Annotated in this window: 36 protein-coding genes, 1 tRNA gene and 2 pseudogenes; 28 read left to right on the top strand and 11 right to left on the bottom strand. The window is 38.7% G+C overall.

Annotation, left to right across the window (positions count from 1 at the left end; all coding sequences use genetic code 11):
- Positions 1–52: 52 nt before the first annotated feature.
- Positions 53–889, bottom strand: a complete 837-nt coding sequence (locus A1D25_RS05285) for a CYTH domain-containing protein (RefSeq protein ID WP_157394652.1) — start codon at positions 887–889, stop codon at positions 53–55.
- 126 nt (positions 890–1015) lie between these two features.
- On the opposite strand from A1D25_RS05285, the gene A1D25_RS05280 reads away from it, so the two are divergent.
- The 4 genes from A1D25_RS05280 to serS all read left to right on the top strand — a co-directional run bounded on the left by A1D25_RS05280 (position 1016) and on the right by serS (position 10635).
- Positions 1016–2419 (top strand): YcjX family GTP-binding protein, encoded by a 1404-nt coding sequence (locus A1D25_RS05280; protein ID WP_157394651.1) that lies wholly within the window; start codon positions 1016–1018, stop codon positions 2417–2419.
- 179 nt (positions 2420–2598) lie between these two features.
- On the top strand, positions 2599–8613 hold the full coding sequence (locus A1D25_RS05275; RefSeq protein ID WP_157394650.1) for an ESPR-type extended signal peptide-containing protein: 6015 nt from the start codon (positions 2599–2601) through the stop codon (positions 8611–8613).
- 190 nt (positions 8614–8803) lie between these two features.
- The gene (smpB, locus tag A1D25_RS05270) at positions 8804–9283 is read left to right on the top strand and encodes an SsrA-binding protein SmpB (RefSeq protein ID WP_157394649.1); all 480 of its coding nucleotides are present in this window, start codon (positions 8804–8806) and stop codon (positions 9281–9283) included.
- Positions 9284–9330: 47 nt separating this feature from the next.
- A complete protein-coding gene (gene serS, locus A1D25_RS05265; RefSeq protein WP_157394648.1) occupies positions 9331–10635 on the top strand; it encodes a serine--tRNA ligase in 1305 nt (434 codons plus the stop codon).
- A 93-nt stretch (positions 10636–10728) separates the two neighbouring features.
- On the opposite strand, the gene htpX is transcribed toward serS, so the two are convergent.
- Positions 10729–11580, bottom strand: coding sequence for a protease HtpX (gene htpX, locus A1D25_RS05260; RefSeq protein ID WP_157394647.1), 852 nt, complete (start codon positions 11578–11580; stop codon positions 10729–10731).
- Positions 11581–11671: 91 nt separating this feature from the next.
- Complete coding sequence (dinB, locus tag A1D25_RS05255) at positions 11672–12742, bottom strand: DNA polymerase IV (RefSeq protein WP_157394646.1); 1071 nt, start codon at positions 12740–12742, stop codon at positions 11672–11674.
- Positions 12743–12874: 132 nt separating this feature from the next.
- Here dinB and A1D25_RS05250 point away from each other — a divergent pair, with 132 nt between their 5' ends.
- Positions 12875–13786, top strand: a complete 912-nt coding sequence (locus A1D25_RS05250) for a LysO family transporter (protein WP_157394645.1) — start codon at positions 12875–12877, stop codon at positions 13784–13786.
- A 70-nt stretch (positions 13787–13856) separates the two neighbouring features.
- Here A1D25_RS05250 and glnS read toward each other — a convergent pair whose 3' ends face one another.
- Positions 13857–15533: a glutamine--tRNA ligase gene (gene glnS / locus A1D25_RS05245; RefSeq protein ID WP_157394644.1), complete on the bottom strand. Its 1677-nt coding sequence runs from the start codon at positions 15531–15533 to the stop codon at positions 13857–13859.
- Positions 15534–15743: 210 nt separating this feature from the next.
- Between glnS and glpX the strand changes: the two genes are divergently transcribed.
- The 8 genes from glpX to A1D25_RS05205 all read left to right on the top strand — a co-directional run bounded on the left by glpX (position 15744) and on the right by A1D25_RS05205 (position 24384).
- Positions 15744–16763, top strand: coding sequence for a class II fructose-bisphosphatase (gene glpX, locus A1D25_RS05240; protein WP_157394643.1), 1020 nt, complete (start codon positions 15744–15746; stop codon positions 16761–16763).
- 123 nt (positions 16764–16886) lie between these two features.
- Positions 16887–16963, top strand: a tRNA-Met gene (locus A1D25_RS05235).
- Positions 16964–17223: 260 nt separating this feature from the next.
- Positions 17224–17703, top strand: a complete 480-nt coding sequence (gene rimP / locus A1D25_RS05230; protein WP_157394642.1) for a ribosome maturation factor RimP — start codon at positions 17224–17226, stop codon at positions 17701–17703.
- A 14-nt stretch (positions 17704–17717) separates the two neighbouring features.
- On the top strand, positions 17718–19232 hold the full coding sequence (nusA, locus tag A1D25_RS05225; protein WP_157394641.1) for a transcription termination factor NusA: 1515 nt from the start codon (positions 17718–17720) through the stop codon (positions 19230–19232).
- Between the two features lie 19 nt (positions 19233–19251).
- Positions 19252–21840 carry a translation initiation factor IF-2 gene (gene infB, locus A1D25_RS05220; protein WP_157394640.1) on the top strand — a complete coding sequence of 863 codons (2589 nt, stop codon included), beginning with the start codon at positions 19252–19254 and terminating at the stop codon, positions 21838–21840.
- Between the two features lie 100 nt (positions 21841–21940).
- Entirely contained in the window at positions 21941–22324 is a 384-nt protein-coding gene (gene rbfA / locus A1D25_RS05215) for a 30S ribosome-binding factor RbfA (RefSeq protein ID WP_157394639.1), read from the top strand.
- Between the two features lie 2 nt (positions 22325–22326).
- Complete coding sequence (gene truB, locus A1D25_RS05210) at positions 22327–23268, top strand: tRNA pseudouridine(55) synthase TruB (RefSeq protein ID WP_157394638.1); 942 nt, start codon at positions 22327–22329, stop codon at positions 23266–23268.
- A gap of 24 nt (positions 23269–23292) precedes the next feature.
- Positions 23293–24384 carry a lytic murein transglycosylase gene (locus A1D25_RS05205; protein ID WP_420825104.1) on the top strand — a complete coding sequence of 364 codons (1092 nt, stop codon included), beginning with the start codon at positions 23293–23295 and terminating at the stop codon, positions 24382–24384.
- 74 nt (positions 24385–24458) lie between these two features.
- Here A1D25_RS05205 and prfB read toward each other — a convergent pair.
- A protein-coding gene (gene prfB / locus A1D25_RS05200) for a peptide chain release factor 2 (RefSeq protein ID WP_157394636.1) occupies positions 24459–25557 on the bottom strand; the annotation gives its coding sequence in 2 pieces (ribosomal slippage) (positions 24459–25481 and positions 25483–25557; 1098 coding nt in all).
- A 324-nt stretch (positions 25558–25881) separates the two neighbouring features.
- The gene (cobB, locus tag A1D25_RS05195) at positions 25882–26601 is read right to left on the bottom strand and encodes a Sir2 family NAD+-dependent deacetylase (RefSeq protein WP_157394635.1); all 720 of its coding nucleotides are present in this window, start codon (positions 26599–26601) and stop codon (positions 25882–25884) included.
- 373 nt (positions 26602–26974) lie between these two features.
- Between cobB and A1D25_RS05190 the strand changes: the two genes are divergently transcribed.
- Positions 26975–27946 carry a helix-turn-helix transcriptional regulator gene (locus A1D25_RS05190; RefSeq protein WP_157394634.1) on the top strand — a complete coding sequence of 324 codons (972 nt, stop codon included), beginning with the start codon at positions 26975–26977 and terminating at the stop codon, positions 27944–27946.
- A gap of 9 nt (positions 27947–27955) precedes the next feature.
- Positions 27956–28621: pseudogene (locus A1D25_RS05185) on the top strand (ATP-binding protein); the annotation flags it as partial.
- Between the two features lie 49 nt (positions 28622–28670).
- Here the strand turns inward: A1D25_RS05185 and pntB are convergent.
- A complete protein-coding gene (gene pntB, locus A1D25_RS05180) occupies positions 28671–30098 on the bottom strand; it encodes a Re/Si-specific NAD(P)(+) transhydrogenase subunit beta (protein ID WP_157394633.1) in 1428 nt (475 codons plus the stop codon).
- 10 nt (positions 30099–30108) lie between these two features.
- Positions 30109–31638, bottom strand: a complete 1530-nt coding sequence (pntA, locus tag A1D25_RS05175) for a Re/Si-specific NAD(P)(+) transhydrogenase subunit alpha (protein ID WP_157394632.1) — start codon at positions 31636–31638, stop codon at positions 30109–30111.
- A 297-nt stretch (positions 31639–31935) separates the two neighbouring features.
- Here pntA and A1D25_RS05170 point away from each other — a divergent pair, with 297 nt between their 5' ends.
- The 12 genes and pseudogenes from A1D25_RS05170 to msbA all read left to right on the top strand — a co-directional run bounded on the left by A1D25_RS05170 (position 31936) and on the right by msbA (position 43356).
- Positions 31936–32988: a rod shape-determining protein gene (locus A1D25_RS05170; protein ID WP_157394631.1), complete on the top strand. Its 1053-nt coding sequence runs from the start codon at positions 31936–31938 to the stop codon at positions 32986–32988.
- A gap of 341 nt (positions 32989–33329) precedes the next feature.
- Positions 33330–34364 carry a rod shape-determining protein MreC gene (mreC, locus tag A1D25_RS05165; RefSeq protein ID WP_157394630.1) on the top strand — a complete coding sequence of 345 codons (1035 nt, stop codon included), beginning with the start codon at positions 33330–33332 and terminating at the stop codon, positions 34362–34364.
- Complete coding sequence (gene mreD / locus A1D25_RS05160; protein ID WP_157394629.1) at positions 34361–34849, top strand: rod shape-determining protein MreD; 489 nt, start codon at positions 34361–34363, stop codon at positions 34847–34849. Before mreC ends, mreD begins: the two co-directional genes overlap by 4 nt.
- Complete coding sequence (locus A1D25_RS05155; RefSeq protein ID WP_157394628.1) at positions 34849–36189, top strand: replication-associated recombination protein A; 1341 nt, start codon at positions 34849–34851, stop codon at positions 36187–36189. Before mreD ends, A1D25_RS05155 begins: the two co-directional genes overlap by 1 nt.
- Before the next feature lie 88 nt (positions 36190–36277).
- The gene (locus tag A1D25_RS05150; RefSeq protein WP_157394627.1) at positions 36278–36529 is read left to right on the top strand and encodes a helix-turn-helix domain-containing protein; all 252 of its coding nucleotides are present in this window, start codon (positions 36278–36280) and stop codon (positions 36527–36529) included.
- Positions 36529–37809 (top strand): type II toxin-antitoxin system HipA family toxin, encoded by a 1281-nt coding sequence (locus tag A1D25_RS05145; RefSeq protein WP_157394626.1) that lies wholly within the window; start codon positions 36529–36531, stop codon positions 37807–37809. Before A1D25_RS05150 ends, A1D25_RS05145 begins: the two co-directional genes overlap by 1 nt.
- Positions 37806–39734: a DNA repair helicase YoaA gene (locus A1D25_RS05140; RefSeq protein ID WP_157394625.1), complete on the top strand. Its 1929-nt coding sequence runs from the start codon at positions 37806–37808 to the stop codon at positions 39732–39734. Before A1D25_RS05145 ends, A1D25_RS05140 begins: the two co-directional genes overlap by 4 nt.
- An 88-nt stretch (positions 39735–39822) precedes the next feature.
- A complete protein-coding gene (locus A1D25_RS05135) occupies positions 39823–40107 on the top strand; it encodes a type II toxin-antitoxin system RelB/DinJ family antitoxin (protein WP_157394624.1) in 285 nt (94 codons plus the stop codon).
- Positions 40097–40369, top strand: a pseudogene (locus A1D25_RS05130) (type II toxin-antitoxin system YafQ family toxin). The gene A1D25_RS05135 and the pseudogene A1D25_RS05130 overlap by 11 nt, the downstream one beginning before the upstream one ends.
- A gap of 33 nt (positions 40370–40402) precedes the next feature.
- Positions 40403–40777: a CidA/LrgA family protein gene (locus A1D25_RS05125; protein ID WP_157394623.1), complete on the top strand. Its 375-nt coding sequence runs from the start codon at positions 40403–40405 to the stop codon at positions 40775–40777.
- Complete coding sequence (locus tag A1D25_RS05120; protein ID WP_157394622.1) at positions 40770–41468, top strand: LrgB family protein; 699 nt, start codon at positions 40770–40772, stop codon at positions 41466–41468. Before A1D25_RS05125 ends, A1D25_RS05120 begins: the two co-directional genes overlap by 8 nt.
- A 106-nt stretch (positions 41469–41574) precedes the next feature.
- The gene (msbA, locus tag A1D25_RS05115; RefSeq protein WP_205420580.1) at positions 41575–43356 is read left to right on the top strand and encodes a lipid A ABC transporter ATP-binding protein/permease MsbA; all 1782 of its coding nucleotides are present in this window, start codon (positions 41575–41577) and stop codon (positions 43354–43356) included.
- 1 nt (position 43357) lies between these two features.
- Here msbA and A1D25_RS05110 read toward each other — a convergent pair whose 3' ends face one another.
- The 3 genes from A1D25_RS05110 to A1D25_RS05100 are packed head-to-tail and all read right to left on the bottom strand — an operon-like array spanning position 43358 to position 44631.
- Positions 43358–43531: a YoaH family protein gene (locus A1D25_RS05110; RefSeq protein ID WP_157394621.1), complete on the bottom strand. Its 174-nt coding sequence runs from the start codon at positions 43529–43531 to the stop codon at positions 43358–43360.
- A gap of 53 nt (positions 43532–43584) precedes the next feature.
- Positions 43585–44316, bottom strand: a complete 732-nt coding sequence (gene truC, locus A1D25_RS05105; protein ID WP_157394620.1) for a tRNA pseudouridine(65) synthase TruC — start codon at positions 44314–44316, stop codon at positions 43585–43587.
- 3 nt (positions 44317–44319) lie between these two features.
- A complete protein-coding gene (locus A1D25_RS05100) occupies positions 44320–44631 on the bottom strand; it encodes a YqcC family protein (RefSeq protein WP_157394619.1) in 312 nt (103 codons plus the stop codon).
- A gap of 103 nt (positions 44632–44734) precedes the next feature.
- Here A1D25_RS05100 and trpCF point away from each other — a divergent pair, with 103 nt between their 5' ends.
- A complete protein-coding gene (trpCF, locus tag A1D25_RS05095) occupies positions 44735–46147 on the top strand; it encodes a bifunctional indole-3-glycerol-phosphate synthase TrpC/phosphoribosylanthranilate isomerase TrpF (protein ID WP_157394618.1) in 1413 nt (470 codons plus the stop codon).
- Positions 46148–46188: the final 41 nt, after the last annotated feature.

Genomic DNA, 46188 nt, shown 5'->3' with positions numbered 1-46188 from the left:
ACTTTGTCAATAATCTAAGGTGGGCTTTAGCCCACCGTTCTATCCATTACAGCTAACCCAAAACAGCCAAAGCCTGAATACTCTTTTCTAAATAATCTTGGCTAATAAAATAATCCACAGATAAAATCTCTTCGCCCGTTACTTGCTGATAATTAGAAAGCAACTTATCTTCACCTGTTAAACGAATAAAATCCGCTAATTGTTGAGAAAGTTGGTATTTTTCGATTTCGGTATGATTTTCGGCAGAACAAGCGGTCAGTTTATCTATTTCTTTAGCAATTTTCTCTGGATTGCCGACTAAATAACCACGCTGAGCTTTACTTAAACTACTGAACCACATTCCATTTTTTCTCGGCATTTGTTGTAGCAATGCCAAAATATCAGCTAAATTTCCTTGTTTAAGCTCAAATTCTAACTCACAGATTTGCTCTTCTCCCTGACTATTTTTAATTAAGCCTCGATCAAGTGCGATCTCAATTTCTGATTGATTAAAAGCAACAACCCATTTTTCTCGCTGAAAATCGGTACTAAAAGTCGCTTTTAAGCCTTGTTGCAACAGATCAATATCACTAAATTGCAAATTATAATGAGAAACCAACCGCTTTAAGTCAGGAAAGTTATTTTCTAACGCTAAATTATATTCAGGGCGAATATGTAATCCCCCCATAATTTCCCCTTTGGTTTTTAAGGTAATTTCGTGTTGATTATTTTTACTTCGTACCCTAAGCCCCATTTTTGCTTTAGCAAAGTAGAGTTCGGGCGTATCGTAATAGCAATTTGCCAGTTCTTCTGTTTCGTGGCAAAGGATATTTTGCTGATTTAGCCATTGATAAACCATCGGAATATTTTCAGGGAGTAACATTATTTTTATTTCAATTTCGTTTTCCATATTCAACCTTAATTGCGGTAAATTTTCTTTTAAGAGCGTATTTTGTTATATTTTAACGCCAGTTCTACTCGTAAGAGTAAAGATAATCGAAGATAAACCCATTTTTAGTGTCATTGAGTATATAAAATGTTTAACCAAATTCAACAGCAACTTCATAAATTTGTCCAACGTGGTTTAGATAACCATTTACGCCTTGCCGTTACAGGATTAAGCCGTAGCGGAAAAACAGCGTTTATCACTAGCTTTGTCGATCAACTATTGCATATCAATATGCACGATAATACTCATCTTAATTTATTTGCTCCCGCAAAAAACGGACAGATTTTATCGGTTAAACGTGTAGAACAGCATGATTTGACTATTCCCCGTTTTGAATATGACCGCAATCGTCAAGGCTTTGAAAATGAACCGCCTATGTGGTCTGCCTCCACAACAGGAATTAGTGAAATTCGTTTGGCACTTCGTTATCAACGCCGAGATAGTTTATTACGCCATATCAAAGAAACTGGTACGTTGTATCTTGATATTTTTGATTACCCTGGGGAATGGCTGTTAGATTTACCTCTATTATCACAAACATTCAAAGAGTGGTCGCAAGCTCAACAATTAGTCCATAAAGGTGAACGGGCAGAATTAGCACAAACGTGGCTATCGCAAGTTAAACAGCTAGATTTAAGTGCAAAAGCAGATGAAAACCAACTTGCAGATTTGAGCGAAGATTACACTGCTTACCTACTAAAATGTAAAGAAGTTGGTATGCAATATATTCAACCGGGGCGATTTGTACTACCACATAGTGAGCGGGGAGCGCCTGTATTTCAGTTTTTTCCTTTACTGGATTTAAGTGAACAAGCGTGGCAACAATTAGCACAAAGCCCGAAAAATAGCATTTACCATACGCTTGAAAAGCGATATCAACACTATCAGCAAAAAATAGTGAAACCGTTTTATGAAGATTATTTTTCTCAATTTGATCGCCAAGTTATCTTAGCCGATTGTTTAACGCCGCTTAATCATAGCCAACAAGCCTTTTTAGAAATGAAAATCGGCTTACAGCAGTTATTTAAGCATTTCCATTATGGCAACCGCTCGCTCTTTAGTCGTTTATTTTCATCAAATATCGACAAACTGTTATTTGTCGCAACCAAAGCTGATCACATCACGACCGATCAAATTCCGAATTTAGAAAGCCTAATGCGTCAATTAGTGCAAGAAGGTGGACATTTTGCAAATTTTGAAGGGATAGAAACCGCTTATCAAGCAATCGCGTCCATTCGAGCCACTGATGCCGTTATTGCTACTCAAGAGGGCAAGCAGTTTAAAGCTATTCGTGGAGTACGCTCTTCGGATAAAAAGTTAGTCACACTTTACCCAGGTAGTGTCCCGAGCCGTCTGCCTGATGCAAATTATTGGCAATATAACCGCTTTGAGTTCGATCAGTTTGAGCCGAAACAAGTCGCTTTTGATCAGCCATTACCTCATTTAAGAATGGATGCCGTATTGCAGTTTTTATTAGGTGATAAATTTTAAAAATAATATGTAGGAAATATTAAATAAAATTGTAAAATAATGTAAATTAAATTAAATTAAATTAAATTAAATTAAATTAAATTAAATTAATTTTGAAAATTGAATGTGTTTCTAGCCATATTTTTAGCTATTATGCCTACGATTTTTTCTGTTTAATATGAACTAATGATAGGTATGTTATGAATAAAGTTTTTAAAGTAATTTGGAATTATTCAACCCAATCTTGGGTTGCTGTTTCTGAATTAGCAAAAGGGCACGCTAAGTCATCTTCTACTAATACTATTTCTGAACTGAACTTAGATTATCCTAACACTGGCAAAGCTGCTTCTGCCACCGTTATTGGTGCAGCTCTGGCTGTCACCGTATTAACTTCTGTTTGGTCTCCAACGGCTTATGCCGCAGATCCTATAATGCAGGGAGAAGGCGCTAAGGCTACTGGTCAAGACTCTATTGTATTTGGTACTAATGCAAATTCAAGTGGTACAAGTGATATAGCCATCGGTAAAAGTTCATTTACTAATGCAACCAATGCAACTGCTGTTGGTGTTAGTTCCAAAGCCTCAGCAGAAAACGCATCTGCCTTTGGTGCTGGAGCGGTTGCGAGTCAATTGAATTCAATTGCTGTAGGTGTTAATGCTAAAGCTACAGCTAATAACGCTACTGCTATCGGTCAAGGGGCACAGGCGAAACATGAAAAATCGATCGCTATTGGTCCTGAGGCGGTGGCAGATAACACAAATACCATTACCATAGGGTATGGCGCTAAGGCTACAAACCCTGGAGCCTTTGCATTTGGTACGAATGTTTCATCTAGATCCCCTGGTTCTCTAGGCTTAGGTACCGACTCTGTAGCGTGGGGTAATGATTCTATCGCTATCGGTACAAGTGCTAAGACAGATGGAGGTGGTAACGCTATTTCTATCGGTAAAGATGCGTATGCCAAGGGTAAAGATAGTGTTGCATTTGGTGCAGGCTCAAATGTGACTCCTGAAAGAGGTTCGGCTTTTGGTGCTAATACAACAGCAGGTAGATGGGCTTCTGCTTTTGGTAGTAATGCCACTGCAAGTGCCAATCGTGCAGTGGCTGTGGGTGAGGGAGCTACGGCATCTAAAGATAATGCAGTTGCTATAGGTAACGCGACTAATTCAAGTGGTGCGAATGCAATTACTCTTGGTAACCAAGCTGAAGCCTCAGGCTCTAACTCTGTTGCTTTGGGTAATGGCTCTACTGCTTCCGCTACAAATGCTTTAGCTTTTGGTAATGGAGCTAACGCCTCTACAGCCAACTCAGTTGCTTTGGGTAATGGTGCTACGACTGATACTGCAGGAACTGTAAGTAAGTTAAACTTTAATAAAGCTGATGCGAGCAATAATGCTCTCTCTGTAGCAGGAATGACGGGTGTAACAGGAACGGTTTCTGTAGGTAAATCAGGGGCATTACGCCAAATTCAAAACGTCGCCGCAGGTCGTGTTACCTCCAGTTCTACTGATGCAGTAAATGGTAGCCAACTGTATACGGTAATGGAAAATGTTGGTTTTAATATTTATGAAAATACTGCAGCCAAATCTCGTATTGATAACAATAATAAAGTAACTTTCGCCGATGGCAACTTTACAAAAGCAAATGTAAGTGGTGCAAGTGATGCGACAGTGAAATTTAATGTAGTGACTCAAGACATTACTTCAACGGAAGCTACCCAAATCACGGCTCCAACAGGAACACAAGGATTGGCCAAAGCTGCAGATGTTGTCAACGCAATTAACAATGCAGGTTTTACGCTAAAAGCCAATTCTGAAACAAGCGGTGAGGCCATCACCAACGGTGATAGCGTGACTATCAAAGAAGGTACAAATATTAATGTTACTCGTGCTGGCTCAGAGATTACCATCAAAACTGCAGACGAAGTAGAGTTTACCAGTGTGAAAACTGGTAGCTTAACTGCAACAGGTCCAACTAACCTAAACGGTGGAGTAAGCGTGCAAGGTGGTTTGGCTATGAATGATGGCAAAATCACAGGTCTAAAAGCAGGTACAGACAAAACCGATGCGGTTAATGTTGAACAGCTAGATAAAGTTAAAGAAATTGCTGAAAAAGGCTGGAATGTTACCATTGCTAAAGTGGAAGGTGGAGAAGCTGAAAGTGCCAGCGATACCAAAGTTGCCCCTGGTGATAAAGTGACTCATATTGCAGGTAAAAACATCAAGCTGGTACAAAATGGTGCGAATATTACCGTTTCAACCACTGACAAAGTAAACTTCAGCGAAGTGACGGCAGGCAAAACCAACGCAGGTGAATTAACAGCTACTTCAGCAACAGTAAATGGTCCTACTACGCTAAATGGTACGGCTACAGTTAAAGATAAATTAACTGCTGAAAAAGGTGCAACCATCAGTGGTGGTAACCTTGAGATGAGTGATAATAAAATTACAGGTTTAGCTGAAGGTGTTGATGGTAAAGATGCGGTAAATGTTGAGCAGCTTGGTAAAGCCAAAACTGAACTAACAGAAAAAGGCTTGAAGTTTAAAGGTGAAACAGGTGATGAAATCCACAAAAACTTAGGCGAAACACTTGAGATTGTTGGCAAAGGTAACAACATCAACACTACAAATACGGATGGGAAAATTGAGATTTCTATCTCTGATACTCCAACTTTCACTAACCTCACGACCACCGAAGGTGCGAATATTGGTGGCAAGCTAGATGTGGCTGGTCCAGCGACATTCAAAGATAATGTGACTGCTGAAAAAGGTGCAACCATTAAAGGTGGCGACCTAGTGATGAGCGATAACAAAATCACAGGTCTAAAAGCAGGTACAGACAAAACTGATGCGGTTAATGTTGAACAGCTAGATAAAGTTAAAGAAATCGCTGAAAAAGGCTGGAATGTTACCATTGATAAAGTGGAAGGTGGAGAAGCTGAAAGTGCTAGCGATACCAAAGTTGCCCCTGGTGATAAAGTAACTCATATTGCAGGTAAAAACATTAAGTTGGTACAAAATGGTGCGAATATTACCGTTTCAACCACTGACAAAGTAAACTTTAGCGAAGTGACGGCAGACAAAACCAACGCAGGTGAATTAACAGCTACTTCAGCAACAGTAAATGGTCCTACTACGCTAAATGGTACGGCTACAGTTAAAGATAAATTAACTGCGGAAAAAGGTGCAACCATCAGTGGTGGTAACCTTGAGATGAGTGATAATAAAATCACAGGTCTAAAAGCAGGTACAGATGACGAAGACGCTGTAAATGTAGCACAGCTGAATGAAGCCGTTAATAATTTGGGTTGGAAACTAAAAATTAATGATGAAGAAGATGCAGCAGCTGAAAAAGTGAATAACGACGAAGTCGTGACTTTTGAGCAAGGCGACAATATTGTCATTAGTCGTGACGGCAAGAAAGTTACAGTTGCGACATCTCAAACCCCAACCTTCACTAATCTCACTACAAAAGAAGGTGCGAATATTGGTGGCAAGCTAGATGTGGCTGGTCCAGCGACATTCAAAGATAGCGTAACTGCTGAAAAAGGTGCAACCATTAAAGGTGGCGACCTAGTGATGAGCGATAATAAAATCACAGGTCTAAAAGCAGGTACAGACAAAACCGATGCGGTTAATGTTGAACAGCTAGATAAAGTTAAAGAAATCGCTGAAAAAGGCTGGAATGTTACCATTGCTAAAGTGGAAGGTGGAGAAGCTGAAAGTGCTAGCGATACCAAAGTTGCCCCTGGTGATAAAGTAACTCATATTGCAGGTAAAAACATCAAGCTGGTACAAAATGGTGCGAATATTACTGTTTCAACTACTGAAAATGTAACCTTTACAAACGTGGATGCGACAACAGTAAATGCGACAACAGTAAATGCTACAGACGTTAATACAACCAATGTAACATCAACAGGTAAAGCAAATCTTAATGATTTGACTGTTACAGGCAACACCACTATTGGCGGAGAGGGTAAGACTTTTGCTATTGCTGGCAAAACAAGCGTCGATATGGGGGGCAATGTCGTGAGTAATGTTGCAGCAGGAGTAGCAGATAACGATGCAGTAAATGTTAATCAGTTGAAAGAATCTGGCTGGAAACTGAAAATTAACGATGAAGAAGATACAGCCGCTGAAAAAGTGAATCCTGATGAAGTAGTGACATTTAAACAGGGTGACAATATAGTTATCACTCGTGAAGGACAAAACGTTACAGTTGCGACTTCTCAAACCCCAACCTTCACTAACCTCACAACAACAGAGGGTGCGAATATTGGCGGCAAGCTAGATGTGGCTGGTCCAGCGACATTCAAAGATAGCGTAACTGCTGAAAAAGGTGCAACCATTAAAGGTGGCGACCTGGTGATGAGTGATAACAAAATCACAGGTTTAGCTGAAGGTGTTGATGGTAAAGATGCGGTAAATGTTGATCAGCTTGATAAAGCCAAAACTGAACTAACAGAAAAAGGCTTGAAGTTTAAAGGTGAAAATGGAGAAGTGATCCATAAAAACCTAGGCGAACAGCTTGACATTATTGGTGATGGTAAAAACGTCAGTACCACAAATGAAGGTGGTAAGATCAAAATTACTATGTCGGATACACCAAGCTTCACCAGTCTAAGCACAACAGAAGGTGCGAATATTGGTGGTGACTTGAATGTAAGTGGCTCAACCACTCTGGGAGATACTAATGTCGGTGGTAAGGGTAACACCTTCGCTGTTAAAGAAGGTACAAAGGTGGATATGGGCGGTAATAAGATCTCTAATGTCGCAAATGGTGATATTTCACCAAATAGTACTGATGCAGTAAATGGTGCACAAATTTTCGCTTTAACAGGCGGACAAGGTGCTCCAAATGTTACGCCTAGCTATACAACGACAATTACCAACCCTGATGGCTCAAAAACAGAGCTTAAACACGAAAATGTGGTAGTTGATGAAAATGGTAAACCGCTATTAGTGACCTATAATGTTCAAGATCAGAAAGAACACGTCACCAACTCGGTTATTACGGCTATCAACCATATGAATACACAAGGGATTAAGTTCTTCCATACGAATGATGGTACAGCTAAAGCTGAGAGACCAGCAGATCAATCTGAAAATAATGAAGATTCTAGTGCCAGCGGTGCTTATGCGACGGCGGTAGGTTATAAAGCGACAGCATCAGGTGAAAGAGCGATTGCCTTTGGTTATGATTCAACAGTAACAGGAACGGATAGTATTAGTATTGGTACTGGAAATATCGTTAATGGTAATAATTCTGGTGCATTTGGTGACCCAAGCATTATTGATGCAGATAAATCTTACAGCGTAGGTAACGATAACCGAATTGTACAGGGGCAGAGTGACGTTTTCGTATTAGGAAATAATGTTACAAAAACAGAAAGTAACTCTGTATTCTTAGGTACGCAATCTGGCTATGTTGCAGAAGGTGAAACTACGAAAGGTAATTCAGCACACACTTCTCAAACGATTGGTGGTGAAACTTACCAATATGCTGGTGGGGAAGCAAGCCAAGTGAAAGGTGTAGTGAGTGTGGGGAATGTCGCTCAAGATGGCACAATGGAGACTCGCCGTATCCAAAATGTTGCACCAGGTTTAGTCAGTGAAACAAGTACTGATGCGATTAATGGTAGTCAATTATATTCACTACACAGTGTTGTTGATAAAGGATGGAACTTAACATCTGGTACTGTTGAAGGATCAAATGGAGTGTCTAATCAATCTGCACCTGCTAAGGTTGGAATGGGAGAGACTGTTAGAGTTAATGCTGGTCAGAACATTGTTGTAAACCAAAATGGTAGAACATTAGATATAGCAACCACAATGGCGCCGACCTTTAACAGTTTGAAAGTTAATCCTAATGGCAAAGTAGATATGGGTGGTAACCGTATCCAAAATGTTGGTCAAGCAATAAATGCAGGAGATGCTGTAAACTATGGTCAGCTTAAAGCCGAATTAGGTAAGGTTGATAACCGTTTACGCAGTGGTATAGCTGGTGCCGTTGCTTCAGCATCATTAGTTCAAGCCTTTAACCCAAGTGAAAGTATACTTGCCGTCGGGGGCGGAACTTACCGTGGAGCATCAGCTTTAGCTGTCGGATATTCTAAAGTTTCCGATAATGGTAAGATCATTATTAAGGTAACGGGAAGTGCTAATAATCGAGGTGATTACACAGGTGGTGCAAGTGTAGGCTTTAAATTCTAATTAAATGGAATTAAAGTCTCTAGTTAAATACTAGGTATTTTAGACTCTCTAATAGACCCACTATTTTAGGATTCCCTATAATGGTGGGTTTATTTTTGCAAATTATTCTGCAAAACAAACCGCTTGTCCGTTCAAACTTTCTTATATTTAGGGTACAATCCCACCAATTTTTTGTTAATAAAGATGGATTATGAGTAAAAAACCAAAAGTTGCATCCAATACTATTGCGTTAAATAAACGAGCTCGCCACGAATATTTTATTGAAGATGAAATTGAAGCGGGCTTAGAACTGCAAGGGTGGGAAGTTAAAGCATTGCGAGCAGGAAAAGCGAATATTGGCGACAGCTATGTGATTTTCCGCAACGGTGAAGCCTATCTGTTTGGGGCAATGATTACCCCATTAAATGTGGCTTCTACGCATATTGTTGCCGATCCTACCCGCACACGAAAATTATTATTAAATAAGCGAGAGTTAGACTCTCTATTCGGTAAAGTAAATCGAGATGGCTTTACGGTTGTTGCCCTTTCGATGTATTGGAAGAATGCGTGGGCGAAAGTCAAAATTGGTTTGGCAAAAGGTAAAAAACTTCACGATAAGCGTGATGATATTAAAGATAGAGAATGGCAAGTTGCTAAACAGCGTATTATGAAAAACGCTAATCGCTATTAAGCGGTTGGATTATTCTAAAAATTTGCAAATAAAAATAAGGATAAAAAATGATTGATCAAAATTTACTGCGTACAAATTTAGCGGAAGTGGCTCAAATACTCAAAACAAAACGTAAATTTGAGCTTGATACAGCAAAAGTAACCGCTTTGGAAGAACAGCGTAAAGCTCTGCAAGTTAAAACAGAAACATTACAGGCTGAACGTAATGCTCGCTCGAAAAACATTGGTGCAGCAAAAGCTCGTGGTGAAGATATTTCCGCTTTGTTAGCTGAAGTTGATTCTATGGGGAATGAGTTAGATTTAGCGAAAGTAGAATTAGATAAAGTACAAGGCGAAATTCGTGATTTACTCCTTTCTGTGCCGAATTTACCCGCAGAAGAAGTACCAGTTGGGAAAGATGATAGTGAAAATGTGGAAGTGTCTCGTTGGGGAACACCACGTCAATTTGATTTTGAAGTAAAAGATCACGTTACCTTAGGTGAAAATTTAGCAGGGTTAGACTTCCCAGCAGGTGTTAAATTAACCGGTACACGTTTTGTGGTGATGAAAGATAAGCTCGCACGTTTACATCGTGCATTAGCACAATTTATGCTTGATTTACATACAGAACAGCACGGTTATATTGAAACTTATGTGCCTTATTTAGTTAATCACGATACTCTCTATGGAACAGGTCAGCTTCCTAAATTTGGGGAAGATCTTTTCCATACAAAGCCATTGGAAGGGCAAGATCCAAATGCAGTGCAAAAAGCTTATGCGTTAATTCCAACCGCAGAAGTCCCAGTTACCAACTTAGTGCGTGATGAAATTTTAGAAGAAGAAATCCTACCTTTAAAATTTACTGCACATACTCCTTGTTTCCGTTCAGAAGCTGGATCTTACGGGCGTGATACGCGTGGTCTCATTCGTATGCACCAGTTTGATAAAGTTGAGATGGTACAAATTGTTGCACCAGAAAAATCAATGGAAGCACTCGAAGAATTAACAGGACACGCAGAAAAAGTATTACAACTTTTAGGTTTACCTTATCGTAAAGTATTACTTTGCTCAGGCGATATGGGATTCGGTGCAACTAAAACTTACGATTTAGAAGTTTGGTTACCTGCACAAAATACCTATCGTGAAATTTCTTCTTGCTCAAATATGTGGGATTTCCAAGCTCGTAGAATGTCTGCTCGTTGCAAAGCAAAAGGCGATAAGAAAACTCGTTTAGTGCATACATTAAATGGTTCGGGATTAGCGGTTGGTCGTACTTTGGTTGCCGTATTAGAAAACTATCAAAATGAAGATGGTTCAATTACTGTACCTGAAGTGTTACGTCCATATATGAATGGTTTAGAGCTTATTAAATAATATAGGGAAATTTAGACTCTCCATTTATAAGTAAGGACGCCATATTGATCAGATCACTATGGCGTCCTTTTTTATTGCTGTGTTAATAGAAATTTATAAATTTCTTAATGCTTCAATGCGTTTTTCAAGTGGTGGGTGGCTCATAAAGAGTTCTTTGCGTTTACCGTTGATCATAAATGCGTTTAATGAACCGGGTAACTCTTCAGGCTCGTGTAGTTTTTGTAAACGTTGTAAGGCAGCAATCATTTTTTCTTTCCCCACAAGGCTTGCTGAGCCTGCATCTGCTCGGAATTCACGATAACGAGAGAACCACATCGCAATAATGGTTGCTAATACACCAAAGAGAATTTCTAACACCATTGATACTAGGAAATAAATCCCAGTGCTTTGGCTTTCTTCACCATTGTCGTTACGAGTGCTTGATACAGCGGTTGCAATCATTCGAGATAAGAAAATAACAAAGGTATTCAGTACACCTTGTAATAAAGTCATCGTAACCATATCGCCATTTGCAATATGAGCAACTTCGTGTGCAACAACGGCTTCCGCTTCATCTTGGGTCATTGAATTTAATAAGCCTGTACTTACTGCAACAAGAGAGTTACTTTTTGTTGCACCTGTTGCAAAAGCATTCACATCAGCCGAGTGGTAAATGGCGACATCAGGCATTGGAATACCTGCTTGTTGTGATTGACGTTTAACGGTTTCAACTAACCAACGTTCTGCATTATTGCGTGGCTCAGTAATAATTTCTGCACCAACAGAACGTAAAGCCATTGTTTTTGATAAAAATAATGAGATCAATGAACCTGCAAAACCAAAAAGCACTGACATAATTAAGATGCCGCCAGTACTGTTACCCGCAATGCCCGTTACGCTTAAGATAATGCCTAATACAATCATTACGGCAAAGTTTGTTGCAAGAAAGAGTGCAATTCTCATCATAGTAGATAATTCTCCAAGTTGTAAAAAGTTAAGTAAAAAAGACCGCTTGTAAATGGCGATAATTTAGCAAAATTCAAGGTTTCGGCAACAATTATTCCCATAAGTTTAACTGTGTTGTTACTTTTTTGTTTGGAAAGTGAGCGTTTATGCCGATTAAGCGGATTTTTCGTCCATTTCTTCGTTGCCAGATCTGTTCAAGTAAATATAAGAAATTCTCTTGAGTAAAGTTATCCATTGTTCTTTCCAAAGTTGTTTGACTGAAATCATCAAATTTAAGTTTGATACCTAATTTTTTAAATTCGGATAAAGGTATGTCAGCCCAGTTTCTCTGAATGCGAAAGACAAGTTTATTAAATTGTTCGCAGACAATCATTTTTGCACTGTTTAAATCGGAAATATCTTGTAGTAGGGTATTTTCAACAGCAAGTGATTTGCGTGGGCGATTGACTTCAATTTCTCGTTCATCAATGCCGTGGCTAAAATCCCACAAACGCTGTCCAAATTTACCAAATTGTTGGAAAATAAAGTGTTTTTCTGATTTCTGAATATCTGCACAGGTGTGAAATCCTAGCTGTTTGAGTTTTTCATTTGTCACATTACCTACACCAGGGATCTTTTTTAATGGAAGTGTTGAAATAAAATCAGCAACTTGCTCTGGGGGAATTACAAATTGTCCGTTCGGTTTATTTTGGTCAGAGGCAATTTTGGCAAGAAATTTTAGTGGGGCAATGCCTGCCGAGGCGGTTAATTGTAATTCATTCCAAATTGCTTGGCGGATTGCTTGAGCAATCCAAGTGGCTGAACCAGAATGATGTTGGCAATGTGTTACGTCTAAATAGGCTTCATCTAGCGAAAGTGGCTCTATAATAGAGGTATATCGTTGAAAAATTTGGTGAATTTGGGCAGATACTTCTTTATATAAAGACATATTTACGGGCAACAGCACTAATTGCGGACATAGTTTTAATGCTTGAACAGTTGGCATTGCACTGTGTAGCCCGAATTTTCTCGCTTCATAATTGCAAGTGGTGAGTACTCCTCGTTGATTTGCACTTCCACCAACGGCGACGGCTTTGCCGATCAAGGTGGGATTTTCACGCATTTCTATTGAGGCATAAAAACAGTCCATATCAATGTGAATAATTTTTCGTGATATATTCATTTGCAAAAAATTGAGAGAAAGTAACCGCTTGTTAGCATATCAAATAACTGTATATAAAAACAGTTTTATTGCGTTAATTTATTGTTAAAATTTATCCTTAATAATAAAAAGGAAAATTGAAAGGGGGAACGAATGATTTATGGGCTATTGATTGCTTTTGTGCCACTTTTTTTAGGCTATCTTTTTCGTGTTCATAATCCTAAGGTAATGGCGGTAGTCAATAAAACGACAATGTATAGCCTTTACTTAATTTTGTTGATAATGGGCATTGCTTTAGGGCAATTAGATGATTTAGAAACTAAACTTCCCCAAATTGGGCTGACAGCTTTGGGGCTAAGTACCATTATTCATTGTTGTAATATCGGAAGTTTAATGCTTTTCGATAAATTATATCCAATGAAACGAACTGCTTTAACAGCAGAAGAATTACCATCACGTTGGAAACAACTTTTGGAATCATCGGCATTATGTTCAGCCGTATTAGCAGGGGGAATTTTCGGCTTTGTTACTAAAGGTATATTAGATTTCCCACTTCACTCTAGTACTTATGTACTCGTTGTGATGATTTTTTGTGTTGGTATTCAGCTACGCAATAGTGGTATTCCTTTGAAAGAGGTATTTTTAAATAAACGTGGAATATTTACAGCACTGATCTTTATGGGCAGTGGTTTGCTTGGAGGGGTGATTTCAGCCTATTTATTAGGTTTACCTTTATTCAAAGCATTAGCTTTTGCTTCTGGGTTTGGTTGGTATTCGTTATCAAGTGTGTTGGTTAATGATGCGTGGGGGCCTGTTTACGGCAGTATTGCTTTCTTTAATGATCTCTCTCGTGAAATTTTCTGCTTATTCAGCATTCCTTTCTTTATGAGAATGTTTCCTTCAACAGCAGTTGGATTGGGAGGAGCGACATCGCTTGATTGTACCTTGCCGATTATTCAAAAATCAGGGGGAATGCAAGTTGTACCGTTAGCGATTAGTTTTGGCTTTATTGTCAATTTAGCCATACCTTTCTTATTACCAATGTTTATTGGAATGGCTTCTTAATATGGAAATGCCTTTAGACTAGATTTAATCTAAAGGCATTTATTTTCTTTTACTATTTTAATCAGTCGATCTAGAACGCTACACTTTCTTTTAAGCTAACAGTTAAGTTAAAGACTAAATTATCTGCATTGCCATCTTTGCTATCTAAACAGAAATAGCCTTCACGTTCAAATTGATAACCTTGTTCCGCTTTAGCATTGGCTAGGCTTGGTTCAGCAAAACCTTGTTTTACCACAAGCGAATTAGGATTTACCACACTGTTAATGTCATCTTCTGCACCAGGGTTAGCAACAGTGAATAGGCGATCATATAAACGAAATTCCGCAGGTTTATTTTGTGTTGCAGAAACCCAGTGAATAACGCCTTTTACTTTACGTCCATCAGCAGGATTTTTCCCTAATGTCTCAGGGTCGTAGGTGCAAAAGATCGTGGTGATCTTATCGCTTGCATCTTTTTCAACACGTTCTGCTTTAATTACATAGGCATTACGCAAACGGACTTCTTTACCAAGCACTAAACGTTTATATTGTTTATTCGCTTCTTCACGGAAGTCTGCTTCATCAATATAAAGTTCACGAGTGAAAGGCAATTCACGCACACCTAAGTCTTCACGATTTGGGTGGTTTGGAGCGGTTAAGGTTTCTTCGCCTGTAAAGTTTTCGATAACAACTTTAACAGGGTTAATGACAGCCATTGCTCGTGGTGCATTAGTATTGAGATCATCACGAATACAAGATTCCAACGCACTGTATTCCACCACGTTATCTTGTTTGGTTACACCGATACGGCGAGCAAATTCACGCAATGATGCTGGTGTATAACCACGACGACGTAAGCCTGAAATTGTTGGCATTCGTGGGTCATTCCAACCATCAACAATACCATCGGTAACTAATTTGAGTAATTTACGTTTAGAGGTTAATGTACCTTCTAAGTTTAAACGAGAGAACTCGTATTGATGTGGTAGTGGGCGTTCAATCGAAATATTATCTAAAACCCAGTCATATAAACGGCGGTTATCTTGGAATTCTAAGGTACAAAGTGAATGTGTAATACGTTCAATCGCATCTGAAATACAGTGTGTAAAATCATACATTGGATAAATGCACCATTTATCACCTGTTTGGTGATGGCTAGCAAATTTAATACGATAAATTACAGGGTCTCGCATTACAATAAAAGAAGATGCCATATCAATTTTGGCTCGTAAGCAAGCTTTCCCTTCGGCAAACTCGCCATTTTTCATTTTTTCAAAAAGTGCTAAGTTTTCTTCGATTGGGCGATCTCTATAAGGGCTGTTTTTACCTGGTTCAGTTAATGTACCACGATATTCTCTGATCTCTTCAGGCGAAAGCTCATCAACGTAAGCTAAACCTTTTTCAATTAGTTCAATGGCATAAGCATATAGTTGATCAAAATAATCTGAGGCGTAGCGTGGTTCACCCTCCCAGTTAAAACCAAGCCATTTTACGTCTTCTTTGATAGATTCGACATATTCCACATCTTCTTTAACTGGGTTTGTGTCGTCAAAACGTAGGTTACATAAGCCGTTGTAATCTTCAGCAATACCAAAGTTTAAGCAGATTGATTTAGCGTGCCCAATATGCAAATAACCGTTAGGCTCAGGTGGAAAGCGAGTGTGAACATTTTTATGCTTTCCTGATGCTAAATCTTCATCAACGATATGGGTAATAAAATTGGCACGAACATCGTGCTGTTCTGCGGATAAAATCTCTTCGTTGCTCATATTTCTCTCGTTTAGGGTAAAAATAACGGAATATTCTACACTTTATCAGCAATAACTTAAATAACAAGAGTGCGGATAATGGGATAATCTGTAAAATTTTCTAAAAATCTCACCGCTTGTAAAGAGGTTCGTGCAGAAATATGCTATTCTTACACCGTTGGCAATAGCCGATATGTATTCTTTTAAAGCGTTTCTCTTAAGGAGCTAAAGATGAAAAGATCTCTTTCTATTGAATTTTCGCGTGTTACTGAAGCAGCTGCGTTAGCTGCCTTTGCTTGGTTAGGACGTGGGAATAAAAATGCAGCTGATGATGCTGCAGTTAAAGCGATGCGTCTGTTATTAAATCAGATGGAAATTCGAGGTGAAGTGGTAATTGGAGAAGGTGAGATTGACCAAGCTCCGATGTTATATATTGGCGAAAAAATTGGCTTGTCTCGCCCTGAAGATGAAGTAGTAACGATTGCGGTAGATCCTATTGATGGCACTCGAATGACGGCAATGGGGCAAGCGAATGCATTATCAGTATTAGCTGCTGGTGGCAAAGATACTTTCTTACAAGCACCTGATATGTATATGGAAAAATTAGTAGTAGGCAATGAAGCCAAAGGAATGATTGATCTCAATTTACCGATTGAACAAAACCTTCGCCGTGTAGCATCTAAAAAAGGAAAATTGCTTTCACAATTAACTGTTGCTGTGTTAGATAAACCTCGCCATAGTAAAGTCATTGCGGAAATGCAACAGCTAGGCGTGCGGGTAATGGCAATTCCTGATGGTGATGTGGCTGCAGCGGTGCAATGCTGTTTACCTGAAAGTGATTTAGACTTGCTATACGGTATTGGTGGTGCACCTGAAGGTGTTGTTGCAGCAGCTGCTGTTCGTGCTTTAGGAGGCGATATGCAGGCGAGACTGATTCCACGCAACCAAGTCAAAGGTAATTCATTAGAAAACTTTGCTTATGCAGAGAAAGAAATTTCACGTTGCGAAGCCTTGAATGTGCCAATCAATGAAGTGTTGAAATTAGAAGATCTTGTGCGTGATGATAATATTGTGTTCTCTGCAACAGGAATTACGACGGGTGATTTATTAAAAGGTATTCAGCGTAAAGGGAATTTAGCTACAACAGAAACGTTGTTAATTCGTGGTCGTTCTCGTACCATTCGCAAAATTCAATCTTCACACTATTTAGATCGTAAAGATGCTGATTTACATACATTATTAAATGTATAAGGCGAAATAGGGGCATTATTGTTGATATTATTGGCGAATTGTTTATAAAATCCGCTTTTATTTCATAAAATGAAAAAAGCACTTGCAAAGGTTCTGTGATTGACTATAATGCACCACATCAGACGCGGGGTGGAGCAGCTTGGTAGCTCGTCGGGCTCATAACCCGAAGGTCGTTGGTTCAAATCCAGCCCCCGCAACCAGTTTTAAGGCTCATTGTTATGTTGATAACAATGAGTTTTGTTTTATTTAAAAATTGTGATTTGCAAAAAATGAAATAAAACAAACCGCTTGAAGCCTCAACTGTTGTTTGGGGCTTTTTTGTGGCTAACAGTCAGCTTTAGTTGTGTTAAGAGGGCTTTTATAGCTCTTTTTTTATATCTGTTAAAAAAATAACACTGACCCTTTACCTATAATTTCACGTTGTATCAAAGGAAAGGGAAATTAAATAAGGAGAGAAAATTTGGCAACATTAGAGCAGAAATTACAAGAGCTTGTTCAAGATTCTATTGATGCAATGGGTTTTGAGCTTGTTGGTATTGAATGCCAACGAGCAGGGCGTTTTTTGACAGTTCGCTTATATATTGACAAAGAAGGTGGCGTAACTATTGATGATTGTAGTGATGTGAGTCGTCAAGTGAGTGCAATTTTTGATGTCGAAGACCCAATTGCAGATAAATATAACCTTGAAGTGTCATCACCAGGTTTGGATCGCCCATTATTTACCTTGGAACACTATCAACGCTTTGTTGGACGTGAAGTGGTTATTCATTTGCGTATTCCAATGTTTGATCGCCGTAAATGGCAAGGTGAGATTCTTTCAGTTGAAGGTGATTTAATTACATTAAAACTTGATGAGAGCTTAAAACTCGAAAACAATTTACAAAGTTTTGCTTTTGGTAATATTCAAAAAGCAAATTTAATTCCCGTATTTAATTTCTAAGGAAGTCAGACAGAATGAGTAAAGAGATTTTATTAGCCGCAGAAGCGGTATCAAATGAGAAATTATTACCAAAAGATGCAATTTTTGAAGCACTTGAAACAGCATTAGCGATCTCAACTAAAAAGAAAGCCGCTGCAGAAAGAGAAGACCGCAAATCAGGTAACGGTATTGATATTGATGTGCGTGTTGTTATCAACCGTAAAACAGGTGAATTTACAACTTTCCGCCGCTGGTTAGTGGTTGAAAAAGTTAATCATCAGACTAAAGAAATTACCTTAGAAGCGGCACAATTTGAAAATCCTGCTATTCAGCTAGGCGATTATATTGAAGATGAGATTGAGTCAATTGCGTTTGACCGCATCACAATGCAAACTGCTCGTCAGGTAATTAGTACTAAAATTCGTGAAGCAGAGCGTAATAAAGTGGTTGAACAGTTCCGTTCACAATTAGGCTCAATTATTACTGCAACAGTGAAGAAAGTAAGTCGTGAACAGATCATCTTAGATTTGGGTAACCAAGCAGAAGCAGTTATTGTGCGTGAAGATATGCTACCGCGTGAAAACTTCCGTCCAGGAGATCGTGTGCGTGGTGTGTTATATCAAATTAAGCCAGAATCAAAAGGTCCACAACTATTTGTAACGCGTGCTAAACCAGTGATGTTACAAGAGTTATTCAAATTAGAAGTGCCAGAAATTGGTGAAGAGCTAATTGAAATTAAAGGTGCATCTCGTGATCCTGGTTCTCGTGCCAAAATTGCGGTAAAAAGTAATGATAAACGCATTGACCCAGTTGGTGCTTGTGTTGGTATGCGTGGTGCTCGTGTGCAAGCTATCAGTAATGAGCTTGGCGGTGAGCGTGTTGATATTGTACTTTGGGACGATAACCCAGCTCAATTTGTTATCAATGCAATGGCTCCAGCGGACGTAAGTTCAATTGTGGTTGATGAAGATAATCACTCAATGGATCTTGCTGTCGATGCATCAGCACTCGCACAAGCGATTGGTCGTAACGGTCAAAACGTTCGTTTAGCTAACCAACTAACAGGTTGGACGTTAAATGTGATGACGACTGATGAGTTAGAGAAAAAACATCAAGCTGAAGATAACAAAGTTATTGATTTATTTGTAAATAGCTTAGAAATTGATGAAGAATTTGCCCATATTTTAATTGATGAAGGGTTTACTAGCCTTGAAGAATTAGCTTATGTGCCAGTTAATGAATTAACAGCAATTGATGGCTTAGAAGATGAAGATCTAGTAGAAGAACTTCAAACTCGTGCGAAAAACGTGCTAACTGCAAAAGCATTAGCAGAAGAAGAAGCACTAAAACAAGCAGATATTGAAGATAAATTATTAAATCTAGAAGGAATGGATCGCCATATTGCATTCCGTTTAGCCGAAAAACAAATTACTACCCTTGAAGATCTTGCTGAACAAGGCGTTGATGATTTAGCTGATATTGAAGAATTAACCGCAGAAAAAGCGGGTGAATTGATTATGGCTGCTCGCCAAATTTGTTGGTTTAGCTAAATCTTAAGGAGAAAGAATAATGAGTGATAATGAAATCAAAATGGATGCCCCAAAAAAATTAAGTTTACAACGTAGAACAAAAACAACAGTAAGCGGTACAACAGCGGGTGGTAAAAGCAAAGAAGTTCAGGTTGAAGTGCGTAAATCACGCAAAGTAGATACTGAAGCAGCTAAAAAAGCCGCAGCAGCAGAAGCTGCAAAATTAAAAGCTCAAGCTGAGAAAGATGCTGCCGAAAAAGCAGCTAAAGAGAAAGCAGAGGCAGAAAAATTAAGAGCTGCTGAAGAGGCACAAAAACAAGCTGAAGCGAAGAAAGCTGAAGAAGATAAAGCGGCTGAAGCGAAAAAAGCAGTTCATCAGCCACCTGTAATGCCAAATAAACAGCCTAAAGTTGCTCCAAAAGCTGAAGCTAAACCAGCACAGAAAGTTGAAAAAGTTGTTGATGCAGAGAAAGAAGCAAAACGTAAAGAAGAAGCTGAATTACGCCGTAAACAAGATGAGCTTGCTCGTCAAAAAGCTGAAATGGAAGCAAAACGTGCAGCAGAAAATGCTCGCCGTTTAGCTGAAATTGCACGTGAAGAAGCAGGTGAAAGTAGTGATGATTTTGATGACGACCGCTTTACTTCAAGCTATGCGTTAGAAGCGGAACGTGATTCTGATCGCCGCAGTGAAGGTGGACGTGGACGTGGCAAAAATGGCGTTGCGAAAGCGAAAAAAGGTGGGCGTGATGATGAATCAAATAAAAATGAGCGTGAAGCAAATCGCCGTAATCAAAAAGATGCTAAAGGAAAAGGCAAACACGGTAAGAAAGGAAGTGCATTACAGCAAGCCTTTACTAAACCTGTACAAGCAGTAAACCGTGATGTTGTGATTGGCGAAACCATTACTGTTGCAGAACTTGCAAACAAAATGGCTGTAAAAGCAACAGAAATCATTAAAACAATGATGAAAATGGGTGAAATGGTTACGATTAACCAAGTGATTGACCAAGAAACCGCACAGCTTGTTGCCGAAGAAATGGGGCATAAAGTTATTCTGCGTAAAGAAAACGAACTTGAAGAATCTGTATTAGAAGATCGTGATATCCACGCAGAAAAAGTGACTCGTGCCCCTGTTGTTACCATTATGGGACACGTTGACCACGGTAAAACATCATTACTTGACTATATCCGTAAAGCCAAAGTTGCAGCGGGCGAAGCAGGTGGTATTACTCAACATATCGGTGCTTACCACGTTGAAACAGATGACGGTAAGATGATTACTTTCTTAGATACTCCAGGACACGCAGCCTTTACGTCAATGCGTGCTCGTGGTGCGAAAGCAACAGATATCGTTGTATTAGTGGTTGCAGCAGATGATGGTGTAATGCCACAAACGATTGAGGCGATCCAGCACGCTCGTGCAGCAGGAGCCCCAATCGTTGTTGCAGTGAACAAGATTGATAAACCAGAAGCGAACCCAGATCGTGTTGAACAAGAGTTATTACAACACGAAGTTATCTCTGAGAAATTCGGTGGTGATGTTCAATTTGTGCCTGTTTCTGCGAAGAAAGGTATGGGGATTGACGACCTATTAGAAGCGATTTTATTACAGTCTGAAGTATTAGAATTAACCGCAGTTAAAGAAGGTATGGCAAGCGGTGTTGTGATCGAATCTTACTTAGATAAAGGTCGTGGCCCTGTTGCAACAATCCTTGTTCAATCAGGTACATTGAATCGTGGTGATATTGTACTTTGTGGCTTTGAATACGGTCGTGTGCGTGCAATGCGTGATGAAAACGGTAAAGATATTCAATCGGCAGGCCCATCAATCCCAGTGGAAGTGTTAGGTCTTTCAGGCGTACCATCAGCTGGTGATGAAGCAACCGTTGTGCGTGATGAGAAAAAAGCACGCGAAGTTGCTCTATATCGTCAAGGTAAATTCCGCGATGTAAAACTCGCTCGTCAGCAAAAAGCGAAATTGGAAAATATGTTTACCAATATGGCAGAAGGTGATGTAGCAGAATTAAATGTAATTGTAAAAGCAGACGTACAAGGTTCTGTGGAAGCAATTTGCCAAGCATTAAACGAACTTTCAACAGCAGAAGTAAAAGTGAAAGTGGTTGGTTCTGGCGTAGGTGGTATTACCGAAACTGATGCAACGCTTGCGGCAGCATCAAATGCTATCGTACTCGGCTTTAACGTTCGTGCTGATGCAACAGCTCGCCGAGTGATCGAAACAGAAAACATTGATTTACGCTATTACTCAATCATCTACGAACTCTTAAATGAGATCAAAGCAGCAATGAGCGGTATGTTACAGCCAGAATTTAAACAAGAAATTATTGGCTTAGCTGAAGTGCGTGATGTATTCCGTCATCCGAAATTCGGTGCAATCGCAGGTTGTATGGTAACGGAAGGTATCGTTAAACGTAATAACCCAATTCGTGTTTTACGCGATAACGTAGTTATTTTTGAAGGCGAACTTGAATCTTTACGCCGTTTCAAAGATGACGTATCCGAAGTGCGTAACGGTATGGAATGTGGTATCGGCGTGAAAAACTACAACGATGTCAAAGTCGGCGACCAAATCGAAGTCTTTGAAGTGGTTGAAATTAAACGTACGATTTAGTTATAACAGTAGGCAGGGCGAATTATTCGCCCTGTTCTATCTCATCGTTTTAGGTGGGAATAATCCACCCATAAATTTTATATCTAGAAAGAAAAAATAAATGTCAAGAGAATTTAAACGTAGCGACCGTGTCGCACAAGAATTGCAGAAAGAGATTGCAATTATTTTACAACGAGAAGTGAAAGATCCAAGAATTGGTATGGTTACGGTATCTGATGTTGAAATTAGTCGTGATTTAGCCTATGCCAAAGTGTTTGTGACTTTTTTATTTGATAACGATGAAACAGCGGTAACGCGTGGTTTAGAAGGGTTAAATAATGCTTCTGGCTATATTCGTAGCTTAGTTGGTAAAGCAATGCGTTTGCGTATCGTACCTGAATTAAAATTCTTCTACGATCAATCACTTGTAGAAGGAATGAGAATGTCAAATTTAGTGACTAATGTGATCCGTAAAGATCAAGCCCGCCATAACGACGAGGAATAATTGTGTCTAGACCCAAAAAGAAAGGGCGTGATATTCACGGCGTCTTTTTATTGGATAAGCCAGAGGGTGTTAGCTCTAATGACATTATGCAAAAAGTCAAACGTTTATTCCGAGCGAATAAAGCAGGGCATACTGGGGCATTAGATCCACTGGCAACAGGAATGTTACCTATTTGTTTAGGTGAAGCAACCAAGTTCTCTCAATTCTTGTTGGATTCAGATAAACGCTATCGTGTTACCGCAAAATTAGGTGAAAGAACCGATACGTCAGATGCGGAAGGGAAAATCGTGCAATCTCGCCCAGTCAATGTTAATGAGTCAGAGATCTTAACCGCTCTTGAACAGTTTAGAGGCGATATTTTACAAGTACCAACAATGTTTTCTGCGTTGAAATATCAAGGTAAGCCTTTGTATGAATATGCTCGTGCAGGTATTACGGTAGAGCGTGAAGCTCGCCCAATTACTATTTTTGAACTACAATTTATTGATTATCAAGCCCCATTTTTAACGTTGGAAGTGCATTGTTCAAAAGGTACTTATATTCGTACTTTAGTTGATGATTTGGGCGAAGTATTAGGTTGTGGTGCACACGTTACAGTATTAAGAAGATTAGCTGTTGCAAATTACCCTAACGATCAAATGCTAACGATTGATGAGTTGCAAAAAATTGCAGAAATGCAACCGCTTGGTGAGCTTACTGATACTTTTTCTTTACCTATGGATAACTATTTACTTCCGATGGATAGTGCAGTTGATTGTTTGCCTATTTTAAATTTAACAGCAGAGCAAACTAAAGCTGTTGGGTATGGTCAAAGGGTCAAGTTTGAAAATACTCAACAAGTTTATGGGCAAGTTAGATTATATTCTGAGCAACAACAGTTTTTAGGTGTCGCAGAAGTTGATCTTAATAATGTTATTCGCCCAAGTAGAATGGTGAATAATTAACATTCTAAAAGCAAAAAGGAAATAATGATGTCAAATATATTTCGTTTATTGTCAGTAACAGGAATAAGTTGTCTCATACTGGCAGGTTGTTCAAATAAGAAACATTATGATGAATTGGTTTTAGATGAAACTTATACAAAGCCCCGAATCCTGGCTAATTTTAATGATTATATCGCTTTTCTAAAGAAAAAAGCAGCTGGAGCAGGTGTATCGGACAAAACATTAAATAACCAAATGGGAATTAACTATATTACACGGGCTGTTGAGCTAGACCAGCAACAAGCAGCAAAGAAACGTGATCCTAATTTACCACCTCCACCGCCAAACCCAAATGGTGTAACTAATTATTTAAATAAAGTACTAACTCAAGCAAAAGTAAATATCGCTGTAGATCGTTGGTGGAAATATCAAGCACAGCTTGAAAATGCGAGCCAAAAATATGGCGTACAAAAAGAGTATTTAATGGCACTCTGGGGTATGGAAAGTAGCTTTGGACGTTATCAAGGGAATTTTGATGTACTTTCTGTTTTGGCTACATTGGCTTTTGATGGACGTCGTGAGAAATTATTTACACAAGAGTTTATAAATGCAATGAAAATGTTAGATAGTAATACTATTTCTCGTAGTGAAATGAAAGGCTCTTGGGCTGGTGCAATGGGGCAAACCCAATTTATGCCAACGTCTTATTTAAAATATGCCGCAGATGGTAATAATGATGGTAAAAAAGACATTTGGAAGAACGAATATGATGCATTTGCTTCTATTGCCACTTATCTTTCAACAGTCGGTTGGGATAGAAATCTACCTTGGGGAGTTGAAGTAAAGTTAGCTAAACCGATTGATATGGTGTTTTCTGGTATTGAATCTCATAAAGCAAAAAGTCTAGCTGAATGGCAAACATTAGGTGTTTATTTAGCCTATCCTAATGGTCAGGAGGTTGAGAAATTATCAAAATTAAATAATGCGAAATTATGGTTAGTTCGTCCTAATCAAGAGGTTGGTAGGGCTTTCTTAGTATCAAATAATTTCCGAACGATTTTAGATTGGAATAAATCAAATAATTTTGCTATCAGTATTGGTAAATTTGCAGACCGTATTTTACTAGGAGTTAAATAAGTCAGAATCATAATCCCCTGTATTTTAAGCAGGGGATTCAATATATCTTCAATAAAGATAAGGCACAAAAGAGATTATAATCCTGCTTTTAAGCTCGCTTCAATAAAACGATCTAAATCGCCATCTAAGACAGCTTGAGTATTACGATTTTCAACACCTGTGCGTAAGTCTTTAATACGAGAATCATCAAGGACATAAGAGCGAATTTGGCTTCCCCAACCAATGTCTGATTTACTTTCTTCCATCGCTTGCTTTTCCGCATTTTTCTTCATCATCTCCATCTCATATAACTTCGCTTTGAGCTGCTTCATTGCTTGGTCTTTATTTTGATGTTGAGAACGTCCATTTTGACATTGCACGACAATACCTGATGGCATATGCGTAATTCGTACTGCAGATTCTGTTTTATTAACGTGCTGACCGCCTGCACCAGAGGCACGATAAACGTCAATACGCAAATCGGCAGGGTTAATCTCGATTTCAAAATCATCATCGACTTCAGGATAAACGAAAGCCGCACTGAAAGAAGTATGGCGACGATTATTGGAATCAAATGGACTTTTTCTCACAAGACGATGAATACCTGTTTCTGTGCGTAGCCAACCAAACGCATACTCACCAGAAACTCGAATCGTTGCCGATTTAATACCTGCGACATCACCATCAGAAACTTCCATAAGTTCTGTTTTAAAGCCTTTACTTTCAGCCCAACGGAGATACATTCTCAGCAACATTTCTGTCCAGTCTTGTGCTTCTGTTCCCCCTGAACCAGCTTGTAAATCGACATAACAATCGGCAGCATCGTGTTGCCCACTAAACATTCTACGGAATTCTAAATTTGCTAATTTTTCTTCTAATCCGTCCGCTTCTTGTTGTGCTTCTTGGAAAGTAGTTTCGTCTTCGGCTTCAATCGCTAATTCAATTAACCCTTCTACATCTTCGATACCTTGCTCAAGACCTCTGATTGTATTAACCACCAACTCTAATGCAACACGTTCTTTACCCAATGCTTGTGCTTTTTCAGGATCATTCCAAACATCAGGCTGTTCTAATTCGGCATTGACCTCTTCCAGTCGTTCGACTTTCAGATCAAAGTCAAAGATACCCCCTAAGTGTTTCAGTACGTTGTGCCATATCGGCTAATTGTGATTTGATTGGATTTAGCTCAAACATTGTTTTTCCTATCTAATATGATTTTAAAAGTGGCATTATAGCGAAATTATAGAGGATGGAAAATAAGCGGGATTGTTGGCATACAATGCTTGGTATTTTTAATATAAAGCCAAGCGCAAACTGTTTTTTCAAATGTAATTGCCCTCAGGTTATTTTTGCTTGAGAAATTCATTCATTCCATTTGCTCTAAATTTTTCTCAATTGCTTCATAAATACGATCTCTCGCCCATCTACTCATTAAATTTTCACAAACATAGGGGCGAGATTTATTAAATGTGGTAATTTTGACTTCTTGTGGTTTAGTATATGCTTATGCCATCTTAATTAGCTAATTTGTTTCAATACCGCTTCAACAAATTTCGGAACAATTTCTGTGGCCTTGCCATAACGAGCCGTTTTAAATTCTGAAGCTTTTTCGCTTTTCTCAAGATTCAGTTCAATTGTGCCAGCTCCCCACGCATTCGCTTCTTTCACAAAATTCGCTGCTGGATAAACATTGCCCGATGTACCAATGGAAACAAAATAATCGCATTCGCTTAAAGCTTGATAGATACGTTCCATCTCAAATGGCATTTCACCAAACCAGACAATATGCGGACGAAGTTCTCGTGGCTGCTGACAACAAGTACAACGATCGGTATTTTTGATATCTTTTTCCCAGTCATAGACCTTATCTGAATATACACAGCGAGCTTTGAGCAATTCACCGTGCATATGAATAATATTTTTCGATCCTGCACGTTCGTGTAAATTATCGACATTTTGTGTAACTAATAGGAAATTTTCGCCTAATTTTTCTTCCAGTTTCGCAAGTGAAATATGTGCTGCGTTAGGCTGAATTTGTGGGTCAAATAATTTGCGACGGCGTTCGTTGTAGAACTGCTGAACCAATTCAGGATTACGCATAAAGCCTTCAGGCGTGGCGACATCATCAATTGGATGATTTTCCCATAATCCGTCAGACGCTCGGAAAGTTTGAATACCTGATTCAGCGGAAATTCCCGCTCCTGTTAATACGACGATTTTAGGTAATTTTTTTGTCATAGTCTCCTCCTATTTTTCTTGATATAAATTCACTAACTCAGGTTGTTGCATTTGCTTGCATTGGATATCTTCCCCTTGAATTAGGGTGCTGAAAAATCGCTTTAATAATTTCAGTTTGGAAATAGGTTTTCATTTTTATGTCCTCGTTATTTCCGCTTGCAATAACATAATAAAGCTAATTGCGACAAATAGTGTCGCTAATAAGTATTTATTTATCGCTCATTGATATATGGTTTAGATTATCTAAAAATACTACATAACAGAAAATAAGCGGTTAGATTTGCTTGATTTTTTGTAAAAAATTGGTTTGAGATTGCTATAATTTATAGCATATTTTTGACCTTATTATTTCTTTACCTTTGGAGAAGTTACTATGTCTTTTCGCCCTAAAAATTCAGAAGTGACAGGATTTCAATTAGCTTTATTACGTCAAGTGCCTAAAAATAGGTATATTTCAGCAGAAGAAGTTCGGCAAAAATTATCACAAGGAGGGATTGAACGTAGTCTTAGAACGATTCAACGTAATTTAGATCAGTTAAGTGAGCAGTTTGATATTGAACGAGATATGCGTACTAAGCCCTACGGGTATAAATGGAAAGTTAATGCAAAAGGGATTGATTTGCCTATATTAAGTGAACAGCAATCGTTAGTCTTGATTTTAGCAGAGCAGCATTTAAAGCATTTATTGCCTGCTAATATTATGCAATCAATGAAACCTTTTTTCGAACACGCTCATCGGCAACTTGAGCAAGATAGTAGTCAAAGTAAGAAACTCGCTCGACAATGGCTATCGGATAAAATTGCCAGCACTCCAACAAGTATGCCCCTGATTCCAGCAAAAATAAATGCTGATGTTTTTAATGCAGTGAGTGTTGCACTATATCAGAATCATTGGTTAAAAATAGAATATAGAAATCAACATAATCGCATATCAAAATCTAATGTAATGCCGTTAGCTATTGCACAGCAAGGGGCAACGACTTATTTAATTGTTCGTTATGAAGGGTATGAAAATAATCGTTTATTAGCATTGCACCGTATTCAAAAAGCAGAGTGTTCGACAATGACATTTAATCGCCCAAATGATTTTAATTTGACCGATTATTTAGATAGTGGGTATTTAGGATTTGGTACAACAGGGAATAAAGTACGATTAACTTTTTCAATTAGTCAATCTGCAGGATTTCATTTAACTGAGACACCATTATCGAAAGATCAAAAAATTTTGGAACAGTCTGAAGAACATTACCGAATTCAAGCAACGGTAGCAGAAAATGATATGTTGGATTGGTGGATACGTCGATTTGGTGAGGATATTTGGGATATTGAGAAAAATGTGATTTAAAATCTTCTGAGTAGTAATATTCATAAAATTAGCGAAGGACTAAGAAAGACAAAGCAAGGACGTATTTGTTGCTATGGACCACCTGGCACAGGAAAAACAGCGTGGGCAAATTGGCTAGGTAAGAGCTTGGGAATGAAAGTCTTATTAAAACAAGGTTCAGATTTACTTTCACCTTATGTTGGAGAGTGTGAGCGAAATATTGCTCGGGCTTTTAAGCAGGCACAAGATAACGATATGTTGCTCATTTTTGATGAAGTAGATACATTTTTATTTGCTCGAGCAGAAGGGCAAAGAAGTTGGGAGCATAGTATGGTTAATGAGATGCTAACTCAAATAGAACGTTTTGAAGGCTTACTTGTGGTTTCAACGAATTTGATGAGCGGTTTAGATCCTGCAGCTTTACGCCGTTTTGATCTAAAACTGAATTTTGATTATCTAACCTTATCTCAACGACAGTGTTTTGCTGAACAACAAGCGGTAAGATTAGGTTTAAATTTTACCAATGGTGAGTTAAGTGCAATCAATGCTCTTTCCTTACTAACACCAGGTGATTTTGCTGCGGTTGAACGTCGTCACCGATTCTATCCTTTTAGAGAGATTGACGAATGGATTGAAGCATTAGCCGATGAATGTAAACTAAAACAAGGAAAGGTTAGTCGGCGAATTGGTTTTTAACTATATACAACAAGGCTCTGAAAATTCAGAGCCTTATTCTTATAGGTGATTAAAGTGCTTTTAAAATATCATCAACACGCTCTTTGGCATCACCAAATAGCATTTGAGTATTTTCTTTAAAGAAGAGTGGATTTTGCACGCCTGCGTAGCCCACCGCCATAGAGCGTTTGAATACGATAACGTTTTGAGCTTTCCAAACTTCTAATACTGGCATTCCAGCAATTGGGCTATTTGGATCGTCCATTGCTGCTGGGTTTACCGTATCATTTGCACCGATAACTAACACAACATCTGTATCAGCAAAATCATCATTGATTTCATCCATTTCTAATACGACATCGTAAGGTACTTTCGCTTCAGCTAATAATACGTTCATATGTCCAGGTAAGCGACCTGCAACAGGGTGAATACCAAAACGGACATTAACACCACGATCACGCAATTTTTGAGTGATTTCAGCCACTGGATATTGTGCTTGAGCCACTGCCATTCCATATCCTGGTGTGATGATCACAGAGCTTGCATTTTTCAACATTTCTGCTACTTCTTCAGCAGTGGTCTCACGATGTTCACCTTGTTCTTCATCTGAACTTACTTGGATATCGTTACCAAATCCACCTGCAATCACACTGATAAATGAGCGGTTCATTGCTTTACACATAATGTAAGAGAGAATGGCCCCTGAAGAACCTACTAATGCACCAGTAACAATCAATAAGTCGTTACTAAGCATAAAGCCTGCAGCAGCTGCTGCCCAACCAGAATAAGAGTTCAGCATTGAAACCACAACAGGCATATCTGCTCCACCAATTGAAGCAACTAAATGCCAACCGAAAGCAAGTGCAATTGCAGTCATAATCAACACTGGGAAGATATTATCTGGGTGATTTACAAATACCACCATTAAAATTGCAGAAACTACTAACGCCGCTAAATTGAGTTTATGGCGGTGTGGTAACATTAACGCTTTTGAGTTGATTTTACCGTTTAGTTTACCAAAGGCAACAACTGAACCCGTGAATGTAACTGCACCAATGAAAATACCAAGGAATACTTCAACGTTATGAATTGTTGCTAATTTAGCCTGTTCAGCCATAAATAATGCTTGAGCGGCAGCATCTAAATTTTCTGGCATTACGGCATCGTGATGTAAACCATAGCTGTTGAAACCCACTAATACTGCTGCTAAACCTACAAAACTATGTAAAATAGCAACAAGTTCTGGCATTTCGGTCATTTCAACTTTTAATGCTTTACGAACACCGATAAATCCACCAATTGCCATTGCAATTAAAATGAAAATAGTCCCTTTGGATTCTGGTCCAAAGATAGTGGCAACAAGGGCGATAGTCATACCCACGATTCCATACCAACAACCTGCTTTGGCGGTTTCGTGTTTAGAAAGCCCTGCTAAACTCATAATAAAGAGAAGAGCTGCGATGATATAGGCAGCTTGTACTAAACCTGAAGATAACATTGCTTTCTCCTTAACCTTTTCTGAACATTGCAAGCATACGTTGAGTTACTTTGAATCCACCAAAGATATTGATACTTGCGACTAAAATTGCGATAAACGCTAAAATACTAATGAAGAAACCACCTTGTGCAATTTGTAATAAGGCACCGACAATAATGATACCTGAAATTGCATTTGTTACTGCCATTAGTGGCGTATGTAGAGCGTGGCTAACATTCCATACAACATAATAACCGACAACGCAAGAAAGTACGAATACGGTAAAGTGTGAAAGGAATGCTGCTGGGGCAACAGATGCTAACCATAGGAATAGCACGCCAGCTAAAGCAAATAATCCATATTTGATGCGTGGATCAGCTGGTTTTTCTTCTTTTTTCTCAACAGGCACTGCTGCTTTTTGTTGTGGTTGTGCCGATACTTTAATCGGTGGTGCTGGGAAAGTAATTTCACCTTCTTTTACTACGGTAACACCGCGTAATACTACATCTTCAAAGTCGATATTGATATTACCGTCTTTTTCTTTACAAAGTAACTTGAGTAAATTGACTAAGTTAGTCCCATAAAGTTGAGAAGATTGTGTTGGTAAACGGCTTGGTAAATCAGTGTAGCCAATGATTTTTACTTGATTGTCCGTAACAACCACTTCACCCGCTTTAGTTAATTCACAGTTACCGCCAGTCGCGGCAGCTAAATCAACAATAACACTACCTGGTTTCATTGATTCAACCATTTCTTTAGTGATAAGGCGTGGGGCAGGCTTACCAGGGATTAACGCAGTGGTAATGATGATATCCACTTCTTTAGCTTGTTCAGCATAAAGAGCTAATGCTCTGCGGTTAAATTCTTCTGACATCACTTTGGCATAGCCATCGCCACTACCGCCTTCTTCTTTGAAGTCAATTTCAAGGAAACTTGCACCCATACTTTGCACTTGTTCTTTTACTTCTGGGCGAGAGTCAAAGGCACGAACAATAGCTCCCAAGCTGTTAGCCGCACCAATTGCTGCTAATCCTGCAACACCAGCACCGATAACAAGAACTTTAGCTGGCGGTACTTTACCTGCTGCAGTAATTTGCCCTGTAAAGAAACTACCAAACTCGTGAGCTGCTTCAACTACCGCACGATAACCAGCAATATTTGCCATTGAGCTAAGTGCATCAAGAGATTGGGCTCGAGAGATTCGAGGTACGGCGTCCATTGCTAATACGTTGATTTTCTTTTCAGAAAGTTTTTTCATTAGCTCAGGGTTTTGAGCAGGCCAAATAAAGCTAACCAGTGTAGCTCCTTCTTTGATTAACGCGATCTCAGCATCAGTTGGCGGATTTACTTTAAAAATAATATCCGCATTCCATACTGCTTGCGTATTACCAATATTTGCACCTGCTTCTGCAAAGGCATTATCTTCAAAACTTGCTTTGAAACCAGCGTTTTTCTCAACGATAACATCAAAACCAAGTTTTAGGATTTGCTGAACAGTCTTGGGGGTTGCAGCCACTCGACTCTCATTGTCCAGCAGCTCTTTTGGTATACCAATAAGCATAAAGACTCCTATGTGATGAATGAAAATTAATAAATAAAACTGGTAAAATTTATATCAAATCAGACCGCTTGTATTAGCCTAAATTTAAAATAAAATCCTACTAACTTTATCATTTATTTTTACCAATAGGTGAAAAATTTATAACTGAAAAGCAGATTATGCAATTTCTCTGATTTTCTTCTATGAAAATAAAATAATCCTTTGTCGTTGCAAGCCTTTTTTGCTATATTTGCACGCAATTTTTGCTCTAGTATCTGAGCATTCACCCTAATTTATAATTATTTACGGATTTTTGTTATGTTTAAAAAATTTCTTGGGCTTTTCTCAAATGATCTTTCGATCGATCTCGGTACAGCAAATACACTTATCTATGTAAAAGGGCAGGGCATCGTGCTTGATGAACCGTCAGTAGTTGCTGTTCGCCAAGATCGTGTTGGAACAAATAAAAGTATTGCAGCAGTAGGTGCTAGTGCCAAATCAATGTTAGGACGTACACCGAAAAGTATTGTTGCAATTCGCCCAATGAAAGATGGCGTGATTGCTGATTTCCACGTAACAGCCAAAATGTTACAGCATTTCATTAAACAAGTGCATAGTAATAATTTTATGCGTCCAAGCCCACGAGTATTGATTTGTGTACCAGCAGGAGCAACTCAAGTTGAGCGTAAAGCGATTAAAGAATCAGCAATGGGGGCAGGTGCGAGAGAAGTTTACTTAATTGAAGAACCAATGGCAGCAGCTATTGGTGCAGGATTACCTGTTGATGAAGCTGCAGGCTCAATGGTTATTGATATTGGTGGTGGTACAACAGAAGTTGCAGTGCTTTCACTTAATGGTATTGTACACTCTTCGTCTGTGCGTATTGGTGGTGATAAATTTGATGAAGCGATTATCGCTTATGTTCGCCGTCATTTTGGCTCAGCAATTGGTGAAACAACTGCAGAAAGAGTGAAGAAAGAAATTGCGACTGCTTATATTCGTAATGATGATGAAATTCGCACAATGGAAGTTCACGGGCATAACTTAGCAGAAGGGGCTCCAAGAACCTTTACTTTAACGTCTAAACAGGTATTAGAAGCAATTGAACAACCACTAACAGGCATTGTTGAAGCAGTAAAAGGTGTTTTGGAACAATGTCCACCAGAATTAGCGGCAGATATTTTTGAACGTGGAATGGTATTAACTGGTGGCGGTGCGTTATTACAAAATTTAGATGTGTTATTGACGAATGCAACGGGTGTACCTGTGATTGTAGCTGAAGATCCATTAACTTGCGTGGCTCGTGGTGGTGGTAAAGCCTTAGAAATGATTGATACTCACGGTGGTGATGTATTTAGTGATGATGACTAGTCATTCTGTCATCGAAATTGAGTAAGTAAAATGGACAAGGTGGTGTACCACTGTTCATATCAGGTTATTAACGAAATTTGGGGGCTAATGTAATTAGCCCCTACGAGTATAGATATGTATTGGTTGTGATAACACTATACTCGGTGGCTGTAGGGGCAAATCATATTTGCCCTTAATTATCTCCCCTTATAGGTGTATTACACTGATATCCGTGTATTACACACGAGCAGATAAGGTTTGTCAGCAGTCTGAAATGGAAAAAAGGGAAGCTATTGTCCATTTTCATTTTACTCTTCATTTAGAATATAGCCCTTTTTATAGTATGAGCCTATAGTTATAGTATGAAACCCATTTTTTCCAAAGCTCCCCCACTTGGTGTTCGCCTATTTATTGCGGTATCACTTTCTATTATTTGTATTTTTTTAGATGGGCGAAGTTCAGCAATCATTCAGGTCAGAAATGTTTTAGAAACCGCTGTGAGCGGCTTATATTACTTCGCCAATAGCCCTCGTCTAGTTCTTGATGGCGTGAGTAATAATTTTATTAATAGCCAGCGTTTGAAGTTAGAAAACCAAGTATTGAGAGAACAAGTTCGCGAAAAAAATGCAGATTTATTATTACTTGATCAATTAAAAGTAGAAAACCAACGACTACGTCTATTACTAAGCTCTCCACTTCGACAAGATGAATATAAAAAAGTCGCTGAAGTATTAACGGCTGAAATGGACGCTTACCGTCAGCAAGTTATTGTGAATCAAGGGAAAACCGATGGTGCTTTTGTCGGACAACCGATTATTGATGAGAGAGGCGTTGTAGGGCAGATCATTTCAGTTGGAGAGAAAAGTAGCCGAGTACTGTTATTGACAGATGTAACACACTCTGTTCCTGTACAAGTTTTGCGTAATGATGTACGCGGTATTGCAAGTGGAACAGGGCATAATGATGAACTTATCTTAGATCACCTACCAAGAACAGTTGATATTATCAAAGGTGATGTATTAGTTACCTCTGGGTTGGGCGGTAATTTCCCCGAAGGTTATCCTGTGGCAATCGTTGAAACAGTCGTGAATGATGGTTCTAGCCATTTTGCACGAGTGACTGCTCGTCCTTTGGCATCATTAGAACGTTTGCGGTATTTATTACTACTATGGCCAACAAGTGAAGAATTACGCACTCAAACAATTTCGCCACAAGATGTACGCAATGCAGTAGAAGAAAGACGTAAAAGTTTAAACCCATTAGATCGTTTAAAATCAAATCAAAAAGAGAAAGTACAAGATCCTGAGCCGACAACAGAAGAGCATTTAGAAGAAACGCCCGTTCCCGATGCAGAAAATGATGTGAATAGCGGTGCAGAAGAAGGAATAGAACAATGAGACAAAATGCCATTTTCCAGTTATTAGTGTTGGTATTTATTTTTATGATTTCTTTTGTTCTTGAAATTATGCCTTGGCCAGCAGGTTTCCAAGGGCTACGCCCAGCTTGGATTGCGCTTGTGCTCATTTATTGGGCGTTAGCTCTACCAGATAAAATTAGTGTTGGCACAGCATTTATTGCAGGCATTATTTGGGATGTAATCTTAGGCTCTATTTTAGGTATGCACGCTTTGGTGTTATCTATTGCTATCTATTTTGTGGCGAAATATCACCTTATTTTGCGTAACTTATCGTTATGGTTACAAAGTTTATTAGTAATGCTTTACATTGCTTTGATCCGATTTGTTATTTTCTTTGTGGAATTTGTCTTACACAGTGCAGATTTCAATGTGCAAGAGTTATTAGGTGCAGTTATAAGCGGTGTGTTATGGCCTTGGATTTTTCTGTTGATGCGTCAAATTCGTAGGGGATTACATTTACGCTGATGAGTAGCTTAGCTTTGGATTTTTCAGCAGATTTCAGACCGCTTTCTGCCCGAATGCGTCCACGCAACTTAAATGAATACGTTGGACAATCACATTTGATTGCTCAAGGTAAGCCATTACGCCGAGCCATTGAAGCAGGGCATTGCCACTCAATGATTTTTTGGGGACCACCTGGTACAGGCAAGACCACATTAGCTGAAATTATTGCCAATGCCTTAGATGCTGATGTTGAACGAATATCCGCAGTGACAAGCGGTATTAAAGAAATTCGAGATGCGATAGATAAGGCAAAATTAAATCGACAAACAGGACGCAGAACACTACTGTTTGTCGATGAAGTTCATCGTTTCAATAAAAGCCAACAAGATGCCTTTCTTCCGCATATCGAAGATGGCACCATCACATTTATTGGGGCAACTACTGAAAACCCTTCCTTTGAATTAAATAATGCACTATTGTCAAGAGTGCGTATTTATATCTTAAAGCCCTTACAAGCCAGTGATATTTTGCAACTTCTCCAAAATGCGATAACTGATAAAGAGCGTGGTTTAGGTAATGAAAAACTGATTTTGCAAGATGATGTTTTGCAACTGCTTGCGAATTATGTCAATGGTGATGGACGTTTTGCCTTAAATTGTTTGGAATTGATGTGCGATATGGCAGAGCAACTACCCCAAGGAAAATTGCTAGATAAAAATTTACTCACTGAAGTGTTAGGTGAACGACAAGCTCGTTTTGATAAGGGTGGAGATCGATTTTATGATCTCATTTCAGCACTACATAAATCGGTGCGAGGCTCATCGCCTGATGGTGCATTGTATTGGTATGCTCGCATATTAACGGCTGGAGGCGATCCGCTTTATGTTGCACGCCGCTTATTAGCAATCGCATCGGAAGACATCGGTAATGCAGATCCAAGAGCAATGCAAGTTGCACTTGCTGCTTGGGACTGCTACACAAGAGTGGGGGCTTATGAAGGAGAAAGAGCCATTGCCCAAGCGGTCATTTATCTTGCAGTTGCACCAAAAAGTAATGCGGTATATACCGCATTTAATGAAGCGAAACGCATTGCTAAAGAAGAAACGGATTATGATGTTCCAGAGCATTTACGCAATGCACCAACTAAGTTAATGAAATCATTAGGTTATGGAGATGAATATCGATATGCCCATAATGAACCGAATGCCTATGCTGCAGGTGAAAACTATTTCCCTGAACCTTTAAAAGAAACCCAATTCTACTTCCCAACTGAACGGGGAATGGAAAAACAGATTAAAGAAAAATTAGCTTGGCTAAAGGCTTTGGATGAGAAGAGTACAATTCAACGCTATAGATCCTAATGTTATCCCTTTTAAGGTATATATTTGATTTTATACTCTTTAGGGGATAATATATCGTTTATCCTCTAAAGAGTATAAAAGGCAAAATATGGTAGTGACAACATCAAAAATGCTCTCTCACGCACTTCGAGAAGCTCGTTATCAGCAAAAATTATCCCAAATAGATCTTGCCCAGTTAGCGAGTATCAAACAAAGCACTATCTCAAGTTTTGAGAATAATAGTAGTAACATTAAAATTGAGACATTATTTAAAATACTTGCCAGCCTTGAATTAGAGCTAGTCGTACAGCCTCGTCCTAAGCATCAGCAAACAAAAGATGAATATGGGGATGTCTGGTAATGGCAGAGGTGCTTAATATTGCAATGAATGGTGAAGATGTTGGATACTGGCGGAAATTAGCTAGTGGAGCAACAGAGTTTCAATATACAGAAACTTGGTTAAACTCACCACGCAAACGGGCTATTTCGCTTTCTTTACCTTTGTCTCATAAGGTTTATCAAGGCGAAGTGGTTTATAATTTTTTTGATAATCTCCTACCCGATAGCGACCAAATTCGCTCTCGTATTCAACAACGTTTTCAAACTACCACTAAAATGCCTTTTGATCTACTTTCCGCAATAGGTCAGGATTGTGTCGGAGCAATTCAACTCTATCAAGGTAATGTATCGTCAGTTCAACAAATTGATGCAAAAAAGCTAAGCGATACAGAAATTGCGGATTTATTGACACACTATCAAACTTTTCCACTAGGAATGAATGCTCAATCTGATTTTCGTATCTCACTTGCAGGAGTACAAGAAAAAACAGCTTTACTTTATCACCAAGGTGTATGGAAACGCCCTTTTCACAGTACACCAACGAGCCATATTTTTAAATTGCCAATAGGAATTGTTGGGCAAGGGCAAATAGATTTATCGACAAGTTGTGAGAATGAATGGCTCTGTTTACAAATTTTGCAGAAATTTGGTTTAAAAGTACCGCTTGTTCAATTGGCACATTTTGAACAAAATAAAGTATTGATTGTAGAGAGGTTTGATCGCCGTTGGTCAGTAGATAACAAATGGTTAATTCGATTACCGCAAGAAGATATCTGCCAAGCATTAAATATTCCTTCAGCAAGAAAATATCAAAATGATGGTGGAGTAGGGATTTTGGCTATAATGAATTTGCTACTTGGTTCAAGCAATTCAATGGGAGATCGTAGAGATTTTTTTAAAGCACAAATACTCTTTTGGTTACTTTGTGCGATTGATGGACACGCCAAGAATTTTAGTTTATTTCTAGAACCACACAATCGCTATCGCTTAACTCCATTTTATGATGTGATTTCAGCTTATCCCTTGATAGCTAATAAAAATTTAGCAAAACAGAAAGTAAAAATGGCAATGGCTTGGTATGGAGAGAACAGTCATTACCTATGGCATAAAATTCAGTTACGTCACATTTTCCATACAGGGAAACAGGCAGGGTTATCAAAAATTATCGTAGAAGAAATACTACACGAAATTACTCAAGAACAGGTTTATCTCAATCAAATTGAATATCGTCACCTACCTGATGCAATTAGTGAGCCCATTTTGACGGGATTTGAAGAGAAATTAAAACAGATTAACGAATGAAATATCAAGAAAAAATCAATGATGCTTTTAGCCCCAATGGGCGTTTAAGCAGTAATATTCAAGGCTTTCGTCCACGTCAGGCACAGCTAGAAATGGCACAAGCGGTGGGAAGAGCCGTAAAATTTGCAAGTAGTGCTGTTATTGAGGCGGGAACGGGTACAGGGAAGACCTTCGCTTATCTTGTGCCAGCTTTACTATCAGGTAAAAAAACCATTGTTTCAACAGGTTCTAAAAACCTACAAGATCAACTATTTAATCGAGATCTTCCCACGATCCAAAAAGCCTTGAATTACACAGGCAAAGTGGCTTTATTGAAAGGACGAGCAAATTACTTATGTTTGGAACGGTTAGATCAATTGATTGCAATGGGCGTATTAGGCGATAAATCTGTCTTAAATGATTTATCCAAAGTGCGAAAGTGGCATAGCTCAACAAAAACAGGCGATCTCAGCGAATGTATCACAATCGCAGAAGATAGTCCGATCTTACCGCAATTAGTAAGTACCACAGAGAATTGTTTAGGATCGGATTGCCCGAATTATAAAGAGTGTTATGTGGTACAAGCTCGAAAAAGGGCGATGGATGCGGATATCGTTGTAGTTAATCATCATCTTTTTTGTGCGGATATGGCGGTAAAAGAAAATGGTTTTGGAGAGCTAATTCCTGACGCTGAATTAGTCATTTTTGATGAAGCTCATCAACTACCTGATATTGCCAGCCAATATTTTGGGCAATCTTTAACATCTCGCCAGCTTTTTGATATTTGCAAAGATTGTAACATTGTCTATCGCTCCGAATTAAAAGATCTTGCTCAACTCGGTAAAGCATCGGATCATTTGCAAAAAGTGGTACAAGATTTTCGCTTACTGCTTGGGGACGGCTCACTAAGAGGGAATTTGAGAGAATTACAGAATAATCCTAAAGTTGTTGAAGGGTTAAACAAGCTAAATGAAACTCTTGATTTTTTAAGTGAAGTGGTTAAAAAATCGCTAGGACGTTCCGAAACGTTAGATAAAATTTTTGAACGTTTAGCGGAAGTCAAAGTTTTACTAAAAAAATTGAGCGATACTACGGTGGTCGGCTACTGCTACTGGTATGAAGCGAATGGACGCTATTTTGGTTTACACATTACCCCATTAACGGTATCGGATAAGTTTGGTGAGCAGATGAAAAGCCAAAAGACAGCTTGGGTTTTTACTTCCGCAACCTTAGAAGTTGGAGGAAAATTTGAGCATTTTTGCCAACGTTTAGGGATTGAAAATGCGGAGCAAATGGTATTACAAAGTCCTTTTGATTATGCAAAACAGTCATTACTTTGTGTGCCACGTTATTTACCTGATACCAATAAATCCCATACATTAACAGTATTAGGGCAACTGCTCAAACCTGTTATTGAAGCGAATAATGGTCGCTGTTTTCTGTTGTGTACTTCTTATTTTATGATGCGTGGTTTAGCTGATTTCCTACGGGAGCATAGCCAGTTGAGCGTATTGTTACAAGGTGAAACCAGTAAAAGTCGTCTGCTTGAGAAATTTATTGCCGAACCAAATAGCGTATTGGTGGCAACCCAAAGTTTTTGGGAAGGGATTGATGTGCGAGGAGATGCACTTTCTTTGGTAATTATTGATAAACTGCCATTTACCGCACCTGATGAACCCTTGCTTAAAGCAAGAATGGAAGATTGCAAACTGCAAGGTGGTGATCCATTTAATGATATTCAGATCCCTGAAGCAGTTATTACCTTAAAGCAAGGTGTTGGACGGCTTATTCGAGATGTTACGGATAAAGGGGCTGTCATTATTTGCGACTCTCGCTTAGTAATGCGTCATTATGGAGCGACTTTTTTAAAAAGCCTTCCCCCATCAACACGCACCAGAGATTTAAACAAAGTGATCAAATTTCTCAAAACAAGCGGTGAGATTTAGATTGAAACAATAGCAATTTACGTTGAAAATTCTCTGTTTTGTTTTACAATGTAATGCAAATGTCTTACATAGAGAAAAGGAAAATAAAATGACATCATACACATTTCGTTTAGACGCAGAATTAAAGCAACAGGCTTTCTCCGTATTTGAAAGCTACGGGTTAAATCCAGCTCAAGCAATTAAAATGTTTTTGCAACAAGTTGTTGCCACAAACTCCATTCCTGTTCAGTTAAATTATCAGCCAAATAAAAAAACAATTCGAGCAATGCAAGAAGCATTGAATGGTGAGATTGAAACATATCAAGTTAATTCTACGGAAGAGATGCTTGAATTGATGAAACAATTTTCAAATGAGGAAACTAATGGAAATTAGTTTTACCAAAGAGTATAAGCGTGATTTGAAAAAATTGGCTAGCCACCCTGAAGTATTGCTTGGGGCAGAAATGGTAGAGGTAATGTATTGTCTTTTTAATGGATTGGCGTTGCCTGAAAAATATAGAGATCACCCCTTATCTGGAAATTGGTAAGGTTTTCGTGATTGCCATATTAAAAATGATTTAGTATTAATCTATCGAAAAACAGATAAAGGTATTATTTTTACTCGATTGAACACTCATTCTGAGGTATTTGGTTAATTTAATTACCGAATGTTATAAACGGGAAGCAAAATGTTAATTAAATCACTACGTTTTATTGTGGCATTAGCATTACTTTTTTTGATGCTATTGCTAGGACAATGGCTGAATATTCTTTTACCGATAGGCATTCCAGAAAGCATTTGGGGATTACTATTACTATTTAGTTTATTAGTCTTAAAAATCTTTAAAATTCAATGGATTGCTCCTGCATCTCGCCCTTTAACTCGCTATATGACACTTTTCTTCCTACCCATTTGCTCAGGGATTATTGAGCAAATAGATGTACTTAATCAGTATCTTCAAGCCTTATTTATTGCCAATTTTTTAAGTACTGTTGGGTGCTTAATTATTATCGGATATTTGGCACAATGGTTGTTTGAGAGAGAAGGACAACAAGATGAATGATTTATCTATTTATGCTTATAGCTTACTCACTATTCTGCTATTTATTATCGGCCTAAAAGCAAGCAAAAAGCTAAAATCATCAATTTTAAATCCTTTTATTCTCTCTTTATTACTAATTGTAGGTGTGTTAGTGATTTTTAACATTCCTTTTAAGCAATATTATCAAGGTAATTTACCGATTAACCAGCTACTTGGTGTATCAGTTGTCGCATTAGCCGTTCCTTTCTATGAACAGCTCCCCCAACTTATTAAACACTGGAGAAAAATTGCCATTTTAGCGTTGGCATCTACCTTATTCACAATGATAACAGGCGTAGTATTTGCCTTAGCATTAGGGGCAAGCCAAGATATTTTGCTTGCGTTATTACCGAAATCGGTTACTACCGCAATTGCGGTTTCAATCACTAAAGAGATGGGTGGAAACCCAGCATTGAGTGCAGTTGCAGTTTCAATTGCTGGCATTACAGGCTCTGCTTTTGGTATTGCTATTCTAAAATGGGTAAAAGTAACAAATACTCGAGCAATCGGTTTAAGTATGGGGGCTGTTTCCCACGCATTAGGTACAGCAAGAGCGATGGAATACAGCATAAAAGCAGGTAGCTACGCATCAGTCGCATTGGTACTTTGCGGTATTCTCTCGTCTATTTTTGCCCCGATTGTATTTCAGCTTGTGTTGAAGTGTTTTTATTAATACGCAAAATTTTTAACCAATCTTACCGCTTGTTGATCGAAAACTTGGTAGAAATCCAAATACCCTTTAAAATAGCGGTGTATTTATATGGAATAAAAGAGAAATTATGTCTAAACAATCCTTCTCGATTGATGAGATAACTCAAGATCAATCAACTTGGCAAACCTTTAAACGCTTGTGGCCGATGATTTCGCCATTTAAGTTAGGTATTTTAGTGGCGATGGTCGCAATGGTATTTAATGCGGCAGCAGATGCTTATTTAATCACAATGCTAAAACCTTTAATTGATGAAGGCTTTGGTGGACAAGCGGATCGTAACTTTTTAAAAGTAATGGCGTTTATTGTGGTTGGGTTGATTTTTGCTCGTGGTTTAACTAGCTTTGTATCAAGTTACTGTTTGGCGTGGGTGTCAGGCAAAGTGGTAATGACAATGCGTCAGCGTGTGTTTAAACATTTGATGTTTATGCCCGTAACTTTCTTTGATCAAAATTCATCAGGTAAATTATTATCTCGTATTACTTATGATTCAGAGCAGATTGCTAGTTCATCAGCCAGTGCTTTGCAAAGTGTGGTTCGAGAGGGGGTATATATTCTCTTTCTTGTTATCACAATGTTTTATTATAGCTGGCGTCTTTCATTAGTCCTCTTTCTTATTGGTCCAGTTATCGCCATATTGATCCGCGTGGTATCTAAACGATTTAGAACACTTAGCCGCAATATGCAAGAGTCTATGGGAAGTATGACAGAAAGTGCAGAGCAGATGCTAAGAGGGCATAAAGTGGTACTTTCTTTTGGTGGGCAGAAAGTCGAAGAAGAGCGTTTTAACCGCACAAGTAATGATATGCGACGTAAGGGAATGAAAATGATGGCAGCAACGGCAATTTCTGACCCTATTATTCAGGTTATTGCTTCGTTAGCCTTAGCTGTTGTGTTATTTATTGCGGGTTCTCCTGAAATTATGGGGGATAGTTTAACAGCAGGGGAGTTTGCTGCGGTAATTGGTGCGTTGATGGGGATTTTACGCCCATTAAAAACCTTAACCAATGTTAATGCACAGTTCCAACGAGGAATGGCAGCTTGCCAAACCCTATTTACCCTGTTTGATTTACCCACAGAAAAAGATAATGGTACTTACCACGTTGAGCGAGCAAAAGGGGATATTCGTTTTGAAAATGTAACGTTTACCTATTATGGTAAAGAGCAACCTGCACTAAAAAATATCTCTTTTGATCTTCCTGCTGGGAAAACATTAGCATTAGTGGGGCGTTCAGGATCTGGTAAATCGACTATTGCAAATTTAATTACGCGTTTTTACGATATTGATGTAGGGAATATCTATTTAGATAATCAACCGATCCAAAATTACACCTTAAATAATTTGCGTGAACAGTGTGCGATCGTGTCGCAACAAGTTCACCTTTTTAACGATACGATTGCCAATAACATCGCTTATGCGGCAAAAGATAAGTATAGCCGAGCAGAGATTGAGCAAGCAGCTAAAGCGGCTTATGCAATGGAATTTATTGAAAAAATGCCACAAGGTTTGGATACGATCATTGGTGAAAATGGGGTGAACTTATCGGGTGGTCAGCGTCAGCGTTTAGCCATTGCTCGAGCATTATTACGAAATTCACCAGTATTAGTTCTTGATGAAGCCACATCTGCTTTAGATACGGAATCAGAGCGTGCTATTCAAGCTGCATTAGATGAGCTACAAAAAGATCGTACTGTTCTTGTTATTGCTCACCGCTTATCAACGATTGAAAAAGCAGATGAAATTTTGGTGGTTGATCACGGGCAGATTATTGAGCGTGGAACACACAGCGAACTACTTGCTCAAAGTGGTGCTTATAAACAACTCCATAGCTTGCAGTTTGGGGAAAATTAACCTACTCACTGTGATGTCCTTTGTTGTATTGTTCTCTACGATGTTTCTCTTTGAGTTGTTGTGCCACGAGAGCGATGGCTTCGCCACTACTAATGCCTTGTTGCATCAGTTGTTGAATTTGTTCAACCGCTTGTTGTTGCTGTTCGTGGGTTAGGCTAAGTAATGTATTGTCCATATTTATGTTCCTAGTGTCTAATGTAGTCCATTTATTTTACTTTAATCAGGGGATTAAAACCTGAAAAATTGGGGGAAATGCCAATTAAATTGAGTAAAAAGTTGTTGCCATTGCAGATCAAGCGGTGCGTTTATCTCAATTTTTTGCAAATTTCTTGGGTGAATAAATTGCAAAGAGTTGGCGTGTAGAAATAATCTATCGCAGCCTGTATTAGCGGTTAAAGCTCGATTTTGGTGTAAATCACCATAATTCGTATCACCCATAATTGGGTGAAATAAATGTTTCAGATGACGGCGAAGTTGATGCTTTCTGCCTGTTTGTGGAAAAAGTTGCACAAGGCTATAACGAGCCGTTTGAAATTTCCCTGCTGGGTAGGGCATTTCTACTTGAGCTAAGTGTCGGTAGTCGGTAATCGCGTTTTGTGCTTCTTTCTCTTGTGAAAATTTGTCCGCAATTTTATCTAACTGCACTTTCAGAGGATAATCTATTCGCCCTTCGCCTTGTAGATAGCCACGCACGATTGCTAAATAGCTTTTTTGCATTTGGTGTTGTTCAAATAGTTCACTCATAATGCGAGCCATTTCACTGTTTAATGCAAATAATAAAACCCCTGATGTTGGGCGATCTAAACGATGAATAGGGAAAACGTGTTGTCCGATTTGATCTCGTAACGTTTGCATTGCAAAAACAGTCTCGTGTTTATCTAACCAACTCCGATGTACTAACATTCCAGCAGGTTTGTTAATCGCTATCAACTCGTCATCACGATAAATAATTTCTAGCATTTTTTACCCTTTCAGTAACGTCTCAAGTTTAGATAAAGGTTGGTGTAGTGCCATAAGATAACTTTCGTCTTTTAACGCTTCTTCTAAGTAGGGAGTGATGGCAAAATTGCGAGGTAACTCGGCATTGGCATCAAGCAGTGCATTCATTCTTGGAATAAAAATCCATTGTAGCCATTGTGTTGCCGATAATGTATTCACACAAAAAGGGTCGGTACTTGCTAAGGCTTCAGCAGAAGGGGCTACTTCTTCCCATTGATGATGTAAACGCATTGCAATTTGGAGATCATTTAAGTGTTGTCTAATTTGAGTTTTCATTTATTGTCTATCTCTATAAAATATTTCGCTATTTTAAACGATTTTTCGGTATTATGTCGTAATAAACCGCAAACAAACTCTGAAGTTTTAGATAGGATCTACTATGCAAAATCAACCGACTATTCTGCAAACGATTGTGAAAGATAAAGCACAATGGGTGGCAGAGCAATCCGTACAGTTTCCGCTTGCTCAATTTCAGCAACAAATTATCCCAAGTGATCGTGATTTTTATGCGTCATTTGCAAAACATTCTCATCATCTACCCGCTTATATATTAGAGTGTAAAAAAGCCTCACCATCAAAAGGGTTAATTCGTGCAGAATTTGATTTAGACGCGATTGCACAAGTCTATAAGCATTATGCAACGGCAATTTCTGTTTTAACCGATGAAAAGTATTTCCAAGGTGATTTCCGTTATATCAATCAAGTTCGTCAGCAAGTTACACAGCCGATTTTATGCAAAGATTTTATGATCTCGACCTATCAAGTTTACCTTGCTCGCTATTACCAAGCAGATGCCATTTTGTTGATGCTCTCAGTGGTTGATGATGAAACTTATCGTGAATTAAGTGATTTAGCTCATTCTTTAGGAATGGGGGTATTAACTGAAACCAGTAATGAACAGGAATTTGAGCGAGCTTTGGCTCTCAAGGCAAAAATTATTGGAGTGAATAATCGTAACCTACACGATCTATCTATTGATATGAACCGCATTGTTGATTTGGTGAAAAAATATCACACACAAATTCCTGATGATATTCGCTTAATTAGCGAATCGGGGATCTATTCTCATCAGCAAGTTAAAACGATTCAACCTTATGCTCACGGTTTTTTAATCGGCAGTAGCTTAATGGGGAATATCGATCTGAATAATGCGGTAAGAGCGGTGATTTTGGGTGAAAATAAAGTATGTGGACTAACTCGCCCACAAGATGTCCAAGCAGTCTATCAAAATGGGGCATTATACGGTGGGTTAATTTTTGCAGAAAATTCACCGAGAGCATTATCATTACGTCAAGCTCAAGAGTTGGTTACTCAAGCACCATTACGTTTTGTCGGTGTATTTCAAAATCAAGCGGTCGATTTCGTTGAGAAAATTGCAAAACAACTTGAACTATACGCAGTTCAGCTTCACGGCAATGAAGATGATGGCTATATTGCTCAATTACATCAAAAATTAGACGGTAAAATTCAAGTTTGGAAAGCGTTATCTATTGATACTCAAGCAACTGAATTTACCTTTAGCGATAATTCTTTAATCTCTCGTTATGTGTTAGATAGCAAAACAACAACTCAACAAGGGGGAACTGGGCAAGTGTTTAATTGGTCGCTTATCCCCGTAGAACTAAAACAAAAAGCTCTTTTAGCCGGCGGCATTAACTTAGATAATCTACAACAAGCCTTAGCACAAGGCTGTTTAGGCGTTGATCTTAATTCGGGGGTAGAATCTGCAAAGGGCATTAAAGATCATCAAAAAATCCAACAGGCGTTTAAGCAAATAATCGGTATTATGTAGTAGTTGCAAAAGATTAAAAAGCACCCTCAGATTATTGACAA

Origin of the sequence: Ursidibacter arcticus, assembly GCF_009761375.1 — a bacterium.
Classification (GTDB): Bacteria; Pseudomonadota; Gammaproteobacteria; order Enterobacterales; family Pasteurellaceae; genus Ursidibacter; species Ursidibacter arcticus.
Note: the sequence above shows the minus strand (reverse complement) of the source record. Positions and strands in the feature narration are given on the sequence as shown.

Bases quoted from the DNA above. Each gene is read 5' to 3' on its own strand.
- A1D25_RS05285 (WP_157394652.1), bottom strand. From the start codon at position 889: ATGGAAAACGAAATTGAAATAAAAATAATGTTACTCCCTGAAAATATT.
- A1D25_RS05280 (WP_157394651.1), top strand. From the start codon at position 1,016: ATGTTTAACCAAATTCAACAGCAACTTCATAAATTTGTCCAACGTGGT.
- A1D25_RS05275 (WP_157394650.1), top strand. From the start codon at position 2,599: ATGAATAAAGTTTTTAAAGTAATTTGGAATTATTCAACCCAATCTTGG.
- smpB (WP_157394649.1), top strand. From the start codon at position 8,804: ATGAGTAAAAAACCAAAAGTTGCATCCAATACTATTGCGTTAAATAAA.
- serS (WP_157394648.1), top strand. From the start codon at position 9,331: ATGATTGATCAAAATTTACTGCGTACAAATTTAGCGGAAGTGGCTCAA.
- htpX (WP_157394647.1), bottom strand. From the start codon at position 11,580: ATGATGAGAATTGCACTCTTTCTTGCAACAAACTTTGCCGTAATGATT.
- dinB (WP_157394646.1), bottom strand. From the start codon at position 12,742: ATGAATATATCACGAAAAATTATTCACATTGATATGGACTGTTTTTAT.
- A1D25_RS05250 (WP_157394645.1), top strand. From the start codon at position 12,875: ATGATTTATGGGCTATTGATTGCTTTTGTGCCACTTTTTTTAGGCTAT.
- glnS (WP_157394644.1), bottom strand. From the start codon at position 15,533: ATGAGCAACGAAGAGATTTTATCCGCAGAACAGCACGATGTTCGTGCC.
- glpX (WP_157394643.1), top strand. From the start codon at position 15,744: ATGAAAAGATCTCTTTCTATTGAATTTTCGCGTGTTACTGAAGCAGCT.
- nusA (WP_157394641.1), top strand. From the start codon at position 17,718: ATGAGTAAAGAGATTTTATTAGCCGCAGAAGCGGTATCAAATGAGAAA.
- infB (WP_157394640.1), top strand. From the start codon at position 19,252: ATGAGTGATAATGAAATCAAAATGGATGCCCCAAAAAAATTAAGTTTA.
- rbfA (WP_157394639.1), top strand. From the start codon at position 21,941: ATGTCAAGAGAATTTAAACGTAGCGACCGTGTCGCACAAGAATTGCAG.
- A1D25_RS05205 (WP_420825104.1), top strand. From the start codon at position 23,293: ATGATGTCAAATATATTTCGTTTATTGTCAGTAACAGGAATAAGTTGT.
- cobB (WP_157394635.1), bottom strand. From the start codon at position 26,601: ATGACAAAAAAATTACCTAAAATCGTCGTATTAACAGGAGCGGGAATT.
- A1D25_RS05190 (WP_157394634.1), top strand. From the start codon at position 26,975: ATGTCTTTTCGCCCTAAAAATTCAGAAGTGACAGGATTTCAATTAGCT.
- pntB (WP_157394633.1), bottom strand. From the start codon at position 30,098: ATGTTATCTTCAGGTTTAGTACAAGCTGCCTATATCATCGCAGCTCTT.
- pntA (WP_157394632.1), bottom strand. From the start codon at position 31,638: ATGCTTATTGGTATACCAAAAGAGCTGCTGGACAATGAGAGTCGAGTG.
- A1D25_RS05170 (WP_157394631.1), top strand. From the start codon at position 31,936: ATGTTTAAAAAATTTCTTGGGCTTTTCTCAAATGATCTTTCGATCGAT.
- mreC (WP_157394630.1), top strand. From the start codon at position 33,330: ATGAAACCCATTTTTTCCAAAGCTCCCCCACTTGGTGTTCGCCTATTT.
- mreD (WP_157394629.1), top strand. From the start codon at position 34,361: ATGAGACAAAATGCCATTTTCCAGTTATTAGTGTTGGTATTTATTTTT.
- A1D25_RS05155 (WP_157394628.1), top strand. From the start codon at position 34,849: ATGAGTAGCTTAGCTTTGGATTTTTCAGCAGATTTCAGACCGCTTTCT.
- A1D25_RS05150 (WP_157394627.1), top strand. From the start codon at position 36,278: ATGGTAGTGACAACATCAAAAATGCTCTCTCACGCACTTCGAGAAGCT.
- A1D25_RS05145 (WP_157394626.1), top strand. From the start codon at position 36,529: ATGGCAGAGGTGCTTAATATTGCAATGAATGGTGAAGATGTTGGATAC.
- A1D25_RS05140 (WP_157394625.1), top strand. From the start codon at position 37,806: ATGAAATATCAAGAAAAAATCAATGATGCTTTTAGCCCCAATGGGCGT.
- A1D25_RS05135 (WP_157394624.1), top strand. From the start codon at position 39,823: ATGACATCATACACATTTCGTTTAGACGCAGAATTAAAGCAACAGGCT.
- A1D25_RS05125 (WP_157394623.1), top strand. From the start codon at position 40,403: ATGTTAATTAAATCACTACGTTTTATTGTGGCATTAGCATTACTTTTT.
- A1D25_RS05120 (WP_157394622.1), top strand. From the start codon at position 40,770: ATGAATGATTTATCTATTTATGCTTATAGCTTACTCACTATTCTGCTA.
- msbA (WP_205420580.1), top strand. From the start codon at position 41,575: ATGTCTAAACAATCCTTCTCGATTGATGAGATAACTCAAGATCAATCA.
- A1D25_RS05110 (WP_157394621.1), bottom strand. From the start codon at position 43,531: ATGGACAATACATTACTTAGCCTAACCCACGAACAGCAACAACAAGCG.
- truC (WP_157394620.1), bottom strand. From the start codon at position 44,316: ATGCTAGAAATTATTTATCGTGATGACGAGTTGATAGCGATTAACAAA.
- A1D25_RS05100 (WP_157394619.1), bottom strand. From the start codon at position 44,631: ATGAAAACTCAAATTAGACAACACTTAAATGATCTCCAAATTGCAATG.
- trpCF (WP_157394618.1), top strand. From the start codon at position 44,735: ATGCAAAATCAACCGACTATTCTGCAAACGATTGTGAAAGATAAAGCA.